The 55,741-nt window shown below is 69.2% G+C and carries 55 protein-coding genes and 2 riboswitches (1 of these 57 cut by a window edge); of the genes, 41 read left to right on the top strand and 14 right to left on the bottom strand.

The features are described from left to right. The first annotated feature begins 93 nt into the window (after positions 1-93). The 8 genes from ACIBO2_RS17565 (at position 94) to ACIBO2_RS17530 (ending at position 9,485) form a co-directional block, all read left to right on the top strand. Positions 94-795 (top strand): FCD domain-containing protein, encoded by a 702-nt coding sequence (locus tag ACIBO2_RS17565; RefSeq protein WP_358533653.1) that lies wholly within the window; start codon positions 94-96, stop codon positions 793-795. Positions 796-812: 17 nt separating this feature from the next. After that, entirely contained in the window at positions 813-2,060 is a 1,248-nt protein-coding gene (locus ACIBO2_RS17560; RefSeq protein ID WP_358533650.1) for an extracellular solute-binding protein, read from the top strand. Between the two features lie 11 nt (positions 2,061-2,071). Then, complete coding sequence (locus ACIBO2_RS17555) at positions 2,072-2,899, top strand: sugar ABC transporter permease (protein WP_357653893.1); 828 nt, start codon at positions 2,072-2,074, stop codon at positions 2,897-2,899. Continuing rightward, a complete protein-coding gene (locus ACIBO2_RS17550; protein WP_358533646.1) occupies positions 2,896-3,705 on the top strand; it encodes a carbohydrate ABC transporter permease in 810 nt (269 codons plus the stop codon). The genes ACIBO2_RS17555 and ACIBO2_RS17550 overlap by 4 nt, the downstream gene beginning before the upstream one ends. After that, a complete protein-coding gene (locus ACIBO2_RS17545; protein WP_397297875.1) occupies positions 3,705-6,752 on the top strand; it encodes a hypothetical protein in 3,048 nt (1,015 codons plus the stop codon). The genes ACIBO2_RS17550 and ACIBO2_RS17545 overlap by 1 nt, the downstream gene beginning before the upstream one ends. Further along, positions 6,749-7,981: an enolase C-terminal domain-like protein gene (locus tag ACIBO2_RS17540; RefSeq protein WP_397297873.1), complete on the top strand. Its 1,233-nt coding sequence runs from the start codon at positions 6,749-6,751 to the stop codon at positions 7,979-7,981. Before ACIBO2_RS17545 ends, ACIBO2_RS17540 begins: the two co-directional genes overlap by 4 nt. A gap of 98 nt (positions 7,982-8,079) precedes the next feature. Continuing rightward, positions 8,080-8,469 (top strand): peptidase inhibitor family I36 protein, encoded by a 390-nt coding sequence (locus tag ACIBO2_RS17535; protein WP_358533636.1) that lies wholly within the window; start codon positions 8,080-8,082, stop codon positions 8,467-8,469. A 2-nt stretch (positions 8,470-8,471) separates the two neighbouring features. Further along, positions 8,472-9,485 carry a hypothetical protein gene (locus ACIBO2_RS17530; RefSeq protein WP_397297870.1) on the top strand — a complete coding sequence of 338 codons (1,014 nt, stop codon included), beginning with the start codon at positions 8,472-8,474 and terminating at the stop codon, positions 9,483-9,485. A gap of 3 nt (positions 9,486-9,488) precedes the next feature. On the opposite strand, the gene ACIBO2_RS17525 is transcribed toward ACIBO2_RS17530, so the two are convergent. Beyond that, complete coding sequence (locus tag ACIBO2_RS17525; RefSeq protein ID WP_358533630.1) at positions 9,489-10,094, bottom strand: TetR family transcriptional regulator; 606 nt, start codon at positions 10,092-10,094, stop codon at positions 9,489-9,491. A 110-nt stretch (positions 10,095-10,204) separates the two neighbouring features. Here ACIBO2_RS17525 and ACIBO2_RS17520 point away from each other — a divergent pair, with 110 nt between their 5' ends. From ACIBO2_RS17520 to ACIBO2_RS17505, 4 genes are read left to right on the top strand one after another with little or no spacing between them, the layout of a single operon-like run. Beyond that, the gene (locus tag ACIBO2_RS17520; RefSeq protein WP_358533628.1) at positions 10,205-11,068 is read left to right on the top strand and encodes an oxidoreductase; all 864 of its coding nucleotides are present in this window, start codon (positions 10,205-10,207) and stop codon (positions 11,066-11,068) included. Between the two features lie 55 nt (positions 11,069-11,123). After that, positions 11,124-11,735 (top strand): TetR/AcrR family transcriptional regulator, encoded by a 612-nt coding sequence (locus ACIBO2_RS17515; RefSeq protein ID WP_358533625.1) that lies wholly within the window; start codon positions 11,124-11,126, stop codon positions 11,733-11,735. Further along, positions 11,732-12,406 (top strand): VC0807 family protein, encoded by a 675-nt coding sequence (locus tag ACIBO2_RS17510; protein WP_358533622.1) that lies wholly within the window; start codon positions 11,732-11,734, stop codon positions 12,404-12,406. Before ACIBO2_RS17515 ends, ACIBO2_RS17510 begins: the two co-directional genes overlap by 4 nt. A gap of 23 nt (positions 12,407-12,429) precedes the next feature. After that, complete coding sequence (locus ACIBO2_RS17505) at positions 12,430-12,813, top strand: DUF6069 family protein (RefSeq protein ID WP_358533619.1); 384 nt, start codon at positions 12,430-12,432, stop codon at positions 12,811-12,813. 237 nt (positions 12,814-13,050) lie between these two features. On the opposite strand, the gene ACIBO2_RS17500 is transcribed toward ACIBO2_RS17505, so the two are convergent. The 3 genes from ACIBO2_RS17500 to ACIBO2_RS17490 are packed head-to-tail and all read right to left on the bottom strand — an operon-like array spanning position 13,051 to position 16,003. Continuing rightward, a complete protein-coding gene (locus tag ACIBO2_RS17500; protein WP_358533616.1) occupies positions 13,051-13,827 on the bottom strand; it encodes an SDR family oxidoreductase in 777 nt (258 codons plus the stop codon). Further along, positions 13,824-14,837 (bottom strand): DUF4432 family protein, encoded by a 1,014-nt coding sequence (locus ACIBO2_RS17495; RefSeq protein ID WP_358533614.1) that lies wholly within the window; start codon positions 14,835-14,837, stop codon positions 13,824-13,826. Before ACIBO2_RS17495 ends, ACIBO2_RS17500 begins: the two co-directional genes overlap by 4 nt. Further along, entirely contained in the window at positions 14,834-16,003 is a 1,170-nt protein-coding gene (locus ACIBO2_RS17490) for a DUF4185 domain-containing protein (protein WP_358533612.1), read from the bottom strand. Before ACIBO2_RS17490 ends, ACIBO2_RS17495 begins: the two co-directional genes overlap by 4 nt. Before the next feature lie 174 nt (positions 16,004-16,177). On the opposite strand from ACIBO2_RS17490, the gene ACIBO2_RS17485 reads away from it, so the two are divergent. Further along, positions 16,178-17,905, top strand: a complete 1,728-nt coding sequence (locus ACIBO2_RS17485; protein ID WP_397297865.1) for a serine/threonine-protein kinase — start codon at positions 16,178-16,180, stop codon at positions 17,903-17,905. A 362-nt stretch (positions 17,906-18,267) separates the two neighbouring features. Here ACIBO2_RS17485 and ACIBO2_RS17480 read toward each other — a convergent pair whose 3' ends face one another. Then, the gene (locus tag ACIBO2_RS17480; protein ID WP_358533606.1) at positions 18,268-18,729 is read right to left on the bottom strand and encodes a hypothetical protein; all 462 of its coding nucleotides are present in this window, start codon (positions 18,727-18,729) and stop codon (positions 18,268-18,270) included. Positions 18,730-18,845: 116 nt separating this feature from the next. Further along, positions 18,846-19,439, bottom strand: a complete 594-nt coding sequence (locus ACIBO2_RS17475; protein ID WP_397297863.1) for a MarR family transcriptional regulator — start codon at positions 19,437-19,439, stop codon at positions 18,846-18,848. A gap of 184 nt (positions 19,440-19,623) precedes the next feature. Between ACIBO2_RS17475 and ACIBO2_RS17470 the strand changes: the two genes are divergently transcribed. The 5 genes from ACIBO2_RS17470 to ACIBO2_RS17450 all read left to right on the top strand — a co-directional run bounded on the left by ACIBO2_RS17470 (position 19,624) and on the right by ACIBO2_RS17450 (position 25,594). Continuing rightward, positions 19,624-21,234: an ATP-binding cassette domain-containing protein gene (locus ACIBO2_RS17470; protein WP_358533601.1), complete on the top strand. Its 1,611-nt coding sequence runs from the start codon at positions 19,624-19,626 to the stop codon at positions 21,232-21,234. Between the two features lie 85 nt (positions 21,235-21,319). Further along, positions 21,320-22,120 carry a hypothetical protein gene (locus ACIBO2_RS17465; protein WP_358533599.1) on the top strand — a complete coding sequence of 267 codons (801 nt, stop codon included), beginning with the start codon at positions 21,320-21,322 and terminating at the stop codon, positions 22,118-22,120. Positions 22,121-22,288: 168 nt separating this feature from the next. Then, positions 22,289-23,737, top strand: coding sequence for a hypothetical protein (locus ACIBO2_RS17460; protein ID WP_397297858.1), 1,449 nt, complete (start codon positions 22,289-22,291; stop codon positions 23,735-23,737). Between the two features lie 9 nt (positions 23,738-23,746). Beyond that, positions 23,747-24,415, top strand: coding sequence for a hypothetical protein (locus ACIBO2_RS17455; protein ID WP_357938768.1), 669 nt, complete (start codon positions 23,747-23,749; stop codon positions 24,413-24,415). Between the two features lie 57 nt (positions 24,416-24,472). After that, positions 24,473-25,594 (top strand): NlpC/P60 family protein, encoded by a 1,122-nt coding sequence (locus ACIBO2_RS17450; RefSeq protein ID WP_397297856.1) that lies wholly within the window; start codon positions 24,473-24,475, stop codon positions 25,592-25,594. Positions 25,595-25,603: 9 nt separating this feature from the next. Here the strand turns inward: ACIBO2_RS17450 and ACIBO2_RS17445 are convergent, their stop codons facing one another. Further along, complete coding sequence (locus ACIBO2_RS17445) at positions 25,604-26,095, bottom strand: inorganic diphosphatase (protein ID WP_225293326.1); 492 nt, start codon at positions 26,093-26,095, stop codon at positions 25,604-25,606. Positions 26,096-26,167: 72 nt separating this feature from the next. On the opposite strand from ACIBO2_RS17445, the gene dacB reads away from it, so the two are divergent. The 11 genes from dacB to ACIBO2_RS17390 all read left to right on the top strand — a co-directional run bounded on the left by dacB (position 26,168) and on the right by ACIBO2_RS17390 (position 35,875). Further along, positions 26,168-27,589, top strand: coding sequence for a D-alanyl-D-alanine carboxypeptidase/D-alanyl-D-alanine-endopeptidase (gene dacB, locus ACIBO2_RS17440; protein WP_358533592.1), 1,422 nt, complete (start codon positions 26,168-26,170; stop codon positions 27,587-27,589). Positions 27,590-27,646: 57 nt separating this feature from the next. Next, the gene (locus ACIBO2_RS17435; protein WP_358533589.1) at positions 27,647-28,723 is read left to right on the top strand and encodes a zinc-dependent metalloprotease; all 1,077 of its coding nucleotides are present in this window, start codon (positions 27,647-27,649) and stop codon (positions 28,721-28,723) included. Positions 28,724-28,729: 6 nt separating this feature from the next. Further along, positions 28,730-29,722, top strand: a complete 993-nt coding sequence (gene tilS, locus ACIBO2_RS17430; RefSeq protein ID WP_397297853.1) for a tRNA lysidine(34) synthetase TilS — start codon at positions 28,730-28,732, stop codon at positions 29,720-29,722. Positions 29,723-29,732: 10 nt separating this feature from the next. Beyond that, positions 29,733-30,284, top strand: coding sequence for a hypoxanthine phosphoribosyltransferase (hpt, locus tag ACIBO2_RS17425; protein WP_225293318.1), 552 nt, complete (start codon positions 29,733-29,735; stop codon positions 30,282-30,284). A 225-nt stretch (positions 30,285-30,509) separates the two neighbouring features. Next, a complete protein-coding gene (ftsH, locus tag ACIBO2_RS17420; protein WP_358533583.1) occupies positions 30,510-32,507 on the top strand; it encodes an ATP-dependent zinc metalloprotease FtsH in 1,998 nt (665 codons plus the stop codon). Further along, positions 32,504-33,082, top strand: coding sequence for a GTP cyclohydrolase I FolE (gene folE, locus ACIBO2_RS17415; protein WP_358533581.1), 579 nt, complete (start codon positions 32,504-32,506; stop codon positions 33,080-33,082). The genes ftsH and folE overlap by 4 nt, the downstream gene beginning before the upstream one ends. A gap of 213 nt (positions 33,083-33,295) precedes the next feature. After that, positions 33,296-34,102, top strand: coding sequence for a dihydropteroate synthase (gene folP, locus ACIBO2_RS17410; protein ID WP_358534814.1), 807 nt, complete (start codon positions 33,296-33,298; stop codon positions 34,100-34,102). Beyond that, on the top strand, positions 34,099-34,542 hold the full coding sequence (locus ACIBO2_RS17405) for a nuclear transport factor 2 family protein (protein ID WP_214641971.1): 444 nt from the start codon (positions 34,099-34,101) through the stop codon (positions 34,540-34,542). Before folP ends, ACIBO2_RS17405 begins: the two co-directional genes overlap by 4 nt. Next, positions 34,532-34,897 carry a dihydroneopterin aldolase gene (gene folB / locus ACIBO2_RS17400; protein ID WP_357653924.1) on the top strand — a complete coding sequence of 122 codons (366 nt, stop codon included), beginning with the start codon at positions 34,532-34,534 and terminating at the stop codon, positions 34,895-34,897. Before ACIBO2_RS17405 ends, folB begins: the two co-directional genes overlap by 11 nt. A 22-nt stretch (positions 34,898-34,919) precedes the next feature. Beyond that, complete coding sequence (gene folK / locus ACIBO2_RS17395) at positions 34,920-35,423, top strand: 2-amino-4-hydroxy-6-hydroxymethyldihydropteridine diphosphokinase (RefSeq protein ID WP_358533576.1); 504 nt, start codon at positions 34,920-34,922, stop codon at positions 35,421-35,423. Further along, positions 35,420-35,875 carry a DUF3180 domain-containing protein gene (locus ACIBO2_RS17390; RefSeq protein ID WP_358533573.1) on the top strand — a complete coding sequence of 152 codons (456 nt, stop codon included), beginning with the start codon at positions 35,420-35,422 and terminating at the stop codon, positions 35,873-35,875. Before folK ends, ACIBO2_RS17390 begins: the two co-directional genes overlap by 4 nt. A 79-nt stretch (positions 35,876-35,954) precedes the next feature. Here the strand turns inward: ACIBO2_RS17390 and ACIBO2_RS17385 are convergent, their stop codons facing one another. Beyond that, positions 35,955-37,061 carry an acyltransferase gene (locus ACIBO2_RS17385; protein ID WP_358533571.1) on the bottom strand — a complete coding sequence of 369 codons (1,107 nt, stop codon included), beginning with the start codon at positions 37,059-37,061 and terminating at the stop codon, positions 35,955-35,957. Further along, positions 37,058-38,203 carry an NADH-quinone oxidoreductase subunit D gene (locus ACIBO2_RS17380; protein WP_357938789.1) on the bottom strand — a complete coding sequence of 382 codons (1,146 nt, stop codon included), beginning with the start codon at positions 38,201-38,203 and terminating at the stop codon, positions 37,058-37,060. Before ACIBO2_RS17380 ends, ACIBO2_RS17385 begins: the two co-directional genes overlap by 4 nt. 120 nt (positions 38,204-38,323) lie before the next feature. On the opposite strand from ACIBO2_RS17380, the gene ACIBO2_RS17375 reads away from it, so the two are divergent. Next, complete coding sequence (locus tag ACIBO2_RS17375) at positions 38,324-38,908, top strand: DoxX family protein (protein WP_358533568.1); 585 nt, start codon at positions 38,324-38,326, stop codon at positions 38,906-38,908. 88 nt (positions 38,909-38,996) lie between these two features. Here the strand turns inward: ACIBO2_RS17375 and ACIBO2_RS17370 are convergent, their stop codons facing one another. Next, a complete protein-coding gene (locus ACIBO2_RS17370) occupies positions 38,997-40,283 on the bottom strand; it encodes an aminotransferase class V-fold PLP-dependent enzyme (protein WP_397297848.1) in 1,287 nt (428 codons plus the stop codon). Between the two features lie 42 nt (positions 40,284-40,325). Further along, positions 40,326-40,441: riboswitch (SAM riboswitch) on the bottom strand. A 102-nt stretch (positions 40,442-40,543) separates the two neighbouring features. On the opposite strand from ACIBO2_RS17370, the gene ACIBO2_RS17365 reads away from it, so the two are divergent. Next, positions 40,544-41,269 carry a TerC family protein gene (locus ACIBO2_RS17365; protein WP_358533565.1) on the top strand — a complete coding sequence of 242 codons (726 nt, stop codon included), beginning with the start codon at positions 40,544-40,546 and terminating at the stop codon, positions 41,267-41,269. 9 nt (positions 41,270-41,278) lie between these two features. After that, positions 41,279-42,469 (top strand): cytochrome P450, encoded by a 1,191-nt coding sequence (locus tag ACIBO2_RS17360; RefSeq protein WP_397297845.1) that lies wholly within the window; start codon positions 41,279-41,281, stop codon positions 42,467-42,469. Between the two features lie 224 nt (positions 42,470-42,693). Here the strand turns inward: ACIBO2_RS17360 and ACIBO2_RS17355 are convergent, their stop codons facing one another. Then, entirely contained in the window at positions 42,694-43,662 is a 969-nt protein-coding gene (locus tag ACIBO2_RS17355) for an SAM-dependent methyltransferase (RefSeq protein ID WP_358533559.1), read from the bottom strand. 247 nt (positions 43,663-43,909) lie between these two features. On the opposite strand from ACIBO2_RS17355, the gene ACIBO2_RS17350 reads away from it, so the two are divergent. The 4 genes from ACIBO2_RS17350 to ACIBO2_RS17335 all read left to right on the top strand — a co-directional run bounded on the left by ACIBO2_RS17350 (position 43,910) and on the right by ACIBO2_RS17335 (position 49,082). Beyond that, positions 43,910-44,800 carry a Rossmann-like and DUF2520 domain-containing protein gene (locus ACIBO2_RS17350; RefSeq protein WP_397297843.1) on the top strand — a complete coding sequence of 297 codons (891 nt, stop codon included), beginning with the start codon at positions 43,910-43,912 and terminating at the stop codon, positions 44,798-44,800. Further along, positions 44,791-45,657: a pantoate--beta-alanine ligase gene (gene panC, locus ACIBO2_RS17345; protein WP_397297841.1), complete on the top strand. Its 867-nt coding sequence runs from the start codon at positions 44,791-44,793 to the stop codon at positions 45,655-45,657. The genes ACIBO2_RS17350 and panC overlap by 10 nt, the downstream gene beginning before the upstream one ends. A 116-nt stretch (positions 45,658-45,773) precedes the next feature. After that, on the top strand, positions 45,774-48,296 hold the full coding sequence (locus ACIBO2_RS17340) for an L-aspartate oxidase (protein WP_358533551.1): 2,523 nt from the start codon (positions 45,774-45,776) through the stop codon (positions 48,294-48,296). 3 nt (positions 48,297-48,299) lie between these two features. Next, on the top strand, positions 48,300-49,082 hold the full coding sequence (locus tag ACIBO2_RS17335; RefSeq protein ID WP_357938804.1) for a type III pantothenate kinase: 783 nt from the start codon (positions 48,300-48,302) through the stop codon (positions 49,080-49,082). 64 nt (positions 49,083-49,146) lie between these two features. Here ACIBO2_RS17335 and ACIBO2_RS17330 read toward each other — a convergent pair whose 3' ends face one another. Continuing rightward, positions 49,147-49,617, bottom strand: coding sequence for a hypothetical protein (locus tag ACIBO2_RS17330; protein ID WP_358533548.1), 471 nt, complete (start codon positions 49,615-49,617; stop codon positions 49,147-49,149). Between the two features lie 147 nt (positions 49,618-49,764). Between ACIBO2_RS17330 and lysX the strand changes: the two genes are divergently transcribed. Both lysX and ACIBO2_RS17320 read left to right on the top strand, forming a co-directional pair. After that, positions 49,765-51,246 carry a bifunctional lysylphosphatidylglycerol synthetase/lysine--tRNA ligase LysX gene (gene lysX / locus ACIBO2_RS17325; RefSeq protein ID WP_358533545.1) on the top strand — a complete coding sequence of 494 codons (1,482 nt, stop codon included), beginning with the start codon at positions 49,765-49,767 and terminating at the stop codon, positions 51,244-51,246. A 578-nt stretch (positions 51,247-51,824) separates the two neighbouring features. Further along, on the top strand, positions 51,825-52,037 hold the full coding sequence (locus ACIBO2_RS17320; protein WP_357653940.1) for a LuxR C-terminal-related transcriptional regulator: 213 nt from the start codon (positions 51,825-51,827) through the stop codon (positions 52,035-52,037). Between the two features lie 63 nt (positions 52,038-52,100). Here the strand turns inward: ACIBO2_RS17320 and ACIBO2_RS17315 are convergent, their stop codons facing one another. After that, a complete protein-coding gene (locus ACIBO2_RS17315) occupies positions 52,101-53,144 on the bottom strand; it encodes an NlpC/P60 family protein (protein WP_397297837.1) in 1,044 nt (347 codons plus the stop codon). 5 nt (positions 53,145-53,149) lie between these two features. After that, positions 53,150-53,310, bottom strand: a riboswitch (cyclic di-AMP (ydaO/yuaA leader). A 289-nt stretch (positions 53,311-53,599) separates the two neighbouring features. Between ACIBO2_RS17315 and ACIBO2_RS17310 the strand changes: the two genes are divergently transcribed. Beyond that, positions 53,600-54,157: an amino-acid N-acetyltransferase gene (locus tag ACIBO2_RS17310; RefSeq protein ID WP_357653942.1), complete on the top strand. Its 558-nt coding sequence runs from the start codon at positions 53,600-53,602 to the stop codon at positions 54,155-54,157. Between the two features lie 22 nt (positions 54,158-54,179). Here the strand turns inward: ACIBO2_RS17310 and ACIBO2_RS17305 are convergent, their stop codons facing one another. Beyond that, positions 54,180-55,058, bottom strand: coding sequence for a hypothetical protein (locus tag ACIBO2_RS17305; protein ID WP_397297835.1), 879 nt, complete (start codon positions 55,056-55,058; stop codon positions 54,180-54,182). 3 nt (positions 55,059-55,061) lie between these two features. Between ACIBO2_RS17305 and ACIBO2_RS17300 the strand changes: the two genes are divergently transcribed. Next, the gene (locus ACIBO2_RS17300; protein ID WP_358533536.1) at positions 55,062-55,583 is read left to right on the top strand and encodes an RDD family protein; all 522 of its coding nucleotides are present in this window, start codon (positions 55,062-55,064) and stop codon (positions 55,581-55,583) included. 108 nt (positions 55,584-55,691) lie between these two features. After that, positions 55,692-55,741: the start of an RDD family protein gene (locus ACIBO2_RS17295; protein ID WP_358533533.1), read on the top strand. Its footprint extends 439 nt past the window's final position; only the first 50 of its 489 coding nucleotides appear in the window; it begins with the start codon at positions 55,692-55,694; the stop codon falls past the right edge of the window.

Below are 55,741 nucleotides of genomic sequence, written 5' to 3'. Positions count from 1 at the left end.
GCGAGTACCTCGCCAGGCGGCGACCTGAGGTTTTTTACTCAAAGCTAATCTCCTCATAGACGACCATGAGGAAAAGTGATTAGATGACTTGATATGTCCGAGGTAACGCGGCCCAGCCTTTCCGACGCTCTGACCGAGCGCATGCTGGAGCTCATCCGTACAGGTGGGCACCGACCGGGAGACAGGCTGCCCTCGACGCGGGAGCTCTCCCAGCGCTTCGCCGTCACCACCCCGACGCTGCGTGAGGCGCTGCGCAGACTCGAGGCCACCGGGGCCATCGAGATGCGGCACGGGTCCGGCATCTACGTCGGCGCCGACATCGAGCGGCTCGTGCTCCCCAACCCCAACATGCGGGAGATGCACGCCGCCCAGCTGCTTGAGTTGCTCGGCGCGCGCATCGTCATCGAGCCGCCGCTGGCCGCGATGGCCGCGGCCCGCGCGACCGGCGAGGAGCTGGTCGCGCTCCAGCGCGTGCTCGAGGCCGCCGCCAGGCACCTGCGCGGCCAGGACGCCGAGCTGCACGACACCAACATGACCTTCCACCGGGCGACGGCCCGGCTGGCGGGCAACAGCGTGCTGCACGAGGTGGTCGACTCGCTGCTGACCGTCCACGGTCCCGAGCAGCGGGAGATCCTGCAGCTCTTCGACGACCGGCGCCGTGACTACGACGAGCACGTGGCGATCCTGGAGGCCATCGAGGCGCGTGACGCAGCGGCGGCCGAGGAGCGCATGCGAGCTCACCTGGTGGACGTCAAGACCGTAATAGAGCAGAGGTTGCAAGACCCCCCCAAATGAAACAAGGAGGCCGGGGCATGATCCGGTCACGCGTTGTCACGCTCGGCGTGGCAGCTCTCTTTCTCGCCGCCTGTGGCGGCAATACCGAGGCGCCGCAGAAGAAGTCCGAACTGTCGCTCTACAACGACAAGGGCGCCTGGAGCAAATACTTCGACGAGATGGGCGCTCTGTCGAAGCAGCAGATCAGCTTAGGCATGAAGCCGGTCGGCTACACCGATTCGGCCCAGTATCAGGCGTTCATCAAGGCGTCGTTCCGTACGAACGTCAAACCCGACCTCTTCACATGGCAGACCGGCGGGATGCTGGAAGAGATCGTCAAGCAGAAGCAGGTGGCCGACACCTCGGCCATCTGGCAGGAGGCGATCAAGGCCGGCGACCTGTCGCAGGACCTGGCCCCCTATTACACGGTGGACGGCAAGCAGTACTGCGTGCCGATGAACGTCGCCTACTGGGGGATGTTCTACAACAAGAAGGTCTTCGACAAGTACGGCCTGCAGCCACCCACCACGTGGGACGAGCTGGTCAAGGTGGCCGAAACCCTCAAGAAGAACAACGTCAAAGCCTTCTACCACACCAGCGTGCTGTTCTCCTTCGTCTGGTTCGAGCAGCTCATGGCGGGCATGGACCCCGACCTGTACGACCGCCTCTCCACGGGCAAGGCCAAGTACACCGACCCCGGCGTGGTCCAGGTGATGGAGAAGTGGAAGCAGCTCATCGACGCTGGATATTTCATCAATCCAGGCGATAAAACCGACCCGGGCGATGTGCTGAAGAACGGCAAGGCGGCGATGGTCTCCTTCGGCACCTGGTTCAACACCAGCATGACCCAGCGCGACCTGAAGGCCGGCACCGACTACGGCTTCTTCGCCATCCCGAACGTGAACGCCTCGCTCCCCAAGACCTCGATGATCTTCGAGAGCGGCCCGCTCTGCTCGCTGACCAAGGCGGCCGACCCCGAGGCCGGCCAGAAATACCTCAAGTGGTGGACCACGCAGCCCGCCCAGGACAAGTGGGCCACGACCCGCGGCGACGTCAGCGCCAACCCCAAGGTGACGATCAAGGACGAGGCGCTCGGCCAGGTCACCAAGGACGCGGGCGGCGGCAAGTACCGCCTGGTCAACCGCTATTTCGAGGCCACGCCACCGCCGATCCTGACGGCCGCGCTCGACGGCTTCAGCAAGTTCGTGACCGAGCCCGGCACCTACAAGGAAGTGCTCGAGACCATTCAGAAGGCCGCTGACGAGTACTGGAGCACGCATCAGTGATGCGCGCGCCTATGCTTGGCCGTTTCCGGTACGGCTATGTCGCTCCTGCCGCACTGCTGGTCGCTGGGCTGCTCTACGTGCCCTTCCTGTGGACTGCGTACCTCAGCTTCACCAAATACGACGGGCTCGCGCCGCCCGAGTGGGTCGGCCTGCGTAACTTCGGCAAGCTGCTCGACGACCCGGCGCTGCTCACCGCCCTGGGCAACACGCTCATCTGGGTGGTCGGCACGATGGCGCTGCCGGTCGGTCTCGGCCTGCTGGTGGCGGTGCTGTCGTACGACCTCAAGGGCGGCGTCTGGTACCGGGTGCCGTTCATGCTGCCCTATGCGCTCAGCGGCGCCGGGCTGGCCATGGTCTGGAGCCCGATCCTCTCGCACGACGGCATCGCGAACATCCTGCTCGGCGTCGACACCGCCTTCCTGCAGAAGGCGCCGCACAACACGATCGCCATGCTGCTGGTCTGGACCTGGCAGCAGCTCGGCGTCAACACGCTGCTGTTCGTGGTGGGACTGCAGTCCATCCCCAAGGCGCCGATCGAGGCCGCGCGGCTCGACGGGGCCTCCGGGTGGCAGCTGTTCCGGCATGTCATCTGGCCGCTGATGGCGCCCCTCACCGCGGTCGTGGTGGGGCTGGCGCTGGTGGCGAGCCTGAAGACGTTCGACATCGTCTGGGTGCTGACGCAGGGTGGCCCTGGGCGCAACTCCGAGACGCTCGCGGTGACCATGTACAAGGACACGTTCGTGGCCAGCGACTACGGCTACGGCGCCTCGGTCGCAGTGATGCTCACCGTGGTCACGGGGCTGGCGTCCTATCTCTACCTCAGGAGGCAGGTGCGATGATCCGGCGTGCCGTACTCATCGTGCTCGGCCTGATCTGGCTGGGCCCGACCTACCTGCTGCTCGTCAACGCCGCGCGGCCCGCGGCGTCGTACGACCCGTCGAAGGCGTGGCAGCCGTCCGGCAGCTTCGCGCTGTTCGACAACATCGCCCGGGCCTTCGACAGCGCGAACCTGTCGGACAGCCTGGCCAGCACCGCGCTCTACAGCATCGTCTCGCCCACGCTCGGCGTGCTCATCGGGGCGCTGGCCGGCTACACGATCGTGGTGCTCCGGCTGCGGCACGGCTTCTGGTGGTTCCTGCTCATCTTCGGCGGCACGATCTTCCCGTCGCAGATGCTGCTCGTGCCGCTGTTCGTGGGTTACAGCGATCTCGGCCTGTACGACACCAGGGGCGGCCTGCTCCTGGTCTACACGGCGATCAACGTGCCGTTGGCCGCTTTCGTGCTGCGTAACTTCTACAGTGGAGTGGCGTTCTCGATCTTCGAGGCGGCCCGCATGGACGGTGCCACCACCTGGCGGATCTTCTGGCGCATCTACCTGCCGTTGTCGGTCAGCGCGCTGGCGGCCGTGTTCATCCTCGAGTTCACCTTCATCTGGAACGACCTCATCTTCGGCCTGACACTCACGCAGACCGAGGACGTACGGCCGGTGATGACCGCGCTGGCCGGACTGATGACCGACGTCTACGCGGGCACCCCGGTGCCCGTGGGCCTCGCGGCGGGGCTCACGGTCTCGCTGCCGACGGTCCTGCTGTTCCTCGCCACCCAGCGGCTGTTCGCCCGTGGCCTGTCTCTAGGGAGTGTTTGATGACCAGCCGGTTGCTGCAGCGGAGCCTCGGCTCGCCGGACTACGACGGGATCAGGCAGGCGCTGCGCAACGACACCTCGACCGCGGTGATCGGCGTGCGCGGCGTGGAGGTGCGTGTCGCGGTGCTGCCGCTGTTCACCCACGACGGCCGGCAGGCGGTCAGGGTGACGAGCACCGTGCCGTTGACGCACGTGCTGGTGGGCGAGGACAGCGCCTCCGGCACCGACGTCACGCTGCTCGTGCCCGAGGTGACCGCGCCTCGCGTGCTGACCCTGGAGTCGCGCGACGACGCCGGGCTCATCGGCTCCGCGGAGATCACGATCACCCCGCAGCGCAAGTGGAGCGTGTTCGTCGTTCACCACTCCCACCTCGACATCGGCTACACCGACCCGCAGGGCACGGTGCTCCGCCACCACCTCGACTACCTCGACGCGGCCCTCCGGCTGGCCGAGGAGACCGCCTCCTGGCCGGACGACGCCAGGTTCAGGTGGTCGGTCGAGTCGTCGATGCCGGCGCTGAAGTGGCTCGACGCCCGGCCCGCCGACCAGGTCGCCAAGTTCGCCGCGCTGGCCCGCGCCGGCGTCATCGAGGTGACCGCGCTGCCGTTCCAGCTGCACACCGAAGCCTGCTCGACCGAGGAGCTCTACCGGCAGCTCCGCTTCACCACGCGGCTCCAGGAGAAGTACGGCTTCGCCACCAAGTCGGCCATGCACACCGACGTGCCCGGCGCGGTCGTCGGCGTGATCGACGCGCTGAACGCCGCCGGGGTGCGCTATCTCGCCGCGGCGCACAACTGGGCCGGGCGGTCCGTGCCGTACCTGCACGGGGGCGACAAGCTGACCCGGCCGTTCCGGTGGCGGGCGCCGAGCGGCAAGGAGGTGATCGTCTGGTTCACCGACACCCCCCACGGCATGGCGTACATGGAGGGCAACACGGTCGGGCTCACCGACTCCTACGAGCTGGCCGACGACCTGCTGCCGCGCTACCTGTCGGCGCTGGCCTCGCGCGGCTACCCCTACGGGCCCGGCACGTTCGGGTGGCAAGGTCCTGACGCGCCGCGTGAGCCGTACGAGCTGGACGTGCTGCACCTGCGGGTCCAGGGCGCGCACGCCGACAACGCCGGACCCTCGATCGTGCCCGCCTCCATCGCGCGCAGGTGGAACGAGCAGTGGGCCTTCCCCCGGCTGCGCTCCGCGGTCAACAGCGACTTCTTCGAGCACGTGGAAGAGCGCTACCACGACCGCCTGGCCGTACACGAGGGCGACTGGACCGACTGGTGGGCCGACGGGCTCGGCTCCGGCGCGCGGCCCCTCGGATACGTACGGCGGGCGCAGTCCGCGCTGCGCATCGCCGAGACGCTGCACACGATCGCCGGCGCCGACGCGACCGAGCAGATCGACGAGGCCTACGACAAGGTGGCGCTGTTCAACGAGCACACCTGGGGCGCGGCCAACCCCTGGGAGGACGCCGAGGAGGCGGGCGACTCGGGCGGCCTGCAGTGGACCCGCAAGTCGTCGGGCGCCTACGACGCCCAGGACGACGCGGCCGACCTGCTGCACGCCGCCGCCCGCCGGTTCGGCGCGGCGCTCTCCGACGGCGGTGTGCTTTCGGGGGGCGGCGCGCTCTCCGACAGTGGTGTGGCCGATGCGTCGGCGCTCACGTCCTTCGCCGTCTTCAATCCCGGTACGGCGAGCAGGACCGATGTCGTCCGCGCCTTCCTCCCCCGGGACGTGGTCCCGGCGGACGTGCCGATCGCCCTCGTGGACGCGCGCACCGGCGAGACGATCCCGCACCACGAGGAGCTCGTGGACCCGGCCGACTGGCCGACCCGGCCGATCGGGCGGCACCTGCACGCCGTGGTGCCGGAGGTTCCCGGCTACGGCTACGCGCGGATCGACGTCGTCAGGGGTGAGGTCCGGGCGGCCGAGCCGGTCGAGCTCGACCTGGGCGGCGTGATCGAGAACGAGTTCTACCGGGTCGGCTACGACGTCCGCGAAGGCGTCATCCGCTCGATCTTCGACAAGGCGGCCGGTCGGGAGCTGGTCAACGACAACGCCGCCGCCGGGTTCGGCCAGTACGTCTACGACCGCTACGCCACCGCCCCGCACTTCAACCACCTGTCCGGGCACGTCGGGGCGCACGACCGCACCCTGCTCGGCGACCGGGCGATCGGCAGGAACGCCACCATCGTCAAGGCGCAGCGGACCGCCGTGGGCGAGAAGCTGGTCGTCGAGCTGCAGGGCAAGGGCGTCGACTGGCTGCGCACCACGATCGAGCTGCACAACGGCGTCGCCCGGCTCGACCTGACCTACCAGCTGGCCAAGCAGGGCACGCCCGCCAAGGAGGCGGTCTTCCTGGCCTTCCCGTTCGCCTCGGGCCCCGCGACGGCCTGGGAGCTGACCGGCGGCGTCGGCGGGCCGGACGTGCCTCGGGTGCCGGGCTCGGCCGAGTACATGCTGCCGATCAGGCACTGGATCGCCTTCGAGGACCCCGAGCTGACCGTCGCCTGGGCCACGCTGGAGGCGCCGCTGGTGCAGCTGGGCACCATCCACATGCCGTACGCGCCGTTCCCGCCGACGCTGGACGAGGAGCCGGGCACGGTCTACTCCTGGGCGCTGAACAACATCTGGGACACGAACTTCCCCGCCCAACAGCAGGGGGAGACCACGTTCCGCTACTCGATCATGTCGGCTCCGGGCATCGAGGGCAGACGGCTGGGCGCGCGGGCGGCGGCCGGGCTGACGGACCAGTTCGTCGGCGCGCTGCTCACCAGCGCGCCCGACGCGGTCAAGTCGTTCGTCTCGGTCGACCACCCCGACGTGCTGGTCACCTCGCTCGGGCAGAACGGCGACAACGAGATCGTGGTCCGGCTGCAGTCGCTGGCCGCCGAGCCGGTCGAGGCGACGGTCCGGCTGCCGAGGCTGCGGCGCGCTCTGGTGAGCGCCGGTCTGGAGCGGGAGCTGCGGCCTTTGGAGGTCTCGGCGGAATCGGTGAAGGTACGGCTGCCCGCGTGCGGTGTGGCCGCTATTTGGGGGACGTGCGAGTGAAGATCGTTGACATCCGGGCCACCACGGTCGCCGTTCCGCTGGAGGCGCCACTCCGGCACAGCAACGGCGCCCACTGGGGCCGGTTCGTCCGCACGATCGTCGAGGTCGAGGCCGACAACGGGCTGATCGGCCTGGGGGAGATGGGCGGGGGCGGGGAGAGCGCCGAGGCGGCGTTCCGGGCGCTCATGCCGTACCTGAAGGGGCATGATCCGTTCCAGCTGGAGGCGCTGCGGTTCAAGATCGCCAACCCGACCGCGTCGCTCTACAACAACCGCACCCAGCTCCTTGCGGCCATCGAGTTCGCCTGCATCGACCTGATCGGGCAGCATCTCGGCGTGCCCGCCAGCGACCTGCTCGGCGGGCGGCTGCGCGATACCGTGCCGTTCGCCTCCTACCTGTTCTTCCGCTACGCGGCGGAGGGATACGCCGAGGTACGCACGCCGGACCAGCTCGTCGAGCACACCAGGCAGCTCAAGGCGGACCACGGGTTCACCGTGCACAAGCTCAAGGGCGGGGTGTTCCCGCCCGACTTCGAGCTGGAGTGCTACCGGGCGCTGGCGGCGGCCTTCCCCGACGACCGGCTCCGCTACGACCCGAACGCGGTGCTGTCGGTGGCCGAGGGCCTGCGGTTCGGGCGGGCCATCGAGGAACTGAACAACGAATACCTGGAGGATCCGGTCTGGGGGCTAGAAGGGCTCAGGGCCATCCGCGAGCAGGTCCGGGTGCCGCTGGCGACGAACACCGTCGTCGTCAACTTCGAGCAGCTCGCCTCCAACGTGCTGCGCCGGGCGGCCGACGTGGTGCTGCTGGACACCACGTTCTGGGGCGGGATCCGGCCGTGCGTCAAGGCGGCAGGGGTGTGCGAGACCTTCCAGCTCGGGGTGGCCGTGCACTCCTCCGGGGAGCTGGGCATCCAGCTGGCGACCATGCTGCATCTCGGCGCGGTCCTGCCCAACCTCACGTACGCGGCCGACGCCCACTACCACCAGCTGCGCGACGACGTGATCGAGGGCGGCAAGCTTTCGTACGCAGACGGGGCCATAGCGGTGCCGACCGGGCCGGGGCTGGGCGTCCGGCTCGACAAGGACCGGGTCGCCCACTACGCCGAGCTCTACCAGGAGCTGGGCGGATACCCCTACGACCGGGACCCGGGGCGACCCGGCTGGTACGCCCAGGTGCCGAACGAACGCTTCGCCGACCCGACCGTATCCCTGGAAGTCAGCACATAGGAAAAGAATCGTCCTTGCTCGTGTGAGTCTGCTTCTGCTGCCCCGTGCCCTGAATCAGGGTGGGGGTACTCACGTACTCACGCGAGCAAGGAGGCATCGTGCGGCTCATCAGCGGCGTCGTGGCGGCCCTCTGCACCGTGGTCGTCCCGGCCATGAGCGCGTCCGCGACACCGAGCGGCAGGTGCGCCGGTGGCCGGGTCTGCCTGTACGCGGGCTCCGACTACAACCGGGGGACCGAGGACTACTGGCGCGACTTCGTCGCCGACGACTCCGACCTGAGCGACGACACCTGGCTCGACCGGGACCACGGCGGCACCCGGCACAGCATCGCCGACGAGACGAGCTCGTTCAGGAACCGGATCGGCTGCGGCACCACGCTGTGGCAGCACCCCTACTTCACCGGGGCGCACAGCACGTTCATCGCGACCGAGAGCGACGACTACTTCGCCGACGACAGCGTCAGCTCCGTCGACATCTGGTGTCGCTGACCATGGACGGCGAAGCCGGGCTTCGGAGCGGGCGCCCGGCGACCGGCCGCGGCGGCGCTCTGGGGCGACCGGAGACCGGCCGCGGCGGCGCTCTGGGGCGACCGGAGACCGGCCGCGGCGGCGCTCTGGGGCGACCGGAGACCGGCCGCCGGAGAGCGCTGTCATCCTCACCCGCCGCCGCTCTCTGGGCCGGGGCATCGTTGCTGCTGGTCGTCACGGCCTGCGCGGCCGCGCCGCGCCCGGACTTCGTGTCTGTATCTGTGGCGTCGGTGGCCGATCTCGTGCTTCCGTTCGACGCCTACAAGCCCACCCCGGAGCAGCGCGTCCTGCTGGCCAACGCCCAGACCAAGCTGGTCGCGCGGTGCATGCGCCGCCACGGCGTCTCGGCGGCCCCGCCCATGGTCGCGGTGGCCGCCGTCAAGGCCGGCGATCCGGGCAACGCCCGCCGCTACGGCGTCGCCGACCCGGCGCAGGCCGCGCTCACCGGCTACCACCTGTCCCGCTCGGACCCGCACAGCAGACCACCCCAGTGGGCGGCCAACCTCTCCAAAACCGCCAGAACCCACTTGTACGGTGACACCGCCGACTCCGGCTGCATAAGCCGCGCCGCAGCCGTCCTGACCCGAGGCGCCGAGCCGGCCGACTGGCCCTGGCTCGCCGTCCAGGACGCCGAGACCCTGGAGAAGGCCGCCACCGATCCGGCCGTCGTCCAGGCGGCCACCAGCTGGCGAGCCTGCATGGTCAGGGCCGGACACGCCTACCCCACCGCCGAGGCCGCCATCGCCGACGCCCGCTGGAACCTGGACCAGCCCACGGTCACCGCCGAGGAGAAGCGCACCGCCACGGCCGACACCAGGTGCAAGTGGGAGTCGGGGCTGGTGGCGGTGTGGTTCGCCGCCGACTCCGCCCTTCAGCGGCAGATCGTCGCCGGCAATCCGGACCGCTTCGCCGCCCTCCGCGCCAACCTCGGCAGCCGCCTGGCGCGCGCGTCCAAGGTCTTCCAGGAGACCCGCTGACCACTACCGCCTGTCGACGCCTGGCGGTCGGGCCAGCCGTTGTACCGCGCGCACCACGCTGGCGCGACGCCGGGCGTGCTCTGTCGCATCCTCGTCGTCGGCACCGGTGAGCATGCGGGCGAGTTGGGGCGCCGAAACCCACCATGCGGACAGCCCGATGACCATGAACGCCAGATGATCGGGGTCGAGGTCGTCGTCGAGGATCCCGGCGCGCTGGGCGGCAGCGTAGGCCCGCGTCTTGTCCTGGTAGAAGGCGGCGCGCTGCGCCTCGTCGGCCACGGCGCCACCGGCCAGGCCCTCCCACAGCATCAGGCGGACGAGATGGGGATGCGCCACGTGGTAGTCGAAGTTGCGCCCGACGAACTCGCCGATGTTCTCGAAGTCACCCGGGGGTGGCCCCACCGTCTCGGCGAGTTTCTTGAGCTCGTCGGTCAGCACCGTCTCGAACAGGGCCTGCTTGTCGCCGAAGTACTTGTACAGGCGTTCCTTGTTGATCCCGGCCCGCTCGGCGATGCGCGCCATGGTCGTGCCGTCCGGTCCGCGCTCGGCGAACTCGACTGTCGCCGCTTCCTTGAGCCGCCGCCGCGTCCCCTCGGTATCCCACGCCATGGCGACATCCTAGCGCCATCCCATCTGCAACGTTGCGGTTGGAGTTTTCCGCCGCTAGCATCAAAAGCAACCGCACCGTTGGAGATGCGATCCAGATGAAAGGTATGGACATGGCAGACGGCCTTCCCGGTGGGACTCTCACACTCGCCGACGACCTCACCATCACCCGCATGGGCTACGGCGCCATGCAGCTGGCCGGGCCCGGCGTCTTCGGGCCGCCCAAGGACCGCGACGCGGCCGTCGCGGTGCTGCGCGAGGCCGTCGAGCTGGGCATCACCCACATCGACACCAGCGACTTCTACGGACCCTTCGTCGTCAACGAGATCATCAAGGAGGCCCTGCACCCCTACCCGGCGGACCTGCGCATCGTCACCAAGGTCGGCGCTCGCCGTGGCCCGGACGGCAGCTGGAATCACGCACTGGAGCCCGAGGACCTCAAGGCCCAGGTCCGCGAGAACCTCCAGCGCCTCGCCCTGGACACCCTCGACGTCGTCAACCTGCGCCTAGCCGAGGGAGGCGCGGGCGAGGAGTCGCTCGCGGAGCCGTTCGGCGCCCTGGCCGAGTTGCAGCGGGAGGGCCTGATCCGCCACCTCGGTCTCAGCGCCGCCTCCGAGGCCCAGCTCACCGAGGCGCAGGCCATCGCACCCGTCGTCACCGTTCAGAACCTCTACAACCTCGCCAACCGGCAGGACGACGCTCTCGTCGACCGATGCGCGGCCGAGAACATCGCCTACGCAGCGTTCTTCCCCCTGGGCGGCTTCACCCCGCTCCAGTCCGAGGCGCTCACGAACGTGGCCGCCCGGCTGGACGCCTCGCCGCAGCAGGTCGCCCTGGCCTGGCTGCTGCGGCGCTCGCCCACGATGGTCCTCATCCCCGGGACCTCGTCCGTGGCCCACCTCCGCGAGAACATCGCCGCGGCGAGCCTGGTCCTCCCGGCCGACGCGATCGAGGAGCTCGACGCCATCGGAGGCTGACGCTATTGGAGGAGGAGGACTTGCCAGAATTACTCGCGTGAGTTAAAAATTACTCATGCAAGTAAGGAAGGAAGACTCCGTCACGACCTCCGCCCGCCGGGCGCAGATCGTGGCGGCCACGATCGAGACGATCGCTGACCTGGGCTACCACCAGGCGTCCTTCGCCCGCATCGCGGAGCGGGCCGGGCTCAGCAGTACGCGGCTGATCTCGTACCACTTCGATGGCAAGGACGACCTGATGGGCCAGGCGATTGTCACGATCTACGAGGGGATCGCCACGTTCATGACCGAGCGGGTCAGCGCCCAGACCAGCCCCGGCGCCGCGCTGGACACCTACATCCGCTCGCTGATCGGGTTCATCCGGGACCATCGCCGTGAGATGCGCGCGGCCACCGAGATCTTCCTGAACTTCCGGCCGGAGAAGGGGACCACCGCGCAGGAGGCGGCCGTGGATCCGGCCTCGCTGGGGCACATCGAGCGATTGCTGTTCTGGGGGCAGGAGTCGGGCGAGTTCCGCCGGTTCAACACCCGCGTGATGGCGATGGCCATCCAGCGGGCCATGGACGGCCTGCCGTTCCTGCTGGAGGGCGACCCCGGCGCGGACCTCGACGTGTACGCGGACGAGCTGGTCGAGCTCTTCCGCCTGGCGACCCGGGCCACGCCGTGAGCTCTCGCGCCAAGACGTCGCTGCTCGTCCTCGTCGACATGGCCCTGCCCATCGGCCTCTATTACGTACTGCGCGCGATGGACGTGAGCTATCACTCCGCGCTGCTGATCAGCTCCCTGCTCCCCGGCCTGAGCGTGGTCGCCAGCCTGGTGCGCCGCCGCCGGCCCGACGGGCTCGGCCTGTTCATGACGGCCATGATGGTCGGCAGCGCGGCCGTCTCCCTGCTCGTCCACGACCCCCGCTTCCTGCTGGCCAAGGACGGCTGGATCACCGCCATCTCGGGCCTGTGGTTCCTGGCCAGCGTCCGAGGCCGGCAGCCGCTGGCCTTTGCCTTCACCCGCTTCGTCCTGGAAGGCCGCATCGGTCCCCTCAAGGGGGAAGACGGCTCGGGCCGCGAGTCCTGGGACGTCCTGTGGGAGCGGCTGCCCGCCTTCCGCCGGATCTGGCGGGTGGCGACGGTCATCTGGGGCATCGGCCTGCTGGCCGACGCCGCCGTCCGCGTGACCATGGCCTACACCCTGCCGCCCGACGTCGTCCCGGGCCTGGGCGGTCTGCAGTACGGCGTCTTCATGGTGCTGATGCAGGTCGTGATGGCGTGCTACCTCGTCCCCACCGGCCTGTACAACCGCTGGTCCGCGCTCTACTTACCGCTCAAGGAGGCCCCCGCGTGATTCCCGCCCAAGGAGAGACCCGCGTGACCGCCCCCCGCTCCCTGGCCGTCCCCCGCATCCTGGCCGTGCTAGGCGCGGCCGCCGCCGCTCTGGCCGTCTGGGCGGCTGTCCACGTCCTCGCCGGCGTCGAGCTGGCCTCGACCTCCGGAGAGGTGACCGCGGTCTCCGTGATCGTCGCCGCCCTGGTCGCCGGTCTGGCCGGCTGGGGCCTCCTGGCCGTGCTCGAACGCGTCACGGAACGGTCGCGCGCGATCTGGACGTGGATCGCCGCCGTGTTCCTCATCATGTCCCTGGCCGGCCCACTCACGATGGGCACCACCGGTGCGGCCAAGGCATCACTGGCCGCGCTGCACGTGGTCACCGCGGCCGTCCTCATCGTCCTCCTACCGCGCCGACGTACGCGCTAGGCGTACTCCCGCTCCTCCGGAGGACCCTTCTTCCGCTCCCCCGGAGGGGGTATCCCTCCTAGGGACCCAGTCACGACGGACCGTCATTTCCCGCTCCCTCGGATCCGCCCTAGGGACTCCAGCTAGGACGGACCGTCATTTCTTGCTTCCCCGAAGGGGGGTTCCCTCCAAGGGACCCCAGCCACCATGGACCGTCACACGGACCAAGACGGTCGTGTGACGAACCTCCTCCGGAAGCTAGGCCTGCTCAGGCAGCGCAGCCGGATTGCGGGCAAGCAGCCCACCATCCACCCGGTGCTCGGCCCCGGTGATGAACGACGACCGCGGCCCGGCCAGGAACGCCACCAGCTCAGCCACCTCCTCCGGCCTGCCCACCCGGCCGAGGGGGTGCGCCCGGCCCCACTCCGCCACCTGCTCCTCCTGCGACAGCCCGCCACGCCACAGATCGGCCGCCCAGCGCAGCATCGGTGTGTCGACCGAGCCGGGGCAGACCACGTTCACCCGGATGCCGTCGGCCGCGTGGTCGAGCGCCATCGCCCTGGTCAGGCCGTTCAGCGCGGCCTTGCTGGCGGTGTAGGCGGCCACCTGCGCCTGCGAGGCGAACGCCTGCACCGACGACATCACCACGATCGAGCCGCCGCCGCGCGCCCGCATCCTGGGGATAGCGGCCTTGCAGGCCAGATAGACGCCCTTGAGGTTGATGTCGAGCACCTCGTCCCAGACGTCCTCCGGCGTGTCCTCGACCGTGCCGTAGCGCTGCACGCCCGCGCACGTCACCACGATGTCGAGCCCGCCGTACTTGGCCACGGCCAGGTCGACCAGGTCACGCATGTCGCCCGCCCGCCGTACGTCCGCGACCCGCCCGGTCACGTGCTCGCTGTCGAGCTCCGCCCCCTTGTCGGCCCCGCAGAACACCACGGACGCCCCGCCGTCGGCCAGCCGGTCGACCACCGCCCGCCCGATACCCATCGAACCGCCCGTCACCAGGGCGACTTTCCCGTCGAACTCACTCACGTCACAACCTCCGCGCGCAACCTCAGCACCTTCGTCTCGTGTGGGCCCAGGGTGAGCGCCGTGCCGTTCGCCACCGCCTCGGCCAGCCCGTTGGTGGGCATGCTGGAGAACGGTTCGAGCCCGACCGTGTAAGCCCGCCCCCACCAGGGATAGTCGGTGGTCGCACCGACCTCCTGCCACATCCACAGGTACGGCAGGAGCGTCGCATCCCACTCCACACGAATACCTACATCCCCAGAAATTTCGTACCAGCCCTCGGTAAATCCGGTTAGGTAGACGATCTCGCTCGGCGACCCGGGCTCCGGCACCACGCTCAGATCCGTCTCGCCGCCGTCGTCGGCGGGCACCACGGGCCACTTCCACGGGCCGCCCGCCTTGACTCGGCGGCCGTGGGCATTGATGGCGCTCTCGTGCGGGATGACCGTCACGCCGGCCGGCAGCCGTACGCGGGCGCCCGGCTTGAGGAATGGCCGGCCGTACACGATGTGCTGTCCCCACATGGCGTGCAGCTCGACGCCGGACTCGTTGGTCGCGCGCCCCTCGATCTCCAGCGCGGCCGTCCCCGCCGCCAGCCGGAACGTCTTCTCGATCCGGTACGGCAGGCGCCGGGTGCGCACGCTGAGCCGTACCGCGACCTCCTGCTCGGAGTCGGCCACGACCTCGGCCTGCCACGGGAGCCCGGCGACCTCCCCGTGCTGCGCCAGCCGGGCGCCGCGGTATTCGCTGGGCGCGCCGCCGTTGGGGAAGATCTCCTGCCAGCCGCCCTCGTAGTGGTCGATGAACTGGGCGACGTCGTCGGCGGCGCCCTGGAGGTGGTCGTGCGGGTCGCGCAGCCCCTGCGGCGAGAGCCAGACGAAGTCAGTGTCGGTTGGCTTGTGCAGAAATTCGATGACATCGCCGCCCTTGTCGGGCACGACGGTCACGCGGAGCCGTTCGTTCTCCAGCACGACCGCCCGCAGCCCGTCGATCACGACGTGCCGCAGGCGAGCCGCCCAGTTCCGGGTACTCACCCGAAAGTCACATCGATGAAGCGCGGCCGGTAGATCGAGGAGTCCCGGTAGTGGTCGGTGTTGACGAAGCTGTTGACGTTGTAGGAGACGACGAGTCCGTTGCCCGCCACGTCGGGGTGCGCGTGGGCGTTGTAGGTGAAGATGTTCCCGTTCGTCTCGGGGGTGGTGTAGACGGCCTGCTTGCCGGTGAACGGGCCGAACGGCGAGCACGAGGTGTACGCCACGATGTGCGAGCTCAGGACCTCGGTCGTGTCATGGGTGATCAGTACGTAGCCGTTGCCCACCTTGGTGACGCTGTACTCGTTGGCCACGCCGCTCATGATCCGGGCCGAGTCGGCCTCGTTGCTCGACCAGGTGCCGTCGGCCTTGAGGTACTGCCACTGTCCGAGCAGGCTCTGGCCGGGCACCCTGGCGATGTGCATGTACTTGGGCGAGCCGAGATCCTCCACCCCGTAAACGTAGGTGTAGCCGCCGTCCTTGAGGATCCCGGAGGCCCAGGACACGCCGGCCGACGACGGCAGGTCGGTCACGCTGATCGGCTGGTCGAGCCGGCTCTGCGCGAACCTGGCCACCACGTTCCGGTGCCAGCGCCAGTCCCACGCGCCGGTGCCGTAGCGCTCGTACTCCTGGTAGGTCACCTCCACGATGCCGCCCGCCAGGGTGGCGTCGCCGGCCCAGTACCAGTGGTTCTGGTCGCGCGGGGGCATCACTGCGGTCGGCTTCGCGGCGGTGCCGGCGTGGATCGTGGAGAGCCTGCCGTCGCGCTCCACGGCGAAGGAGTTGTTCAGGAAGACGGTCGTGCCGCCCTCTTCGACCACCGGCGGGCGGCTGCCGTCAGGGTTGATCTTGCCCAGGAAGGTGTCGGAGAAGACCCACACCTCTTTCCCGCTGGGCAGCTTCAGCGAGTAGGTGCCGTCGGCGCCGGTCCAGTCGTCCAGGCGGCTGTTGTCGTTGCCGTACGCGGTGAACAGGCTGGTCAGCCTCGCGTCCACGGACGCGCCCCGCACCGTCGGCCCGCATGTCGCACGGGTGGTGGCCTGCTGCGTCGTGGCGGCGGAGACGGACGGCACCGGCTTGGGCGGTGCGGCCAGCGCCTGCTGGGGCACGGCCGCGAGGCTCAGCAATCCGATGGCGAGGGGGATGAGGGCGGACCGGAATCGCGTCATCACACGTCCTAAGGGAGGGGGGTTCCCTACAGTTCTAGTCATTTGATCACTTTGTGTCTAGGGCCTCACGGGGCAATGATCCAAATGTTGTGGAAGGCGTGGTTTCCGGGGATTCGTAGCCATCTTGTGGCTTTTTCCGGGCATGACGTGAGGATGATCGGGTAACCCGCCCCCATGTCCTTTGCGCGCTACGAGGGATGGCTGCTGGCCGGGCGCTACCGGTTGCTGTCCGAGCTGGGCCGGGGCGGCATGGGCAGGGTCTGGCGGGCTCATGACGAGCTCCTGGATCGCCAGGTCGCGGTCAAAGAGGTCACCATCGTCGGCCCGCAGCACGAGGAGCTGATCGGCCGGACGATGCGGGAGGCCCGCATCGCCGCCCGGCTGAGCCATCCGCACATTGCGGCCATCTATGACGTGGTACTGGTCGACGAGCGCCCGTGGATCGTCATGCAGCTCGTCCCCGCCCGCAGCCTCGCCCAGGTGATCGCCGAGCAGGGCCCGCTGCCCGTGGCCACCGTCACCCGCATCGGCCTGGAACTCCTGGACGCCCTGCGCGCCGCTCACGCCGTCGGGGTGCTGCATCGCGACATCAAGCCCGCCAACATCCTGCTCACCGACGACGGGCACGCGGTCCTGACCGACTTCGGCCTGGCCACCACCGTGGACGACGAGTCCCGGGTCGCCCGGACGAGCATGGTCGTCGGCACCCCTGCCTACATCGCTCCCGAACGGGCCGGCGGCGACCCGTCCACACCACAGGCCGACCTGTGGTCGCTGGGCGCCACCTTGTACACGGCTGTGGAGGGCCACTCACCCTTCGGCCGCAGCACCGAGACGGCCACGCTGACCGCGATACTGACCACCACCGCCTATCCGTTCAACCTGGCCGGCCCGCTCGCTCCGGTCATCGCCGGCCTGCTGGACAAGGACCCCGACCAGCGCAGCGATGTGGCCCGCGCCCACGACCAACTCCTGCGAGTGGCCACCCGAGGCGAGCTTGGCCTCGCGGGGCTGTCGTACTCCGGGGGCCGTGCTTCGTACTTGCCGGATGAGCCCCACCACGCGGACCCGGCCTCACACCAGCACCTGGGCCCGGCCCCGCACCACTACCCGGGCCCGGACCAGAACCTGGGCCCGGCCTCGCACCTGGACCTGGACCGGGATCCGCGTGCGGACCGGGACCCGCGTGCGGACCGGCGCTCGCACCCCCACCCCCACCCCCACCCTCACCCCCACCCCCACCTTCGCCCGCGGCCGGGCCCGCGCTCGCTGAAGACGGCGCGAGGGCTGGTGCGATGGTCGGGACCACGTTCAGGGACGATGCCACGTTTAGGGACGATGCCCCGGTCAGGGACGATGTCACTGTCAGGCTCGACGCCGGGGTGGGTGGCGATGCCACAGTCGGGCGTGATGTGGCGGTCCGGCATGGTCCGGCGGTCAGGCGTGGTCCGACAGTCGGAAGCAGCGCGGCGATCGGCCGCGCTGCGGCGGTCAGAGGCGATGCGGCGTCTGATCACCGAGCGCTGGCGCGAGACGGCCTTGATCGCCGCCTTGATCGCCAGCGTGATAGCCACCGGCTCCTGGTGGAACGCCGTCCCCGGCAGCCCCGCTCAAAGCACCCCCGCTCAAAGCACCCCTGCCGACATCGCACCGGACCTGGCATTCGAGCTGACCAGCATCCCGCAAGCCCACGCCGTGTCCCGCCAGCGACTCACGGAGACATCCGACGGCCGCGTACGAGCCGACATCCGCCCCAACCCGGCCCCGGTCACCTCCTCCAGCAAGACCGCCACCGCGCTGAAGAAGGCGGAGAAGGCAGCCAAGAAAGCAGCTCAGAAGGCGGCGAAGAAGGCAGCCAAGCAGGCGGCCAAGCTCGGTAAGACCCACGGCAACAAGCATTAACCGGCCTGGCTCCGGTCAGCCGCGCCGTGAGTCAGTCTGCTTCGGGTGCCCGGTCCCCGCGCGGGTGATCCACAAGGTGCGGCCCTCGTCGTCGATCGCGTACCATACGCGACCCCCCGATGTGGCTTCGTACTGCCATTGCTCCAGTGAGTCGCCGCCCACCTTCACGATGCCCAGAGCGCCTTTGAGGGGGTGCTGGCGACTGTCAACATGTCGTGGATCACTGGTGATGGCAACCCAGGCTCGGTCGAGGTTCTCCCGGGCTTGGGCGAGTAGATGACCCCAACCTTCGGCTGCGCGTCGGTCGGCGAACCGTACTCGCCATGGGTGAGGCCGGGGAACATCGTCACCTCGGCCTGCCATCATGACTCGCTGGTCGGGCGGGGGACTTCTGGCCCATCGCCGGGGAAGGGGCCTTGGAGTTCGCGGGCGAGTTGCGGATCGCTCCAGACGACGGCCGTAGATCGCCAGGAGGCCAGCGCGCGGCCGAACGGCAGCAGTTCGCCGGTGTCCGCTCCCGCGATCAGGTGGTCCAGCAGTTCACGTACGCATTCACTGCGCTCGGCGTCGGGCAGCCAGGTGACCCAGGGAAGTTCCTCGGCAAGAACCTCCTCGGCCAGGCCGACGTTACGGCGAGCGACGATGGCCAGCGCACGTGCGGCGACGCGCAAGCTGGCGGTTCCCGCCTCGAAACGCTCCGCCCGCATCAAGATGAGGTCCTCGTCGTCGCGCCGCTCAAGGATGACGTCGGCGTTGTCCAGCGAGGGGAGGATCTTCGATGGGCCGCGAAGAAATGCGCTGTACGAAAACCTCTTCGTCTCCATGGGTTCAGTATATCTGAAGTAGTTCAGATATGGCGTGCTGGCCCTGCTGAGGTGCTTTATCGCCCTGGCGTGAAACGCCGTTCCCGCCCGCCGCGCCGGGCGGCCTTGCATCCATCTCATGGACCGTCCTCTTTCTGGATCAGGGGATGAAGGGGCTTGCCCCGTAGAGATGCCATGAACGGGTCGGGCGTGTCGCTCGTCCATGACGTCGATGAGATCCGGGTGATGTTCACTTCGCGGCCGAGGGTCCGCTCGGCTGTTCGCGCCGCGTCATAGAGCTCGTCCTCGTCGGCTGACCCCACGATGAGGACATCGACGTCTTGGGGCGGTGGTCCCGGCTGGTTGGCGTGTCGAGCGGCCCAGGAGCCGTAGATGTACGCCTCGTCGATACCGGAGATGGGCCGGAGCAGTGGGGGCAGTACGGCGGCCGGACCGAAGGTCACGATCAGCAGATCGGTGAGGGGTTTCGCGATGATCGTGTCCGTGTCGGCGCGGATGAGGCGAAGGTTGCCATGCCGCCTTTCCCGGATCAGGCCGGCCGCGGCGAACCGGTCCGCTTCTCGGCTCACCATCGACTGCGACGTTCCGGTACATGCGGCGAGATCGGTGGTTGAGTACTCCTTCTCCGGGTGGAGGTACAACCAGGCGAGCAGCTCACCGACAGCGTTAGAGCGAAGGAGAGGCAACAGCAAAGGCGGGATTGGCCTCATAGATGCATAGTACTATGCATCTATAGCAAGTCCATCACTCTATGCGATCAACACAGCTCATGCCGTCACCTCCGAAGAGCCTAGATGTCCCGCGCGAAGCGCCGCCAGGCCGGGGAGGAAAAGGAGGTGCTGTGCAGAGTTCTCGGTAGGTACCCTGCGCGGGGGAATTGCGAAGGGAATCGCCGTGGCGCACGTCGAAGTAGGACATCTGACATACGTACTGCCCGACGGGCGGCCGTTGCTCAACGACGTGTCCTTCCGGATCGGCGAAGGCGTCAAGGCCGCGCTGGTCGGGCCCAACGGGGCGGGCAAGACCACGTTGATGCGGCTCGTCGCCGGGGATCTGCAGCCCGTGGCGGGGAGTGTGGCCAGTTCTGGTGGGCTGGGGGTGATGCGGCAGTTCATCGGCAGCGTGCGTGATGGGAGCACGGTGCATGATCTGCTGCTCAGCGTCGCTCCGCCGGCCGTGCGGGAGGCGGCCGAGCGCCTGGAGCGGGCCGAGCTGGTGATGATGGAGCGCGACGATGAGAAGGCGCAGATGCGCTACGCGCAGGCCATCACCGACTACACCGACGCCGGTGGCTACGACATCGAGGTGCTCTGGGACACGTGTACGGTTGCGGCGCTCGGTGTGCCGTACGACAACGTGAAATATCGGGATGTGGCGACGTTGTCCGGCGGCGAGCAGAAGCGGCTCGTGCTCGAAGCGCTGCTCCGCGGACCGGACCAGACGCTGCTGCTCGACGAGCCCGACAACTACCTCGACGTGCCGGGCAAGGAATGGCTGGAGCAGGCGCTCAGGGAGACTCCCAAGACGGTCCTGCTGGTCAGTCACGACCGGCAGTTGCTGGCCAACGCGGCCGACCGGATCGTCACCGTCGAGTCCGGAAATATCTGGATCCATGGTGGTGGGTTCGCCACGTACGCGGAGGCCCGCAAGGCCCGCAACGAGCGGCTGGACGAGCTGCGCAGGCGCTGGGACGAGGAGCACGCCAAGCTCAAGGCCCTGGTCATCATGCTGAAGAACAAGGCCAGGTACAACGACGGCATGGCCCCCGCCTACCACGCGGCTCAGACACGGCTGCGCAGGTTCGAGGAGGCGGGGCCGCCCGAGGAGGCCCCCGCCGACCAGAACATCAAAATGCGCCTCAAAGGCGGTCGCACGGGCAAGCGCGCGGTCATCTGCGAGGGGCTGGAGCTGACCGGCCTGATGCGGCCGTTCGACCTGGAGGTCTGGTACGCCGAGCGCATCGCCGTGCTCGGCTCCAACGGCTCGGGCAAGTCCCACTTCCTGCGGCTGCTCGCGGGCGAGCAGATCGGCCACTCCGGCGTCGCCAGACTCGGCGCCCGCGTGGTCCCGGGTCACTTCGCCCAGACGCACGCCCGGCCCGACCTGCTGGGTCGCTCTCCGGTGGAGATCGTCATGACCGAGCACGCCAGGCTGAAGAACGAAGCGATGAAGGTCCTGGCCCGCTACGAGCTGGCCGGGCAGATCGCGGAGCAGCGGTTCGACACGCTCTCGGGCGGTCAGCAGGCGCGGCTGCAGATCCTGCTGCTGGAGCTGTCCGGCGCGACGCTGCTGCTGCTCGACGAGCCGACCGACAACCTCGACCTGGCCAGCGCCGAAGCGCTCCAAGCGGGTCTGGACGCGTTCGCGGGCACGGTGGTGGCGGTCACGCACGACCGCTGGTTCGCGGCGGATTTCGATCGCTTCCTGGTCTTCGGCGCGGATGGCACCGTTTACGAGGCTTCCGAACCGGTCTGGGATGAGGCCAGGGTCGTCCGTCCCCGCTGAACGCGTTAAAGAGCTCCATAAAGAGTTGGTACGGCAGGCGCGTGTCCCGCCCCTGCCGTGCCCATAGACCGGCTATCACGGCAAAGTGATCCCGCGTAGCCGAACCGTCAGCCTCCTCGCACTCGGGGCGATCTGCCTAGCCGGGTGCTCCAGCGAGGAACCGTCCAAACAGCAGCTCAAGCCCCTCGTCCTCAAGGAGCAGGTGTCGAACGTCGTCAAGTCGTCCGACGGCTACGCCGTGAACTGGGCGGGGATCCTCACCAACGCCAACCCGTGGCACTTCGGCGAGCACGTGGTGGCGACGATCGTCGGGCGTGACGTCGCCGGCACCGAGGTGGTCCGGATGGACCAGTCGCTCGACGCCGTGCCGCCGGGCGGTTCGCTGGCCTTCACCGGCCAGGTCAACGCGCCCCAGAAGCCGGCCAAGGTGACCATCGACTATCGCCCCGCCCAGTGGCGGCCGGCCGCTCGCATCGCGTCGGCGTTCAAGGAGTTTCCCGTTTCGCGGGTGCAGACGCTCCGGCAAAAGGACCGTTCTTATCTTATTACCGGCTATGTCGACAATCCCTATCAGCTGCCCGCCAGCAGCCTGGTGGTGAACGTGTTGCTGCGCGACAAGGCGGGCAAACTGCTCGGCGGTGGCAGTACGTTCGTCGACGACGTGAAGGCGGGCAGCCCACCGCGCTTCATCCTGACCGTGGGCGGCCTGCCTGCGGGCAGCGTGGTGGCCAAGACCGATGTGACCGCCCGGACCTGGGGTTCGACCGGCCGCCCCTTCGAGGATCTGGCGCTGGGCGGCGCGGTGCCGCTGCACACGATCAAGCCGACCACCGAGCCGTTCGCGATAGACCGCGGCAGTCAGGCCATGACCGAGCACCAGCAGTGAATGGCTCATCAAATATCAATCAAATAAGCCGATAAATCGGGCGGAGCGGCCATTCGCTGCAAACCAGGCCGAGCGCCACAAATTCGTTCAGCGGAGCGCCGTCGGCAAGGCATTCATTCCCACAGAAGGAGTGGAACTACTAGTTACTAATCCATTACCTTCAGTCATATGAATGACCACGCCCTGGTCGAGTCACTCCGCGCCCGTGACCCGGGTGCCCTCGCCGCGCTCTACGACGCCTACGCCGAGGGCATCCACAGATACTGCTGGTCCCTTCTCCTCAGCTCCGACGGCGCCCAGGTGGCGCTCCGCGACACGATGATCGCGGCGGAGGCCCACGCCGGCTCCCTGGCCGATCCCGGCCGCCTGCGCCCATGGCTGTACGCCCTGGCCCGCGCCGAATGCCTGCGACGGCGGATGGCCGAGCCGCCGAACGCCGACGAGGCCCTGGCGCAGGCCCCGCCTCCGGACAATCCGGCCGACGCCGACCTGCGCGTCGTGGCCTGGAACGCGATCCAGAGCCTGTCCCACGACGACCGTGAGGTGCTGGAGCTGTCGGCCAGGCACGAGCTGCCCACCCCGGAGCTCGCCGCGGTGCTGGGGGTCGCGGCGCGCCATGTCGAGGCGGCCCAGGAGGAGGCGCGCGAACGACTGCGTGACGCGATCACGGCGGAGCTGCTGGCCAGGAAGAGCCCCTACGACTGCGCGGCACGGGCCGGCATCCTCAAGGGCTTCTCCGGCAGGCTGACGCCAGAGACGCGCGCGCGGCTGGTGGGGCACCTCGCGGGCTGTCTGACCTGCTCTCCCCACCGCACGCGCCAGGTGTCGGCGGCCAAGGTCTTCGAACTGCTGCCCCGGATCCCGCTGCCGGAGTCGCTCGCGGTCAGGGTGATGAGCTGCTTCGCCGACCCCGAGCTCCAGCCCTACCGCCGCTACGTGGCCCGGCGCTCGGGGGCGCTGGACGCCGCCGGGTTTCCCGTTGCCCCGCGCAAGAACGCTCGCAGGTGGCCTCAGGCGCTGGCTGGCGCGATGGCGGCGGCCGCGACCGTGGTGGCGATAATGATGATCTTCCAGCAGTTCGGCCGGATCGAGGGTGGAGTGCCGGGCGTCGCGTCCGCCGCCTTCCCCGCGCCGGGCGAGCCGCCGGGCATCAGGCTGCCCTGGCAGCCCGAGCCCCAGGACCCGCGGATCAGCGTCGAGCCCATCCTGGACAGCACAGCCACTGTCCCGCTGGGCGCCCTGCCCCCGACGGCGACGCCGTCAACGGGCACCGTGCCCACTATCGGCGACCCGGCGAGCTCCGCCCCGTCCAGGGCCCCGGAGACACCCGAGCCCCAGTCCGACCAGGTCACCCCCACCCCCGACCACCAGTCCGCCGAGCCCGGGGAGCCGGACGCGCACCCGGGCAGGGAGCCGGACAAGCAGCCCGGCAGACACCCGCACAAGCACTCCCGCACACCTCGCCCCAACGACCTTCCGACGCCCGCCGCGACACCGACCCAGACGCCGGTCGCTCCGCCGGTCATCACACCGGCACAGACGCCGGCCCAGACACCCGGCCAGACGCCGGCACAGACGCCGACCGCGACGCCGCCCGCCACCGTCCCGGCCGGCTGAGGCCCCTGCATGGAGGCGTACCAACTGCGCGAGGACCCTCAACTGGGCTGCCGGGTCTGCCCCCTGCCGGTCAGCGAGGAGCGGGCCGAGCTGATGGCCAGGAGCCATCACGTCGCCTGGCCCACCTGGCTCGATCAGGGCCCCCGCATGCTCCGGGACGTCCTCGAACTGTGCCGCCTGCGCACCGCCCGCGGCCTGGCCGTCCTGTCCTGGCTCTCCGGGAGCGAGCCGCCCGGCGGCCCGCCCGCCGAGCTCGGCTGGCTCTGGTCCTCGCGCCGCCTGACAGGTCAGCGCCAGGAGCGCCTGTACGCGGCCGCCGCCGCGGTGCCGGAGCCCGTGCTCGGCCTCGTGCTCGCCAACTGGACCTGGGCGCTCGGCACCTGCCACGGCGGCCGGGTCGCCGCCCCCTACCTGGCGGGCACCGCCTACCCCGGCGACGGGTCGGTGGCCGCCGCCGCCACGATGACCCTCTACCAGACCTTCGACCGCCATCCGGAGTCCCGCCCGGCCATCGCGGCCGCCTGGGCCGCGGCTCGGGCGGGCGCCGACTGGTGCCGGGCGGCCGAGTTGCACGCCGCCTACGGGACGCAGACGCCGGTCTTCACCTATCCCCGGGGTACGAGCCCGATCCCGGTGGGTGTGCGGCCGTGGATAGAGCGCCTGTTCCGCCTGCGTTGACGATGTTACGAAAGTGACCAGGATTACACAGAGTGACAGGCGGGAACTGTGTGCACTATGCACGCCATCAGAGCCGGACTCATGGCAGTCTGCCTGGTCGTCACCCTGTGCCCGCCGGCCGACGCGGCTCCCGGGCCGTCCCGCCGGAAGGTGATGCAGGCCCGCCACGCCGTACGGGATCGTACGCGGCAACTGGGCACCGCGAGCGCGCGGCTCGCCGAGGCCCAGTCACGGCTCGACGACCTGGCGGCCGGGGCGGAGCGGCTGGTGGAGGCGTACAACGGGGAGCTCGTCCACCTCGAACGCGCCAGGCGGGCCCGCGACCAGGCCCAGGCCCGGCTGGCGCTGGCCGACGCCGAGGTGGAGAAGGCCCGCGCGCCCGTCGCGCTGCTTGCGGCGCAGGGCTACAGCGGGCTCGACATGATCACGCCGATGCTCGGCATGATGACCGACATCGGCGACACCGACGGATTCCTGCACCGGGCGAGCGTCCTGGAACAGCTCAGCGGCGAGCAGGGCGCGGTGCTCGACCGGATGCGCGACGCCCAGGAGGTCTCCGCCATCCTGCGGAGCGCGGCGGCCGACGCGTACGCCGAGCACGAGGCCGTGTCCGAGCGGGCCAGGCAGGCGAAGGTCGCCGCGGAGGCGGCCGTCGCCGCGCAGAGGCGTGAGACCAGAGGGCTGGAGGCCGAGCGCGTCGCGTGGCAGCGGCGGGTCGACGCCGCGCGCACCCACGCGAACCTGCTGGCCAGGCGGCGGGAGGCGGCGCTGGCGCAGGCGCGCCTCAGCCACGGGCTGCTCGCGTCCGGCTCGCTCATGGGCGACGTCGCGGCCAACTGGGCGCTGACCCAGCTCGGCAAGCCGTACGTGTGGGCGGCCGATGGCCCGGACAGCTTCGACTGCTCGGGCCTGACCATGCGAGCATGGGAGCAGGCGGGCGTCGGCATGGACCACTGGACCGGCACGCAGTGGACCTCGGGTCCGCACGTGCCGCTCGACCAGTTGCGCCGCGGCGACCTGCTGTTCTTCGGCTACGTCACCAGCGACCCGAGCACGATCCACCACGTCGGCATGTACGTGGGCGACGGGCTGATGGTGCACGCGCCACAGACCGGCGACGTGGTGCGGGTCGCCTCAATGTGGCGAGGGGACTTGGTGGGTGCCACCCGGCCTCAGTGACCTACTCAGTCAGCTGTGGCCTTCATCCTTGGCGCGCTGGAAGGAGCGCTTGATCTCGACCTCGGCCTCCATCCGGCCCACCCAGTTGGCGCCCTCGACGGACTTGCCGGGCTCCAGGTCCTTGTAGACCTCGAAGAAGTGCTGGATCTCCAGCCGGTCGAACTCCGGCACGTGGTGAATGTCGCGAATGTGCTCCATCCGCGGGTCGGTGGCCGGGACGCACAGGACCTTGTCGTCGCCGCCCTTCTCGTCCGTCATCCGGAACATCCCCACCGCGCGGCAGCTGATGTAACAGCCCGGGAAGGTCGGCTCCTGGAGCAGCACCAGCGCGTCGAGCGGGTCGCCGTCCTCGCCGAGGGTGTGCTCGATGAAGCCGTAGTCGGCGGGGTACTGCGTAGAGGTGAACAGCAGCCGGTCAAGCCTGATGCGACCGGTTTCGTGGTCCACTTCATACTTGTTCCGTTGTCCCTTGGGAATCTCAACGACAACGTCGAACTCCACCGCGGTTCCTCCGCTCACGCCGAGTGGGCGTTAATGTCTCGTAGGCGAACACCAGGAGAGAGGTCAGGCGACGTGGCGCGGCACGAGCGGTGGGTGATGCTGACCACTCTCGCCATGCTCCAGGTGCTGACCATCGTCATCGGCCTCTATGCGATGACCAACGACTTCAGCCTGGGCGCGCTGACGAGGGGATCGTCACCGACCGAGCCGACACCGTCTCCTCAAGGGTCTCCCCCCGTCTCCGTGGTCACCGCGGGGCCGGTGCTGGCCCAACTCCAGGTGAGGGCCGGAGACGGACCTCTCACTACTAAGCGTACTTTGACCCAGCAGCTCACCCGCGCCCTGGGTGACGAAGCGCTGGGCGCTCGGGTGGGCGCGGTGGTCCTCGACGCCGCCACCGGCGAGCAGGTATTCGCCGCCAATCCCGACGTCGGCATCACTCCCGCCTCCACCACAAAGTTGGTCACCTGCACGGCCGCGCTGGCCGCGCTCGGCCCCGACACCCGTCTGTCCACCCGGGTGACGCAGGGCCAGTCGGCCAACTCGATCGTGCTGGTGGGCGGCGGAGATCCGACGCTCGCCGGGCCGTCGGCCAAGTCCCAGGACTATCCCAAGCAGGCGTCGCTCGCCACGCTCGCCTCACGCACCGCCGCCGCCCTGAAGGCCAAGGGCGTCACCAAGGTCACGCTCTCCTACGACGCCTCCCTGTTCACCGGTTCCACGCTGGCGCCCGGATGGAAGCCGGGCTACGTGCCCGACGGCGAGGTGGCGCCGGTCTACGCGCTGGCGATCGACGAGGGGCGGCGCGACCCCGCCGCGAGGCAGCCGCGCGTGTCCAACCCGCCGCAGTACGCCGCCGCCGCGTTCGCCCGGCTCCTGACCAAGTACGGCGTGGGCGTCGCCAAGTCCGTACGACCGGGCAAGGCGCCCGCCGGGGCCGCCGAGCTCGGCCGGGTCGACTCGGCGCCGCTCTACGCGCTGGTCGAGCACACGCTGACGTTGAGCGACAACGACCTGGCCGAGGCGCTGGCCAGGCACGTCGCCATCAAGGAAGGGCAGCCGGCGTCCTTCGAGGGCGTGTCCAAGGCCGTGGTCGGGGTGCTGCAACGGCTCGGCGCGGCCAAGGGCGTACAGGTCTTCGACGGCAGCGGCCTGTCCGCGCGCAACCGCATCAGCGCCGACGCGATGGCCCGAGTCATCGCGGTCGCCTCCGCCGCTGCCCACCCCGACCTGCACCCGATCGCCTCCGGCATGCCGATCGCCGGGTTCTCCGGCACCCTGGGCAACGGCAAACGCTTCACCGGCGGCGACAGCAAGGGCCAGGTCGGCCTCGTACGCGCCAAGACCGGCACCCTCAACAACGTCAACACGTTGGCCGGCATGGCCACCACCAAGGAAGGGCGCCTGGTCACTTTCGCCTTCCTGGCCGACCGCGTCCCGAGCACCGCCGAGCCGGTGCTGGACCGACTCGCCGCCATCGTCGCGCGTTCCTAACGCTGTGTTGATGGCGGGTCTTCGCGGGCTGGACGAGAAGCACGTACGGTGGACGGTATGCAGGTGATCGACTGGGATCTGGCCGTCACGACCGGCACGCGCCTGGTGCGCCCCGGTCCTCAGGTGAGCCGGGAGGAGGCCAGGCAGGCCGTCACCGAGCTCCGCGCGCTGTCGCGTGAGGCCGAGGGGCACGTACGCGAGTTCACCAAGATTCACACTGAGACCGCGCCGCAGGCGGCGACCATCGTCGACCGTCCCGGCTGGATCAAGGCCAACGTCGAGGGCTTCCGCGTGGTGCTCGAACCGCTCACCGAGCGGGTCGGCGGCGGAGCCAACCCGCCGCCGGCGATCGTCACGGCAGTGGGCTCCCGCATCACCGGCGTCGAGGTGGGCGCCGTGCTCGCCTTCCTCGCCTCGCGGGTGCTCGGCCAATATGAGCTGTTCCTGCCGCCGGACCCGACGGGCCGCGAGCCGGCGGGGCGTCTGACCCTCGTCGCGCCCAACATCGTGCACGCCGAGCGCGAGATGAACGTCGACCCGCATGACTTCCGCCTCTGGGTGTGCCTGCATGAGGAGACGCACCGCGTGCAGTTCACCGGGGTGCCGTGGCTGCGCGAATACATCCGTTCGCAGATGACCGAGTTCCTGCTGGCCTCCGACCTCGATCTGGGCACGCTGCTGGAGCGGCTGCGCACCGCCGCCGACACGGTGGCCGACGTGGTGCGTGGCGGCGAGGGCAACCTCATCGACGCCATCCAGTCGCCCGGCCAGAAGGAGATCCTCGACCGGCTCACGGCCGTGATGACGCTGGTCGAAGGGCACGGCGACTACGTCATGGACGCCGTCGGCCCCTCGGTGGTGCCGTCGGTGGCCGACATCCGCGCCAAGTTCGCCCATCGCCGCGAAGGCGGCTCGCGCCTCGACCGCACGGTCCGGCGGCTGCTGGGCATCGAGGTCAAGATGAAGCAGTACGCCGAGGGCTCGGCCTTCGTCCGCGCGGTGGTGGACCAGGTCGGCATGGACGGCTTCAACCGCGTCTGGACCTCGCCCGAGACCCTGCCGACGACACCCGAGATCACCGACCCCAGCGCCTGGGTACGCCGCGTCATCGGCAGCAACGCCCTGCCCGCCTGACTCGTCATGGGCCCGCACCCGGCCGTCGCGGACGTCCGAAGGGCCGTCCGTGAGGCGCTGGCCGACGTCGGTGACGGCGCGCTCGTGCTGGCGGCGTGCAGCGGGGGAGCCGACTCCCTCGCACTCGCCGCCGCGCTCGGCTTCGTCGCGCCGCGCGCGGGCCTGAAGGCCGGGCTGCTGACGGTGGATCACCAGCTCCAGGAGGGTTCCGCCGCCCGCGCCGAGACGGTGGCCGCGCTGGCCCCGGCCCTGGGGCTCGACCAGGCCGAGATTCTCACCGTCGACGTCGGCACATCCGGCGGCCCGGAGGCGGCGGCCAGAGACGCCCGCTACGCCGCGCTCGCCGAGGCGGCCGACCGGCTCCAGGCCGCGACCGTGCTGCTCGGCCACACCAGGGACGACCAGGCCGAGACAGTGCTGCTCGGCCTGGCCAGGGGGAGCGGGCTCAGATCGCTGTCCGGCATGGCCCCGGTGACCGGCCGCTACCGCAGGCCGCTGCTGTCCCTCTCCCGTGCCACCACCGTCGCCGCGTGCGCGGCGCTCGGCCTCAGCCCTTGGGACGATCCGCACAACGAGGATCCCCGCTACACCCGCGTACGGGTACGGACCAGGGTGCTCCCGCTGCTGGAGTCGGAGCTGGGGCCCGGCGTGGCCGACGCGCTCGCCAGGACCGCCGATCTCGCCCGGGACGACGCCGACGCCCTTGACGAATGGGCCGACACGGCCTATCAGAATTGCGCTCTAAGCGATATCACCGGTTCGGTGACGCTGTCCGTACCCGAGCTGGAACGCCTCCCAGACGCCGTCAGGCGGCGGATCCTCCGGCGGGCGGCCATCGCGGCGGGAACGCCGTCCGGAGCCCTCTCCGCGACCCACGTGCGCGCCGTCGACCGGCTCATCACGGCGTGGCGCGGGCAGAAGGCCGTGGATCTACCCGGGGGTCTGGTCGCTGTGCGGCGGTATGACACCCTGATACTCGCCATCAGTCCCATCCCGTAAGGAACCACAGGTGGACGCTGCCGATATGGGCAAGGACCTCGAGAAAGTCCTGATTCCCCAGGACGAGCTCCAGGCCAAGGTGAAAGAGCTTGCCGGGCGGATCGACGCCGACTACGCGGGCACGGAGCTCCTGCTCGTGGGCGTGTTGAAGGGCGCGGTCATGGTGATGGCCGACCTGGCCAGAGCGTTGCACGTGCCCGTTCAGATGGACTGGATGGCCGTGTCGTCCTACGGCGCGGGCACCAAGTCGTCCGGTGTCGTGCGGGTGCTGAAGGACCTCGACACCGACATCATGGGCCGCCACGTGCTGATCGTCGAGGACATCATCGACTCGGGGCTGACCCTCCACTGGCTGCTGGAAAACCTCAAGTCGCGCAACCCGGCCTCGCTGGAGATCTGCGCCGCCCTGCGCAAGCCCGACGCGGTCAAGGTGCCGATCGACGTCAAGTACGTCGGCTTCGACATCCCCAACGAGTTCGTCATCGGCTACGGCCTCGACTACGCGGAGCGTTACCGCAATCTCCCCTTCATCGGCACCTTGGCTCCCCATGTTTACAAGTAGCCGCCGGGAACACCGCGCCACCTGACGTACGTTGGTAGGGCAAGACCGGTGTAGCGGGCGGTCCCTCCGCGCGCTTCCCCGGTGTACCTTCTGACTCCGGGAGGGTGACCAAGCGTCCCCTTCGGGTAGTCAGAAGTCGCGGCGTCGGATGCCGCGGCCCCGGGAATTCCCGGGGTTCCAGGCCATGGTCAGGAAGGGACGGGCCCGCAAGGGGTTCCGCATCGGATGGATCTCAAGCGATTTACACGTGGGCCACTGCTGTGGATCCTGGGCATCGTCGTGCTGCTCCTGCTCGTCACCCAGCTCTGGAGCGGCGGCGGCAACTTCAAGCAGGCCGACACGTCCACAGTCCTCCAGCAGATTCGCACCGGCAATGTAAGCAACGCCAAGATTGTCGACAAGGATCAGCGCATCGAGCTGACGCTGATCAAGCCGATCTCGGTCAAGCCGGGTGACACGGCGACCAACATGATCCAGTCTGACTGGGTCGCCGGCTACGGGCCGAAGCTGACCGAAGAGCTGCAGGCGCAGGTTCAGGCGGGCACGACCAAGAGCTTCACCACCGAGGTGCCCCAGGAGAACTTCCTGGTCAGCATCCTGGTGAGCTTCCTGCCGATCGTCTTCATCGTCCTCATCTTCCTGTTCATCATGAACCAGATGCAGGGCGGCGGCTCGCGGGTCATGAGCTTCGGCAAGTCCAAGGCGAAGCTGATCACCAAGGACACTCCCAAGACCACCTTCTCCGACGTCGCGGGCGCCGATGAGGCCATCGAGGAGCTCCAGGAGATCAAGGAGTTCCTGCAGGCCCCGGCCAAGTTCCAGGCGATCGGGGCGAAGATCCCCAAGGGCGTGCTGCTGTACGGCCCGCCCGGCACCGGCAAGACGCTGCTCGCCCGCGCGGTCGCGGGTGAGGCCGGCGTGCCGTTCTACTCGATCTCCGGCTCCGACTTCGTCGAGATGTTCGTCGGCGTCGGCGCCTCGCGAGTCCGCGACCTGTTCGAGCAGGCCAAGGCCAACGCACCGGCGATCATCTTCATCGACGAGATCGACGCCGTCGGCCGGCACCGCGGCGCGGGCCTGGGCGGCGGTCACGACGAGCGCGAGCAGACGCTCAACCAGCTGCTCGTCGAGATGGACGGCTTCGACGTCAAGGGCGGCGTGATCCTCATCGCCGCGACCAACCGGCCCGACATCCTCGACCCGGCGCTGCTGCGTCCGGGCCGATTCGACCGCCAGGTCACCGTCGACCGCCCCGACCTGGAGGGCCGCAAGGGCATCCTCAGGGTCCACGGTCGCGGCAAGCCGTTCGAGCCGGCGGTGGACCTCGACGTCATCGCCCGTCGCACGCCCGGCTTCACCGGTGCCGACCTGGCCAACGTGATCAACGAGGCGGCGCTGCTCACCGCGCGCGCCGACAAGAAGCTGATCTCGATGGACATCCTCGAGGAGTCGATCGACCGCGTCATGGCAGGACCCGAGCGCAAGTCGCGGGTCATGTCCGACAAGGAAAAGAAGATGATCGCCTACCACGAGGGCGGTCACGCGCTGGTGGCGCACGCACTGCCCAACTCCGACCCGGTCCACAAGATCACGATCCTGTCCCGTGGCCGCGCCCTGGGTTACACCATGACGCTGCCGATGGAGGACAAGTTCCTGGCCACCAGGTCCGAGATGATGGACCAGCTCGCGATGCTGATCGGCGGTCGCGCGGCGGAGGAGCTCGTCTTCCACGAGCCCACCACCGGCGCCTCCAACGACATCGAGAAGGCCACGGCGGTCGCCCGTCGCATGGTGACCGAATACGGCATGAGCGAGCAGCTCGGCGCCCGTAAGTTCGGCTCCGGCCAGGCCGAGGTCTTCCTGGGCCGGGAGATGGGCCACGAGCGCGACTACTCCGAGAAGATCGCTTCGACGATCGACGAGGAGGTCCGCCGGATGATCGAGACGGCGCACGACCAGGCGTGGGACATCCTGGTCGAATACCGCGACGTGCTCGACAACCTGGTGCTGCAGCTCATGGAGAAGGAGACGCTCTCCCGCGACCAGGTGCTGGAGGTCTTCGCCTCAGTCGTGGTCAAGGAGCACCGCCCGTCCTACGCGGGCTACGGCAAGCGGCTCCCCTCGGACCGCCCGCCGATCCTGACCCCGAAGGAGCAGTCGGCCAACGGCTCGCTCGCCGCTGCCAGTCACCAGGACGCCCTGCCCTCTGGAGACAGTGCGTGAGTTCGCAAGACGTAGACCTGGGCCGGATCGAGAAGGCCGTCCGCGAGATCCTTTACGCCATCGGCGAGGATCCCGACCGTGACGGCCTGCTCGACACGCCCTCTCGGGTGGCCCGGGCCTACGCCGAGCAGTTCTCCGGCCTCGGACAGACGCCGGAGAGCGTGCTCAACAAGGTCTTCGACGTCGACCACGACGAGATGGTGCTCGTCAGGGACATCGAGGTCTACTCCACCTGCGAGCACCACCTGGTGCCCTTCCACGGGGTGGCCCACGTGGGCTACATCCCCAACGAGCGCGGCCAGGTGACCGGGCTGTCCAAGCTGGCCCGCCTGGTGGACGTCTTCGCCCGCCGCCCGCAGGTGCAGGAGCGGATGACCTCGCAGATCGCCGACGCGCTGATGCGCGTGCTGGAGCCGCGCGGGGTGATCGTGGTGGTGGAGTGTGAGCACCTCTGCATGACCATGCGCGGTGTTCGCAAGCCGGGCGCGAAGACGGTGACCTCGGCGGTGCGCGGCGATTTCCGTACGAGTGACAAGACCCGCGCCGAGGCGATGGCGCTGATCCTGCACCGATAAGCACCAGCCGGTAAGCCCAGGGCGCTGATCCTGCACTGACAGGCAGGAGTCAGCGAGCCGATGATGTTGACCCTGCCCTGATAAGCACCAGTCAACGAGCCTATGGCACTGATCGGATTGTTATTTGCGTGTGGGCACCCTCCACAGACCCCATCAACCATGACCGCCTAGGCTTGGGGCATGGTTGTCGGAGCAGAGGCGCGGTGCCTCGTCATGGGCGTGGTCAACGTCACGCCGGACTCGTTCTCCGACGGGGGCCTGTGGTTCGACGAGGCGGCCGCTATCCGGCACGGACTGGAGCTGGTCGGTGAGGGAGCCGACATCGTCGACGTGGGTGGCGAGTCCACCCGCCCCGGCGCCGCCAGAGTGCCGCTCGACGAGGAGCTGGCCCGCGTCGTGCCGGTGATCAGCGCGCTCAGCGCCGAGGGAGTGGCGGTCAGCGTCGACACCATGCGGGCCGAGGTCGCCAAGGCGGCGGTGGAGGCGGGGGCGAGGCTGGTCAACGACGTGAGCGGCGGCCTGGCCGATCCCGAGATGCCGCGCGTGGTGGCCGCCACCGGCGTCGATTACGTGGTGATGCACTGGCGCGGCCACAGCCATGACATGGACCGCCGGGCCGTCTACCACGACGTCGTGACCGAGGTGCGCGAGGAGCTCGCCAAGCGGGTCGACCTGGTGCTGGCCGAGGGCGTGTCCGAGGAGCAGATTGTGCTCGACCCCGGGCTGGGTTTCGCGAAGAACCCCGCGCACAACTGGGAGCTGCTCGCCGGGATGGGGGAGCTGGCCGAGCTCGGCTATCCGCTGCTGATCGGGGCCTCGCGCAAGCGGTTCCTGGGGCGGCTGCTCGCCGACGCCGACGGCACGCCGCGCCCGTTCAGCGGCAGTGACGACGCCACGGTGGCCGTGACAGCGCTGGCCGCGCACGCCGGTGCCTGGTGCGTACGAGTGCACGAAGTAGGTCCCAATGCCGATGCCGTGCGCGTGGCCGCCGCATGGAAGAGACCCGGAGCCAACACATGAGTGTCGACACCGCCGCGATCGAGACGGTCAACCAGGACTTCTATCTCGCGATCGAGGACGCCAACCTCGACAAGATGACCGAGATCTGGGCCGAGGACTCCGCCGACGAGCAGGTCAGCTGCGTACATCCGGGCTGGACCCTGCTCTCGGGGCGGTCCGAGGTGCTGCGCTCCTGGGCGCTCATCATGGCCAACACCACCTACATCCAGTTCGTGCTGACCGACGTCAACACCACCGTGCTGGGTGACGTGGCCGTGCTCACCTGCGTCGAGAACATCCTCACCGCCGGCGAGGAGGGCGAATCCAGCTTCGCCGCCGGCAAGGTGGTGGCCAGTAACGTCTACGTGCGCACGGCGCAGGGCTGGCGGCTGTGGATGCATCACGGTTCGCCGGTGCTCCAGGGTGACGACGACGAGGAGGAAGGCGAGCTTGAGGTCTGATCGCATCGCGCTGAAGGGCCTGCGGGCCCGGGGCCGGCACGGCGTGCTGGCGGCCGAGCGTGAGCTCGGGCAGGAGTTCGTGGTCGACGCGACGCTGTTCCTCGACACCGCCCCCGCCGCCGCCTCCGACGACCTCGGCAAGACGGTCCACTACGGCGAGCTCGCCCAGGCGCTGGTCGCCGTGGTGGAAGGCGAGCCGGTCGAGCTGATCGAGACGCTCGCGCAGCGCCTCGCCGACGTGTGCCTGGCCGCCGGCCTGGTGGAGTCGGTCGAGGTGAGTGTGCACAAGCCCGCGGCACCGATCCCGCTGCCGTTCGACGACGTGGTCGTCACCATTCAACGGAGTCGCGAATGAACGTGAGCGAGAGGAGTAGCACGTGAACGTCGTACTGTCTCTCGGTAGCAATCTCGGACGGCGCTTCCAGACCTTGCAGGACGCCATCGACACCCTTTTCGACGCACCGGGGCTGGAGTTCGTCGCGAGCTCGCCCGTCTATGAGACCGACCCGGTCGGCGGCCCCGCCGGGCAGCGCCCCTACCTCAACGCGATCGTCATCGCCGAGACCTCGCTCCAGCCGCAGGCGTTGCTGGAGCGGGCGCAGGGCGTCGAGAACGCCTTCGGGCGGGAGCGCAACGAACGCTGGGGCCCGCGCACGCTCGACATCGACCTGATCGTCGTGGGTGACACGGTCTCCGACGACCCCGACCTGACGCTGCCGCACCCGCTCGCGCACGAGCGGGCCTTCGTCCTCGTCCCGTGGGCGGACGTGGACCCCGCCGGCGTGCTGCCCGGCCAGGGTCAGGTCGCCGACCTGCTCACGGACCTCGACCAGAGCGGCGTACGGCTGCGTGCTGACCTCAAGCTCCAGAGTCCGGATTGAGGCCCACTCGCCCCGGCCTGCTGGTCGGCATCATCGTCGTCGTGGCGCTGGTCGCCTGGATGGTGGTCAGGGAGTTCTACGCCGACCTGCCCATCGTGCCGTGGACCGCCATCCCCACCGTCCTGCTGCTGGCCCTCGGGGAGGCCTACAGCGGGTGGGTGACGAAGGCCCGGATCGACCGCAAACCTGACACCAAGCCGGTCGAGCCGCTGGCGGTGGCCCGGCTGGCGGCCTTGGGCAAGGCGTCGGCCTATGTGGGCGCGGTGTTCGCGGGCGTCTTCGGTGGGTTCGTCCTGCACACGGTCCAGCTGTTCACCAGGGAGACGCCGAGGTTCGAGTTCTTCATCGCGGTGGGCTCGCTGCTGGCGTTCGTGGTGCTGATCGCCGCCGCCCTCTTCCTGGAACACGCCTGCCGCATCCCGAAGGACCCGGAGGATCAGCGGCCCAGGTAGACGGCGCCGCGAATCACCAGGCGGCCAGGTAGCCAGGAACCCGATGTCGGCCGTAATGGCCCCAAGCTAGCGGCCATGGTCAACTCTTGTCAGGCACTCGTTCGACAGGGGCTCGTTTGCGGCCGAAGAGGTAGATGACCGGGAGGGTGCAGATCAGCGGGCCCAGGATGGCGAGCGGGCGTTCCAGCCACCATCTGAGGTCCGGTGGCACCTCGCCGCCGAGCGTGCCGAAGAACCACCACAGCAGGCCCAGCGCGATCGCCATCCCCGTGGTGTGGAAGAGGAACAGCGGCAGGGCATAGCGGTTGATGGTGCCGTTGACCCGGCGCCAGCCGGGCTTCTCCAGGACGCGCTCCATCGACGGCCGCAACACCTCCACCAGGCCGATCTGGAAGAGCAGCAGCGCCACGATGACGAAGGTGGGCGGCGCCATGTTCGACCACTTGTCGCCGGGCACCCCGACCATCGAGCCCGGATAGATGCCCGAGTAGACCAGGCCGAACAGGGCGAACAGCCCGGTCCACAGGACTCCCACGTCATAGCGTCTGGGCAGGATGACGATCCGGTCGTAGAAGAAGCCGGCCTGGTGGGCCAGTCCCCAGACGATGATCATGTTCAGCCAGCCGACCCACTCGACGCCGTACCGGAAGCGGAGCACGTCGATCACCAGGGCGGCGCCGCCCAGCCAGATGAGCGCCAGCACGTCGTAGTGGCGGTGCAGCCACAACGCCACGGGCAGCAGCGCGATCAGCACCAGGTAGACGCCGAGGAACCAGAGCGGGCTGAGCACGAGCAGCACCACCCGCCACATCCACTCGACATGGAACACCCAGGTCACGACCGCGCCGATGGTGAGCCACACGCCCGACAGCACGAGCGCGGGGGCGGCCAGCGCGCGGATGCGCCGCCAGACGAACCGGCCGATGCCGATGCCGCGGGCCTGGGCGCGGCTCCACGACAGCAGGTGCACGTGGCCGCCGACGTAGAAGAAGAGCGGCAGCACCTGAAGCAGCCAGGTGAGTATCCACAGCCCCGAGGTGAAGCCGAGCGGGCTGGTCGGTTCGGGCCCCTCGGGCTTCCACTGCAGGATGGTGAACGCCCAGTGCCACACCACCACCACGATCAGACTGAGAGCGCGCAGCCAGTCGACGTATTTGTCCCGCTGCGGAGTCGCGACGTCGGTCACTTGTCGATGTCACCCACGACGAAGAACATCGAGCCGAGGATCGCCACCATGTCGGCCACCAGATGGCCGGGCAGCATCTCCCGCAGCACCTGGATGTTGCTGTAAGACGCGGAGCGCAGCTTGAGCCGCCATGGAGTCTTGTCCCCCTTGGACACGAGGTAGTAGCCGTTGATGCCGAGCGGGTTCTCGGTCCAGGCGTACGTGTGGCCCTCCGGCACCTTGAGCACCTTGGGCAGCCGCTGGTTGATGGGGCCCGGCGGCAGCGAGCGCAGCCGGTCGACGCACGCGTCGGCCAGGTCCAGCGAGACTCTGAGCTGGTCGAGCAGGATCTCGAAGCGGGCGTGGCAGTCGCCCGCGCCGCGCGTGACCACCTTCACCGGCAGCTCGGGATAGGCCAGGTACGGCTGGTCGCGCCGCAGGTCGAGGTCGACGCCGGAAGCGCGGGCGATGGGGCCGCTCACGCCGTACTGCAGGATCTGCTCGCGGGTCAGGACGCCGACGCCTTTGGTACGGGCCAGGAAGATCTCGTTGTTGAGAATGAGATTCTCGATGTCGGGCACCCGGCGCCGGGTCTCGGCGACGGTCTCCGACACCCGGTCCAGCCAGCCGTACGGCAGGTCCTCCTTCAGCCCGCCGACCCGGTTGAACATGTAGTGCATCCGGCCACCGGAGATCTCCTCCATCACGGCCTGGATGCGCTCGCGCTCGTTGAAGGCGTAGAAGATGGGCGTGATCGCGCCCAGCTCCAGCGGGTACGAGCCGAGGAACATCAGGTGGCTCAGCACCCGGTTGAGCTCGGCCAGCAGCGTACGCGCCCACACGGCCCGTACCGGCACCTCCATGCCCAGCATGCGCTCGGCGGCCAGCACCACGCCCAGCTCGTTGGCGAACCCGGCCAGCCAGTCGTGCCTGTTGGCCAGCATGATGATCTGCCGGTAGTCGCGGACCTCGAACAGCTTCTCCGCGCCCCGGTGCATATAGCCGATGATCGGCTCGGCCGTGGCGATGCGCTCACCGTCGAGGGTGAGCCGCAGCCTGAGCACCCCGTGCGTCGACGGGTGCTGCGGGCCGATGTTGAGGATCATGTCCTCGGTGGCCAGCTCTTTCGCCCCGACGCCGATCCCGACCACGCGTTCCGTCATATGGCAATGCTGCCACCGGCAGTCGTGGTGATCCAGCACAGGAAGAGGTCAAGGAATCCTATATCGGTGCATTCCGCCCACTGGACAGGGGAGGAACGTCGGGAACGGGGGGAGAAAACCGTGCAAAGAATTCTTTTCGATCTTGCCGCTCTGATCTCGCGGGTGGCGATCGGCGTGATCTTCGTGATCCACGGGTGGCAGAAGATGCAGATCGGGATACCGGTCACGGCCGCCGCCTTCAACCAGATGGGGATTCCGCTGCCGCAGCTCTCGGCCGGGTTCGCCATCCTCGTCGAGACCGTCGGCGGGATTCTGCTCATCATCGGCCTGCTGGTCCGGCTGGCGGCCCTCGGGCTGGTGGTCGACATGCTGGGCGCGATCATCTTCGTCCACGGCGCCCACGGCGTACTGGTGCAGAACGGCGGCTGGGAGCTCGCCGGCGCGCTGGCCGTGGCCTGCCTGCTGCTCGTGGCGGTGGGCGGTGGCCGGCTCGGCATCGACGGCATCCTGCACAACAGCTACCGGCGGCGCGCCGAGCGCCGCGCGGCCGAGCAGGATCTCGCCGGCCACGCGCCGGCCACCTCCATCAGGCCGGAGGCCCCATCGGAGGCGGGCACCGCCCCCATGCCGGTGCAACCGGCCGCCCGGGACGATGACATGAGGAACATCGACGAGCCGTCGCGCGGACGTTCGCCGAGCGCCTGACCTCAGCGGGCCGCGAGAAGGCCATCGTGCGACCTCAGCGGGCGGCGACGCGGCGACTGTCGTGCCGCCTCGTGCCGCCTCCGTGACCTCAGCGGGCGGCGAGGTCGCGGAGGGCGTCTACGAGGCGGTCCACGTGCTCCTCCGTGGTGCCGATGCCGATCGAGGCGCGGACCGCGGACGCCGTGTCGTCCTCACAGCCGCCGTCCGCGGTGCCGAGCAGGTGCCGGACGAACGGGTGCGCGCAGAACTTGCCGTCACGTACGCCGATCCCGTACTCGCCCGACAGCACCTCGGCCACCTCGCGCGCCGAGTGCCCGTCGACGACGAACGAGACGATGCCCACGCGCGGCTGGTCCGGCCCCCAAAGCGACAGCTCGCGCACGCCCTCGATCGCGGCCAGTCCGGACCGGAGCCGGGCGATGAGCCGCTCCTCCTCGCGTACCAGAGCGGTCCAGCCGGTCGCGCTGAGCGCGTCGCAGGCGGCGGCCACGGCGATGGCGCCCAGGACGTTCGGGGTGCCCGCCTCGTGACGAGGCTCGGCGTCCTCGTGCCACTCGATGTCCTCGTCGACGGAGCGTACGGCGCCGCCGCCCTTGAGGTACGGCTCGCCCGAGGAGAGCCAGTCGCGGCGGCCGACCAGCACCCCGGCCCCGAAGGGCGCGTAGAGCTTGTGCCCGGAGAAGGCGACGTAGTCGAGGTCGAGCGCGGTCAGGTTGAGCCGCCGGTGCGGCACCAGCTGGGCGGCGTCCACCAGGATGCGGGCTCCGTGGCGGTGCGCGATGTGCGCCAGGGCGGCGATGGGCCAGAGTTCGCCGGTGACGTTCGAGGCGGCGGTGACCACGAGCAGCTTGGGGCCGTCGATCCCGGCCAGCGCCTCGTCGGCGGCGCGGACGGCTTCGCCGGGGAAGGCGGGCGGCGCCAGGCGTACGGACCGCTTCCAGGGCAGCAGCGAGGCGTGGTGCTCGGTGTCGAAGACGACCGCGGTCGTGCCCTCGGGCAGGCAGCGGGCCAGCAGGTTGGTCGCGTCGGTGGTGTTGCGGGTGAAGATCACGGCGTCGTCGGGGCGGGCGCCGACGAAGGCCCTGACCGTGTGGCGGGCCTGCTCGTAGCGGGCGGTGGTGAGCTGGGAGGCGTAGCCCGCGCCGCGATGCACGCTGGAGTAGGCCGGGAGCGCGGCGGTGACGGCGGCACTGACCGGCTCCAGACAGGGGGCGCTCGCCGCGTAGTCGAGGTTGGCGTACGTCACCAGCCTGCCGCCCTTGACCGGCACTTCCAGATCGGCGCCCAGCACGGCGGGGATCGGATGGGCGCGCTCGGCAGCCGGCGCGTCGGTGGCCTGGGCGGGCAGGGAGCTGAAGATCGTCAACGTGGACACGGCGAACCTCCTGGGGCCATCGGACCCCCGGAACACCCAGCGAGCCCGCGCTTGCCCACCACACCTCGTGGCGGACCAGGTCTTCACCCGGGGCACCCCGCCGCGGACGCGAGGGTTGCCGGCCAGCAAGCCGGGGCTATGCGCTGGCACTCATGACCTACATCCGCACTATAACCGACACCCGGCCATGAATCGCAACCGCGAACTTATGCGGCCTCTGCCTCGTTGGTAACTGAAACCCCTGCTGTGAGGAGTACCTAATGCTGGACTGGGTGGCCGACCCTCAGATCTGGATCGGGTTTTTCACCCTGGTCGCACTAGAGATCGTCCTCGGTATCGACAACATCATCTTCATCTCCATCCTGGCCGGGAAGCTGCCGCCGGAGCAGCGCGACCGGGCCCGCGTCATGGGCCTGGGCGCGGCGCTGATCAGCCGGCTGCTCCTGCTGCTGGCACTGTCGTGGGTGGTCCGGCTGACCACGCCATTGTTCGAGGTCTTCGGGCACGGGATATCAGGGCGTGACCTGATCCTGCTGCTGGGCGGCCTGTTCCTGCTGGCCAAGAGCGTCACCGAGATCGGGCACAGCATGGAGCTGAAGGAGGAGGGCGGCAAGGGACGGGCCGTCACCTCGTTCGCGTCGGTGATCGTGCAGATCATGATCCTGGACGTGGTGTTCTCGCTCGACTCGGTGATCACCGCGGTGGGCATGGTGGACGAGCTCGGCGTGATGATCGCCGCGGTGATCGTGGCGGTGCTGGTGATGCTGTTCGCGTCCGGGCCGATCAGCAGGTTCGTGGACAAGCATCCGAGCATCAAGATGCTGGCTCTGGCGTTCCTGGTGCTGATCGGGGTGGTGCTTATCGCCGAGGGACTCGGCCAGCACATCGCCAAGGGTTACATCTACTTCGCGATGGCCTTCTCGGTGATCGTGGAGCTGCTCAACATCCGGATGCGGAGCAGGCACGCCAAGCAAGCCTCCTCATAAGATGAAAAAGTGCGATTCGATCCCTGGAATCCGGATTTTGTTGCCTATCCCTACGGCGCGTACGCGGAGCTGAGGCGTGAGGCCCCCGTCAGCTACTTCGAGCCGACGGGGCAGTGGCTCATCTCCCGGCACGCGGACGTGAACGCGCTGCTCAGAGACCGTCGCCTGGGCCGCTCCTACCTCCACGTGGCCACGCACGAGGAGTTCGGCAGGCCGGAGGAGCCGGCGTTCCAGGAGCCGTTCTGGCGGGTGACCAGGGCTGGCATGCTCGACGTCGAGCCACCGGTGCACACCAGGCTGCGCCGGCTGGTCTCCAAGGCGTTCACGCCGCGCATGGTCGAGTCGCTGCGCCCCCGGGTCAGGGCCATCGCCGAAGGGCTGGTCGAGGCGTTCGTCGAGAAGGGCGGCGGCGACCTGATCGCCGAGGTGGCCGAGCCGCTGCCGGTGACCGTCATCGCGGAGATGCTCGGCGTGCCCGAGGCGGACCGGCACCTGCTGCGCCCCTGGTCGGCCGACATCTGCCAGATGTACGAGCTGAACCCGAGCGTGGAGTCGCAGCACGTGGCCGCCAATGCGGCGGCGGAGTTCGCCGCCTACCTCGCGGACCTGGCCCGCGCGCGGGCCGTCCGGCCGGGCGACGACCTGATCAGCGCGCTCGCGGCGATCGAGGAGCTCACCGAGGACGAGCTGATCGGTACGTGCGTGCTGCTGCTCAACGCCGGTCACGAGGCGACCGTGAACGTGACGGGCAACGGCTGGTGGTCCCTGTTCAGGAACCCCGCCGAGCTGGTACGCCTGCGCGAGGACCGGAGTCTGCTGCCCACGGCCGTCGAGGAGCTGATGCGCTGGGACACGCCGCTACAGATGTTCGAGCGGTGGGTGCTGGAGGACATCGAGGTGCACGGGGTCGAGATCCCGCGCGGGGCCGAGGTCGCGCTGCTGTTCGGCTCGGCCAACCGCGACGAGACGGTGTTCGCCGACCCTGACCGGCTCGACGTGGGACGGCCGGACAACCCGCACATCTCCTTCGGGGCGGGGATCCACTTCTGCCTGGGCGCGCCGCTGGCCCGCATCGAGCTGATCGAGTCGTTCGGCGCCCTGCTGGAGCGGGCGCCGAAGCTGGAACTCGTCAGCGAGCCGGAATGGAAGCCGGGCTACGTCATCCGCGGCCTGAAGTCTCTCGACCTGACGACGGGTTAGCGCGGCCACGACGACCGTCCGCCCTCCGGGAGTGGGTTTCTTCCAACGGACCTCTGCCCTGACGGACGGTCCGCTTCCGATCCCCGGGAAGGCTGTCTCGGTCTCTGTGACGGTCCGTCGTGGCTGGCGTCCCTGGGCAGGAACCCCCTCCGGGGGAGCGGAAGTAGCCGGTGCGTCGTGGCTGGGGTCCCTGGGGAGGAAGTAGCCGGTCCTTCGCCGACGGGTCACCGGCGCTCCTGGACGAGCCAGCCGAAGCCGCCGAGACCCCTCGGGTCGATCAGTTCGCCCTCCTCCGAGGCGCGGGCCAGGGCCCGGAGATAAGCCGTCGGATCGGCGTGGGCGAGGTCGATGGGCGGACGCGTGCCGGTGACCCCCAAAGCCCTTAGCGCATCGCGCTGTGTGGACAAGCCTGTGGATATCGCACCGGCCCGCCGACCGGCCTCCGCGCACGCGTCGAGCGCCACGTGAGCGGTGATGTCGCAGGTGCCGTCGGGGATGGGCGCGACGACCGCACCATCTCGGTAGCCGGTGAGTGTGCCATGGCACGGACGGTTATCCACAGGGTGTGCATAATCGATGGCCACCGCGCGACCCCTCCTGAGCCGGTTCACCACGGCCGCCCACGCGGCGTCGCGTGGGCACCCGATCTCCCCGCGCGAGCCGATGCGGCCCAGCGACGGCCACCACCGGTCGAGCCAGGCGCGGTCGGAGTCGGGCACCGGGTCGCCCAGCCGTTCCTCGCCCGTCTCGGTGTCGACCAGAACCAGCCGCGGCCCGTCGGCCGTCTGCTCGGCCACGTCGAGCGGGACGTTGTCCAGCCACTCGTTGGCGATCGCCAGCCCGGTGATGACGGAGGGGATCCGGGGGCGCCAGTCGATGCTCTTGGGCAGGTCGTCGGGTCTGGGTGAGAGGTCGACGGCGGTGATGTTGAGCCTGGCGCGCAGTCCGGGCTCGGCGGCCTCGAGCACGCGGGCCACCAGGGCGCCCTCACCGGCGCCGATGTCGACCAGGTCGATGGTGTCAGGGGCGCCGAGGTCGGCGTCGACCTGGGTGAGCAGGGCCAGTACCGCGTCGGCGAAGGCGGCCGAGGCGCTGACCGACGTACGGAAGTGGCCTGAAGGGCGCTCGCGGAGGTAGAAACCGTCCTCGCCGTACAGCGCGTGCTGCATCGCGGCGCGCCAGGTGAGCCACATGCCCTGGACTATCTCACGAAGTAAGCCCCCCCCCGTAGATCAACGCGGGCGTCGGGTCGTCAACTCGGCGCCCGCCACCACGAGATGAACCCCTCTCTCATCTCTTCCGACAGGGGGTGCATGTTTTGTATGCCCTTGTCCCTTTTATGGGTAACTCAACATGCGGCAAAAGCCTGGTCACGTACGTAGTCGCGAACGGCCGTTACTCTGGGCGGCAGTGCCATCAGGGTCGACAGGGGTGGACGTCATGGACGCAGGGGATCGGCCGGCGCGGCTGGCCGTGGGCGTGCTGGGCGCGGGCAAGGTGGGTTCGGTGCTCGGTGCCGCACTGGCGCAGGCCGGACACCACGTGGTCGCCGCCAGCGGGGTCTCCGACGCCTCGCACCGGTGGGCGGCGGAGCGACTCGGCGTGCGGCCGACGCGGCCTGAGGAGGTCGTCAGGACGGCTGGGCTGATCCTGCTCACCGTGCCCGACGACGCGCTGCTCGATCTGGTCAACGGTCTGGCGTCGACCGGCGCGGACCTGCAGGGCAAGCTGCTCGTGCACACCAGCGGCGCGTACGGGCTGTCGGTGCTGGAGCCGGCCGCCAGGGCGGGCGCGCTGCCGCTCGCGCTCCATCCGGTGATGACGTTCACCGGGCGGGACGACGACCTCAACCGCATCACCGGCATCTCGTTCGGCGTGACGGCGCCCGACACGCTCAGGCCCATCGCCGAGGCGCTGGTGATCGAGATGGGCGGCGAGCCGGTCTGGATCGCCGACTCCGACCGTGCCCTCTACCACGCGGCCCTGGCCGGGGCCGCCAACCACATGGTCACGCTCATCGCCGAGTCGCAGGAGCTCCTGCGGGGCATCGGCGTGGAGCATCCGGGCATCATGCTCGGTCCGCTGCTCGGCGCGGCGCTCGACAACGTGCTGCGGCTCGGCATCGCCGGGCTGACCGGTCCCGTGGTGCGGGGCGACGCGGGCACCGTACGCAAGCATGTCGACGCCCTGATCCTGGCGGCACCCGAGGCGGCCGACGCCTACATCGCCCTCGCTAGGCTCACGGCGGACCGCGCGCTCGCCGCGGGGCTGCTGAAGCCCGAAGAGGCCGAGCGCCTGCTCGACGCGCTCGGAGGCAACATATGGACCTGATCGTCGCCAAGAACCGCACCGACCTGGTCAAAGCGCGCGGCGAGGGGAGCGTCGCGCTGGTGCCCACCATGGGTGCGCTGCACGAGGGTCACCGCTCCCTGATCCGCGAGGCCCGCGTACGCGCCGACCACGTCGTGGTCAGCATCTTCGTCAATCCTCTGCAATTTTCGCCAAACGAGGATTTTTCCCGCTATCCGCGGACATTCGACGCGGACCTGGAGGCGTGCCGGGCCGAAGGCGTGGACGTCGTCTTCGCCCCGTCGGCCGATGACATGTACCCCGCCGGCCGCCAGGTCAGCGTCCAGTCGGGCGAGATGGGCACGATCGTCGAGGGCGCCGTCCGGCCCGGCCACTTCGACGGTGTGCTCACGGTGGTGCTCAAGCTGTTCAACCTCGTCCAGCCCGACGTGGCGGTCTTCGGGCAGAAGGACGCCCAGCAGCTCGCCATGATCCGCAGGATGGTCGCCGACCTCGACCTGCCGATCGACATCGTCGGCGCGCCGACCGTCCGCGAGCCCGACGGCCTGGCGCTGTCGAGCCGCAACCGCTACCTGTCCGCCGACGAGCGGCAGGTCGCCCTGACGCTCTCCAGGGCCCTACAGGCGGGCGCGGCGCAGGCCGTGGCCCTTCCGGAGGGGGCGGCGGAGTCCGTCCCGGCCAGGATTCGCGCGGCGGCGCTGGCCGTGCTAGAGGGCGCGGCTCCCCGGCTCGCGCTCGACTACCTGGTGCTCGTCGATCCGGCCACGTTCGCCGAAGTGAGCGAGTCATACCGGGGCGAGGCGGTGCTGGCGGTGGCCGCCAAAGTCGGCACCACCCGGCTGATCGACAACGCCGTCCTGTCGCTCGATCCGGCCTGACAGAGGTATCGCCACAGCTCTACGCATACCTGGAGGACTGAGCCACCCCCCGGAGGCGCCACCTTCGCCCGTGGGTTATCGTCATATTGACGAAATCGCCTCAATGAGGAGACTCCATGAGTGCACCGGCGATTCCCCTCCGACTGACGGCCCCCGATCCCGGCTGGATCGCCGAGGCGGACGTGGTCGTCGTGGGCTCCGGCATCGCGGGGCTGACCGTGGCCCTGCGCTATGCCGAGCTGGATCCCGCGGCCAAGGTCCTCGTCGTCACCAAGGACGTGCTCTCGTCCGGGTCGACCCGGTGGGCCCAGGGCGGGATCGCGGCCGTGCTCGACCCGCGCGACAGTCCCGACGAGCATCTGAGCGACACGCTGATCGCCGGAGTGGGCCTGTGCGACGTGCGGGCCGTACGGACGCTGGTGACCGAGGGACCGGGCGCGCTGCGGCGGCTGATGGAGCGCGGCGCCCGGTTCGACCGGACCCCCGACGGCGAGCTCCAGCTCACCCGGGAAGGCGGCCACCGGCGCGACAGGATCGTGCACGCGGGCGGCGACGCCACCGGAGCCGAGGTGCAGCGGGCGCTGGCCGAGGCGGTCAGGGCGGGCGCGGTGGAGGTCATCGAGCACGCGCTGGTCCTCGACCTTCTGACGGACGCGCGCGGCCGGGCCAGGGGCGTGACGCTGCACGTCATGGGCGAGGGCGCCCGCGACGGCGTGGGCGCGGTGCACGCGCGGGCGGTCGTGCTGGCCACCGGCGGCATGGGGCAGGTGTACGCGTCCACCACGAATCCCGTCGTCTCCACCGGTGACGGCGTCGCGCTCGCGCTCAGGGCGGGGGCCGTGGTGCGTGACATCGAGTTCGTCCAGTTCCATCCCACGGTGCTGTGGCTCGGCGAGGAGTCGACCGGGCAGCAGCCGCTGATCTCCGAGGCGGTCAGGGGCGAGGGCGCCTTCCTGATCGACCATGAGGGCCGCGCGTTCATGAACGGCGTGCACGAGCTGGCCGACCTGGCGCCGCGCGACGTCGTCGCCAAGGCCATCATGCGGACGATGCGCGAGAGCGGGCAGAGCCACGTCTTCCTCGACGGCCGCCATTTCGGCGCGCAGCGGTGGAAGACCCGCTTCCCCACGATCTACGCGGTCTGTCGCGAGCACGGCATCGACCCGGCCACCGAGCCCATCCCCGTCGCCCCGGCCGCGCACTACGCCAGCGGCGGGGTCAGGACCGATCTGCACGGCCGTACCTCCATCGAGGGCCTTTACGCGTGCGGCGAGGTCGCCTGCACGGGCGTGCACGGCGCGAACAGGCTCGCGTCCAACTCGCTGCTGGAGGGCCTGGTCTTCGCCGAACGCATCGCCGCGGACATCCACGCGTCGGTGCGGCCGAAAGAGGTGCCGGGCGAGGTGGTCGCGAGCCAGGCGGCCACGGGCCTGGCCGACCCGAGGATCCGTGCCAAGGTCCAGGCCCGCATGAGCGGGGGAGCGAGCGTGCTGCGCGGCCGCGAGTCGCTCGCGGAGACCGCGCGGGCGCTCCGCGACGCCCGCTGGACCCCGGTCCAGGTCCAGCCGTGCACCGAGTCGTGGGAGGCCACGAACCTGCTGACCGTCGCCACCGTGCTGGTCGGCGCGGCCCGGGCCCGGTTGGAGACCCGCGGCTCGCACTGGCGCGAGGACTTCCCCGACCGAGACGACAATGACTGGCTGGGTCACCTGGACGTGACCCTGACCGAGGAGGGGCCCCAGGTGACGTACACGCCGCACGGCGACACCACGCCGCCGCGACTGGCGCAGGAGCTCGCCGCCGCCGGGCTGGATCCGGCGGAGATCGACGCGCTGATCGACCGGGCGCTCGCCGAGGACCTGCAGGAGGCGGGCGACGTGACGAGCCTGGCCACCATTCCGGCGGAGCAGCGCGCGGTCGCGGACGTGGTGGCCCGCAAGGACGGCATCGTCGCCGGGCTGGCCGTGGCCGAGGCGGTGTTCGTCCGGCTGGGCGCGGCCCGTACGGAGCGGCGGGCCAAGGACGGCGAGCGCGTCCGGGCGGGCGACGTACTGATGACCGTGGAGGGCCCGGTCAGGGGCCTGCTGACGGCGGAGCGCACCGCGCTCAACCTGCTCACGCACCTGTCCGGCATCGCGACATTGACCGGCAGGTGGGTCGAGGCGGTCAGTGGCACCCGGGCGAGGGTACGTGACAGCCGTAAGACGCTGCCCGGACTGCGGGCGCTGGAGAAGTACGCGGTGCGCCGCGGCGGCGGCGTCAACCACCGGATGTCCCTGTCGGACGCGGCGCTGATCAAGGACAATCACGTGGTGGCCGCCGGCGGCGTGGCCGAGGCGTTCCGCGCGGTGAGAGAGCGCTATCCGGAGCTGCCGATCGAGGTGGAGGTGGACCGGATCGACCAGCTCGGCCCGGTGCTCGAAGAAGGCGCCGAGGAGATCCTTCTCGACAACTTCACGGTCGAGGAGACCGCCCAAGCCGTCCACATCGTGAGAAATCGGGCGAAGCTTGAGGCTAGTGGAGGGTTGACCTTGGAATCGGCCCGTGCTGTGGCCGAAACTGGCGTTGACTACCTTGCGGTGGGAGCGCTCACGCACTCGGCGCCGGCCCTCGACATCGCACTGGATCTACGGGGGTAATCGATGCTGCTAACGATCGACGTCGGCAACACGCACACGGTGCTCGGCCTGTTCGAGGGCGAGGAAGTCATCGAGCACTGGCGGCTGGCCACGGACGCCCGCCGCACCGCCGACGAGATCGCGGTCGTGCTCCAAGGGCTGCTCGCCCAGTCTCCATTGCTCAAGGGAGCCGATGTCAGCGGCATAGCGATCTGCTCGACCGTGCCGAGCGTGCTCAACGAGATGCGCGAGATGTGCCGCCGCTACTACGGCGACGTCACCGCGGTGATCGTGGAGCCGGGCATACGTACCGGCGTGCCCGTCCGCATGGACAACCCCAAGGAGGTCGGCAGCGACCGCATCGTCAACGCGCTGGCGGCCATCGACCAGTACGGCGGCCCCTGCGTCATCGTCGACTTCGGCACCGCGACCTCGTTCGACGCGGTGTCGGCCAAGGGCGAGTACATCGGCGCGGTCACCGCGCCCGGCATCGAGATCTCCGTCGACGCCCTGGCGGCGGCGGGCGCCCAGCTGCACAAGGTGGAGCTGGTCAGGCCACGCTCGGTCATCGCGAAGAACACCGTCGAGGCGCTCCAGGCCGGCATCATCTACGGCTTCGCGGGCCAGGTCGACGGCATCGTCGAGCGGATGACGGCCGAACTGGCCGACGACCCCGACGAGGTGACCGTGGTGGCCACCGGCGGGCACGCGGCGCTGGTGGTGGGCGAGTCGCGCTCGATCGACGTGCACGAGCCGTGGCTGACGCTGATCGGCCTGCGGCTGATCTACAACCGGAACACCACATGAACAAGCGGCCCCCCGCTCGGGTGAGGGGGCCGCTTGCGTTCGTGGACTGTCTCTACCTGGCCGGTTACTCGGACTCGCCGGTGTACAGGTAGCCCCAGCTGCCGCAGTTGCGCGGGTAGGAGCCGTGCAGGTCGATCTGGCAGACCTTCACGCGGAGGCTGGAGACGTCGTCGCTGTCGAAGGAGAAGCGCTTGAAGGCCGGGTAGCCGCAGTACTTCTTGGTGTAGACCGTCGACCAGTTGTCGTCGAAGTCGCTGGCCTGGAACTTCACGTACGCGCACTTGCCGCCCTCGTCGTAGCTGCGGTTGTCCAGGTCCCAGAGCTTGCCCTTGACGGTGATCGTGTTCGACTCGTGGTCGTCGTCGGCCCAATCCACGCTGACCCAGCCGGAGGCCTTGGCCTGGTAGTGCTGCGAGTAGGCCGGACCCCAGGAGTCGGAGTCCGCGGTGCTGGCGCTGGCGGCCGAGGGCAGCGCTAAGGCCAGCGCGCTCGTGGCGGCGACGGCGGCGAGGCCGGTCGCGAGCTTCTTCATCATGATCTCTCCTTGAGCTCCCCCTGGGCCGGCGCCTTGCCGGTTCCCCCCTGAGCTCGATGTGTCATTGGTACGGGAGAGCTCTTGCAGCCACCCTGCAGAGAGGTGACGAGCCCTTGCAGTTCGCCATATCCCCTACTCTTTGATGCTGTGAGCGACGAACTTCCCGAGCAGATGCGCATCCGGAGGGAGAAGCTCGACCGCCTTCGCAGTGAGGGCGTCGATCCTTACCCGGTGACCTTTCCCCGCACGGCGACCAACGCGGAGGTCAGGGAGAAATACCAGGCCCTCGACCCGGACACCGCGACCGGTGACAAGGTCGGCGTCGCGGGCCGCGTCATGCTCAACCGTGTGGGCGGCAAACTCTGCTTCGCCACACTCCGCGACGGCAGCGGCGACCTGCAGGTGATGATCTCGCTCGACAAGGTCGGCGAGGAGTCGCTGGCGGCCTGGAAGCGCGACGTCGACCTGGGTGACCACGTGGGCGTGGAGGGCGAGGTCATCACCTCCCGCCGGGGCGAGCTGTCGATCCTGGCCGACCGCTGGCAGATCACCGCCAAGTGCCTGCGCCCGCTGCCGGAGAAGCACGTCGGCCTCACCGACCCCGAGGCCCGCGTACGCCAGCGCTACGTCGACCTCATCGTCAACGACGAGGCCCGGGAGATGGCCCGCGTCCGCAGCGCCACGGTGCGCGCGGTGCGCGACTTCTGGCACGAGGAGGGCTACCTCGAGGTCGAGACGCCCATGCTGCAGCCGATCCACGGTGGCGCGGCGGCCCGGCCGTTCAAGACCCACATCAACGCGTACAACATGGAGCTCTACCTTCGCATCGCGATCGAGCTCTACCTGAAGCGGCTCGTGGTCGGCGGCATCGAGAAGGTCTTCGAGATCAACCGCAACTTCCGCAACGAGGGCGCGGACTCCACGCACAACCCCGAGTTCACCATGATCGAGGCGTACGGCACCTACCTCGACTACAACGACATGGCCGACCTGACCCAGCGGATGTACCAGAAGGCCGTCGTGGCCGCCCTGGGCACCTCTGTGGTCGTCCATGACGGCGTCGAGGTGGACCTGGGCATCCCCGAGTGGCCGCGCATCACCCTGTACGGGGCGGTGTCCGAGGCGCTCGGCGAGGAGATCACCACCGAGACCCCGCTGGAGCAGGTCCGGAAACTCGCCGACGGCCGCGAGATCCACTGGGACCCGAAGTGGGGCCAGGGCAAGCTCGTCCAGGAGATCTTCGAGGCCCTCGTCGAGCACACGCTCATCCAGCCGACGTTCGTCATGGACTATCCGCTGGAGACCTCCCCGCTGACCCGCCAGCACCGCGACAACCCGCTGCTGACCGAGAAGTGGGACCTCATCGGGTTCGGCACGGAGCTGGGCACCGCCTACTCCGAACTCGTCGACCCGGTCGAGCAGCGCCGGCGCCTGGTGGAGCAGTCGCTGCTGGCCGCCGGGGGCGACCCGGAGGCCATGCAGCTCGACGAGGACTTCCTGCAGGCGCTGGAGTACGCCATGCCGCCCACGGGTGGCATGGGAGCCGGGATCGACCGGATGATCATGGCCTTCACCGGCAAGAGCATCCGGGAAACGATCTTGTTCCCGCTGGTCAAGCCGACCAACTGACCCGCCTGCCGCCGAAGGGTGTCGGCCCGGCTCCCACGCCGGGCCGTACCGGCCGCTGTCGGGTTGACAGCGGCCCGATCTCCTGCGGCGAGTAGGAGAACGCGGGCGGCGAAGTTCGCCGGCCCCTAAACGCGGGGAGCGGACATCTCCTGGCCGCCTGCGCCGAGTGGCTTCTCCCTCTGGCGCATGAACCGTTCATGGTCTTTGGCGGGCGCTGCCGACTCGGCCGCGCAAGGGTACAAATGGGTGCCCCAAGCAGCTACATTTCCGATATTTCGCATATTGAATGCGAAGAATATTCGCGTTCCCTGGATTCGGCGCCCAGCAGGTCCGCGGTGCTCGTGGGGAGCGGGGCTGGAGCCGTTGTAAGGACGGCTGTGATCCCTCATCGGGCCCCGAAGTGTGCCGACATATGGCGAGTACTTCACATACCGCCGATCATGTCAATGGCGATGGTCAGAGGGCGGTATTCGCTGGCTTGACGACCTTTCCAGAATGCGTTTACCGTCTGCGAGACGAGCTGCAGCTCTGCTCGGACATAGACGTCTCGAGTTCTGCTGTTGGGGGGAGGGCTCCCGATGTATGTGCTCACTGAGAGCGTCGAGCTTAGCCACGCGGATCTGGCGTTGCTGGCGGAGCTTGCCAAGGGGGTCACGGTTGATCGGGTTGGCAGACGACTGGATATCAGCGGGCGCACGGTACGCCGGAGACTTCGGGGTATCTGCGACCGCATCGGCGTCGCCACCGCGATCGAGGCCGTGGCCTGGGCCGCCCGTCGCCAGCTCATCTGACCGCTCGACCGGCCCAGCCGCCCGGGCCCCAGCTGTCAGAGTGCTTGTCGTGGTGTCCGGAGGTCAGTCGGCGATGCGTACGGCGCCCGCGAACGGACGGCGGGCGATGGACGCGATACGTACGACGTCGCCGGTCTGCGGCGCGTGGACCATCATGCCGCCGCCGATGTAGATGCCGACGTGGTGCAGGTCGCCATAGAAGAAGACCAGGTCGCCGGCGCGCAGCTCCTCCTTGGAGATGTGCCGTCCGGCCGTCCACTGGTCGCCGGTGTAGTGCGGCAGTGAGATGCCCACCCGCTGGTAGGCCGCCATCACGAGGCCGGAGCAGTCGTACGAGGTCGGCCCCTCGGCGCCCCAGACGTACGGCTTGAGCTGCTGCGTGAGCGCCCACCTGGCAGCCGTGGCCGCCTTGCCGGCGCCGATGACCGGCAGGTCGACCCGCGTGGCCCGGGTGCCGGGACGGCCCGCCTCGCCGATCGCCCGCTTGAAGAGGCTGCTCTCGACTTTGGCGACGAGCTTGGTGATCTTGTCGCGCTTGGTGCCGAGGCCCTCGACGATCTTCTCGACCTCGTCGATGCGCGTCTTGGCGCTGGCCCTGGCCTGCTCGGCGGCCTGCCTGGCCGTGGTCACCTGGTTGACCTCGAAGCCCTGCTGCTGCTCCAGCGCGTAGGTGGTGGCCGCCCGGTCGAGGAAGCTCTCAGGGTCGTCGGAGGTGCCGAATGCCAGCGCCTGACCGAAGCCGCCGCTGATGTAGGCGTTCTGGGCCAGCAGCGCGGCCTTGGCGTGTTTGGCGGCCAGATCGGCCTCACTGGTGGACAGCGTCTTCTGGGCCGCCTCAGCCGACTTCCTGGCTTTCTTGAGCTTCTCCCGCTGGCCGTTGAACTCCTCGCTCAGCGTCTCGATCTGGGTGTGGAGCTCCTCGGCCTGCTCGGACAGGTCCTTCAGCGAGGGCTTGGGATCGGCGACGGCGGAGCCGACGGGTATGGCGAAGAGGAGGGTGGCGATGGTCGCCGCGATGACACCCAACCGGGTGGGGACCTTCCGGAGCTCCGGAGAGCGGGCGTGAGCGCCCGCCGGCTTCCCCCCGCGATCGCGAGTCTGCTTCACCAACCAGCTCCTCTCATCGGCGCCTACCGGGTTAGCTGACGGGTTCGGGCCGGAGCAGCCCTACCGAACGACTCGCTCGGATTCACCCCATGGGTGGTGGCGTCGGGATGAGGTCGCCACCGGCGGGTCCCCGGCTCCCCTTACGGGGATTGGGCGCGTCTCCACGCTGGCTCGCGTGGGTGACATCGTCGCTGGACACTAGTGCACTCCGGGTTCGTGCTCAACCAGAACTGCCAAGTCTGTAGAGGTTTCGCAACCGAAGGGTCACGAGGTGGTCTCGCGCCTGTCGGTGCTGAACAAACTTTATGTCCTTTTTGCACCAAGTTCGTCAAGGCATGGAAGCCTATCGGCCAAGGGCATCCCGCATCGTGCTCGATCGACCACGAGATGTCATGAGATGGGAGAGACGTCAGAGTTAGGGGGAGGCCGTAATCGGATCTGTACGCTGGAGACCCATGGAGCAGGTCGCCGAAGTGACAGTCCCGGACACGGAAGTCGTCGTCCGGCGTGCCCGCACGCCGGATGTCAGGACGATCCGTCTCCTGGTCGACACCTACGCGGGCGCCGGGCCCCGGCTTCTGGAGAAGGCCACCGTCACTCTGTACGAGGATGTGCAGGAGTTCTGGATCGCCGAGCGCGGCGGCCAAGTGGTCGGCTGTGGCGCGCTGCACGTGCTTTGGGAGGATCTCGCGGAGATTCGCACGGTGGCCGTCGATCCGGAGTTCCGAGGCTTCGGAATCGGGCACCGGATCGTCTCTTCCTTGATCAAAACGGCCCGGGAACTCGGCCTGCGCCGGGTTTTCTGTCTGACTTTTGAGGTGGATTTTTTCGCGAGGCATGGATTCCGCCCCGTACAGGGCACCCCGGTCTCACCCGAGGTCTATGCGGAGCTGCTGGCCTCGTACGACGAGGGTGTCGCCGAGTTCCTCGACCTCGAACACGTCAAGCCCAACACCCTGGGGAACACCCGCATGCTTCTCCACCTGACATCGGGTGACGCGGACCTTGACTAATGGGAAAGGTGATTGTTGATACCTATGTCGATACGTTGGGCAGCACAGGCATGTGTCCTGACACGTGCCACATGCGCACTCGAAGCGAGGTGACACGGTGAGCACCGGACAGCCGCCGTATCCACAGGACGAATCCGGCGAGAACTCTGCGCCTGGCGGATCTGAATACGGACATCACAACGCGGGCCGTCCCTATGGCGAGCCCGACCCGGATGCGACGGTCGTTGGCTACCGGGCGGACGACGCCTACGGTCAGCAACCCAACTACGGGCAACAGCAGCCGGGCTACGGCCAACAGCCGCAGTACGGTCAGCAGCAGCAGCCGGGCTACGGCCAGCAGTCGCAGCAACCGCAGTACGGACAGCAGCCGCAGTACGGGCAGCAGCCGCAGTACGGGCAGCAGCCCGGCTACGGCCAGCAACCGGAATACGGCCAGCAGCAGCCCGGATACGGTCAGCAACCCGGATACGGTCAGCAGCAGGCTTCGGGTCAGCAACCCGAGTACGGCCAGCCCAACTACGGTCAGCAGCCGCAATCGCAACCCGGTTACGGTCAGCAACCGCAATCCCAGCCTGGTTACGGCCAGCAGCCCGGTTACGGGCAGCAGCCGTCCCAGCCGGGCTACGGTCAGCAGCAGCCGTCGCAACCCGGCTACGGCCAGCAGCAGTACGGCCAGCAGCCCCCGTCGGGCCAGCAGCCCGGCTATGGGCAGCAACCCGGTTACGGGCAGCAGCAGCCGTCCCAGCCGGGCTATGGCCAGCAGCAGCCGTCGCAACCCGGCTACGGCCAGCAGCAGTACGGCCAGCCGGACTACGGTCAGCAGCAGCAGTACGGTCAGCCTGGCTACGGTCAGCAGCCCCAGTACGGCCAACAGCCCGGCTACGGGCAGCCGCAGCCACATGGGGTGCAACCGCCCGGCGCCCCGGCCCCGCTCGCCGAGTGGTGGCAGCGGCTCGTGGCGAGGATCATCGACGGTGTCATCTTCGGCATCGCGAACTGGGTGATCGGTCTCGTTTTCGGGGCCATCCTGCTCGCCGGCTACAACTCCGCGACCGGCACGACGACCGGTCTGCTGGGGCCGACCGCCTACGGCATCGTGGTGGCCATCGTGATGACGGCGGTGTATGTCGCCTACGAGTTCTTCATGACCAAGATGAGCGGCCAGACGGTCGGCAAGATGGTCATGGGGATCAAGATCGTGCCGACGGGCACCATGCTGCCTCCGGGCGGCCTGCCGAACGACGTGGCGCTCAAGCGGGCCGGTGGCACGTGGGGCGGATACATCCTCGGCTTCATCCCGTGGGTCGGGGCGCTGCTCGGCGGGATCGTCGTCGCGCTGAACGGCGCCTCCCAGCTCTGGGACAAGCCGCTGCAGCAGACGTTCGCCGACAAGTTCAGCAACACGGTGGTAGTGAAGATCAAGTAGTCTTCGCGGACGCGAAACAGAGGCTGGCCACCGGTCGGCCTCTGTTTTGTATGTGCGGGCGGCAGCAAAATGGGTAGCGGTCGGTTCGCCGAAGGGGCGAGGTGGGTTATGACCGGGTTGCCGCCGTGGAGTGACGCCGTCCCCGCGGAATGGTGGGA

Origin of the sequence: Nonomuraea sp. NPDC050022 (genome assembly GCF_044460705.1) — a bacterium.
Lineage (GTDB): Bacteria > Actinomycetota > Actinomycetes > Streptosporangiales > Streptosporangiaceae > Nonomuraea.
This window is presented reverse-complemented; position numbering and strand designations above follow the sequence as displayed.

What these genes read in the sequence shown, in the direction of transcription:
- ACIBO2_RS17565 (WP_358533653.1), top strand. Translation starts at nt 94, where the DNA reads ATGTCCGAGGTAACGCGGCCCAGCCTTTCCGACGCTCTGACCGAGCGC.
- ACIBO2_RS17560 (WP_358533650.1), top strand. Translation starts at nt 813, where the DNA reads ATGATCCGGTCACGCGTTGTCACGCTCGGCGTGGCAGCTCTCTTTCTC.
- ACIBO2_RS17555 (WP_357653893.1), top strand. Translation starts at nt 2,072, where the DNA reads ATGCTTGGCCGTTTCCGGTACGGCTATGTCGCTCCTGCCGCACTGCTG.
- ACIBO2_RS17550 (WP_358533646.1), top strand. Translation starts at nt 2,896, where the DNA reads ATGATCCGGCGTGCCGTACTCATCGTGCTCGGCCTGATCTGGCTGGGC.
- ACIBO2_RS17545 (WP_397297875.1), top strand. Translation starts at nt 3,705, where the DNA reads ATGACCAGCCGGTTGCTGCAGCGGAGCCTCGGCTCGCCGGACTACGAC.
- ACIBO2_RS17530 (WP_397297870.1), top strand. Translation starts at nt 8,472, where the DNA reads ATGGACGGCGAAGCCGGGCTTCGGAGCGGGCGCCCGGCGACCGGCCGC.
- ACIBO2_RS17525 (WP_358533630.1), bottom strand. Translation starts at nt 10,094, where the DNA reads ATGGCGTGGGATACCGAGGGGACGCGGCGGCGGCTCAAGGAAGCGGCG.
- ACIBO2_RS17520 (WP_358533628.1), top strand. Translation starts at nt 10,205, where the DNA reads ATGGCAGACGGCCTTCCCGGTGGGACTCTCACACTCGCCGACGACCTC.
- ACIBO2_RS17515 (WP_358533625.1), top strand. Translation starts at nt 11,124, where the DNA reads ATGCAAGTAAGGAAGGAAGACTCCGTCACGACCTCCGCCCGCCGGGCG.
- ACIBO2_RS17490 (WP_358533612.1), bottom strand. Translation starts at nt 16,003, where the DNA reads ATGACGCGATTCCGGTCCGCCCTCATCCCCCTCGCCATCGGATTGCTG.
- ACIBO2_RS17485 (WP_397297865.1), top strand. Translation starts at nt 16,178, where the DNA reads ATGTCCTTTGCGCGCTACGAGGGATGGCTGCTGGCCGGGCGCTACCGG.
- ACIBO2_RS17480 (WP_358533606.1), bottom strand. Translation starts at nt 18,729, where the DNA reads ATGGAGACGAAGAGGTTTTCGTACAGCGCATTTCTTCGCGGCCCATCG.
- ACIBO2_RS17475 (WP_397297863.1), bottom strand. Translation starts at nt 19,439, where the DNA reads ATGAGGCCAATCCCGCCTTTGCTGTTGCCTCTCCTTCGCTCTAACGCT.
- ACIBO2_RS17460 (WP_397297858.1), top strand. Translation starts at nt 22,289, where the DNA reads ATGAATGACCACGCCCTGGTCGAGTCACTCCGCGCCCGTGACCCGGGT.
- ACIBO2_RS17455 (WP_357938768.1), top strand. Translation starts at nt 23,747, where the DNA reads ATGGAGGCGTACCAACTGCGCGAGGACCCTCAACTGGGCTGCCGGGTC.
- ACIBO2_RS17450 (WP_397297856.1), top strand. Translation starts at nt 24,473, where the DNA reads ATGCACGCCATCAGAGCCGGACTCATGGCAGTCTGCCTGGTCGTCACC.
- ACIBO2_RS17435 (WP_358533589.1), top strand. Translation starts at nt 27,647, where the DNA reads ATGCAGGTGATCGACTGGGATCTGGCCGTCACGACCGGCACGCGCCTG.
- tilS (WP_397297853.1), top strand. Translation starts at nt 28,730, where the DNA reads ATGGGCCCGCACCCGGCCGTCGCGGACGTCCGAAGGGCCGTCCGTGAG.
- ftsH (WP_358533583.1), top strand. Translation starts at nt 30,510, where the DNA reads ATGGATCTCAAGCGATTTACACGTGGGCCACTGCTGTGGATCCTGGGC.
- folP (WP_358534814.1), top strand. Translation starts at nt 33,296, where the DNA reads ATGGGCGTGGTCAACGTCACGCCGGACTCGTTCTCCGACGGGGGCCTG.
- ACIBO2_RS17405 (WP_214641971.1), top strand. Translation starts at nt 34,099, where the DNA reads ATGAGTGTCGACACCGCCGCGATCGAGACGGTCAACCAGGACTTCTAT.
- ACIBO2_RS17380 (WP_357938789.1), bottom strand. Translation starts at nt 38,203, where the DNA reads ATGACGGAACGCGTGGTCGGGATCGGCGTCGGGGCGAAAGAGCTGGCC.
- ACIBO2_RS17365 (WP_358533565.1), top strand. Translation starts at nt 40,544, where the DNA reads ATGCTGGACTGGGTGGCCGACCCTCAGATCTGGATCGGGTTTTTCACC.
- ACIBO2_RS17355 (WP_358533559.1), bottom strand. Translation starts at nt 43,662, where the DNA reads ATGTGGCTCACCTGGCGCGCCGCGATGCAGCACGCGCTGTACGGCGAG.
- ACIBO2_RS17350 (WP_397297843.1), top strand. Translation starts at nt 43,910, where the DNA reads ATGGACGCAGGGGATCGGCCGGCGCGGCTGGCCGTGGGCGTGCTGGGC.
- panC (WP_397297841.1), top strand. Translation starts at nt 44,791, where the DNA reads ATGGACCTGATCGTCGCCAAGAACCGCACCGACCTGGTCAAAGCGCGC.
- ACIBO2_RS17340 (WP_358533551.1), top strand. Translation starts at nt 45,774, where the DNA reads ATGAGTGCACCGGCGATTCCCCTCCGACTGACGGCCCCCGATCCCGGC.
- ACIBO2_RS17335 (WP_357938804.1), top strand. Translation starts at nt 48,300, where the DNA reads ATGCTGCTAACGATCGACGTCGGCAACACGCACACGGTGCTCGGCCTG.
- ACIBO2_RS17330 (WP_358533548.1), bottom strand. Translation starts at nt 49,617, where the DNA reads ATGATGAAGAAGCTCGCGACCGGCCTCGCCGCCGTCGCCGCCACGAGC.
- ACIBO2_RS17320 (WP_357653940.1), top strand. Translation starts at nt 51,825, where the DNA reads ATGTATGTGCTCACTGAGAGCGTCGAGCTTAGCCACGCGGATCTGGCG.
- ACIBO2_RS17310 (WP_357653942.1), top strand. Translation starts at nt 53,600, where the DNA reads ATGGAGCAGGTCGCCGAAGTGACAGTCCCGGACACGGAAGTCGTCGTC.
- ACIBO2_RS17305 (WP_397297835.1), bottom strand. Translation starts at nt 55,058, where the DNA reads ATGTGGCTGCGGCTGCCCGTAGCCGGGCTGTTGGCCGTACTGGGGCTG.